This is a genomic window from Rhizobium sp. BK312 (assembly GCF_014193605.1).
Lineage (GTDB): Bacteria > Pseudomonadota > Alphaproteobacteria > Rhizobiales > Rhizobiaceae > Rhizobium.
Window position 1 is genome coordinate 170,223 of record NZ_JACHZP010000009.1, and the last position, 57,185, is coordinate 227,407.

Consider the following 57,185-nt stretch of genomic DNA (forward strand, 5'->3'; position numbering starts at 1 on the left):
GCGATTCGGACAGCATGATGTTGAATGTGCGCACGGCAGCGCCGGTGCTCATCGGGTCGGATGAAATCTGCTTTCCACGCAGGGCAGCCTTCAACTCGGCGGGAAGCGGTCGCAGCTCCATGCCGGTGCCGACAAGTAGCACTTCGATCTCGGCAGCTTCATCGAGAACCTTCTGGAAGCGATCCGGCGTCAGCGCATCGCCTTGCAGCATGTCCCAGCCGTAGATGCCCGAGGGCAGGCAAAGCAGCGAGCCGCGATGCGACATGTCGGCAAAGCGGAAGCCACCATTTCCGTAAGCGTCGATCGGCGCGCGTCCGGGGAAATGCGCGTTTCGGATTTCTATACCTTTAGCCACTGTATCACACCGCTGGTTTGCCTGACTGGATGTTGCCGGCTGCGGGTCCATTGCTCTCACCGCCGGTCTGGAACTTGTCCGGCCGCAGCTTGAACAGGATCAGCACGGGCGCCGCAATATAAATCGACGAGAAAGTGCCGACTGCGACGCCGAAAAGCAGGACGAAGGTGAAGGCACGGATCACCTCGCCGCCGAAAATATAGAGCGCGAGCAGCGCCAGAAGCGTCGTCGCGGATGTCAGAATGGTACGAGATAGTGTCTGATTGATGGAGGCATCGATCAAAATCGGCAACGGCATCTGCGAATAGCGCTTCAGGTTTTCGCGCATGCGGTCATAGACGACAACCGTGTCGTTCAGCGAATAGCCGACAATCGTCAGGATCGCGGCAATGCCGGTCATGTTGAATTCCATGCCTGATAGCACGAAGAGGCCGAGCGTCAGGATGACGTCGTGCAGTGTCGCGATGATCGCGCCGACTGCGAATTGCCATTCGAATCGAAGCCAGATGTAGATCAGAATTGCTGCCAGCGCCGCCAGGACGGCAAGGGAAGCAGTGGTGGTGATTTCACCCGATACCGCCGGGCCGACTACCTCGACGCGAGAGAAATTGTAGTTCTTGCTCAATTCGTCCTGCACCAGGGAAACGGCCGACTGTTCGGCGTTCTCGCCACCGTCCTGCGCATGGACACGAACCACGGCGCCAAGCCGATCGGCGAGCCGCTCGACGCGCACGTCGCCAGGTACGACGGCTTCAAGGCGCGTCTGAATATCCGCAACGTCGGCAACACCCTGCTTGGCGCGGACCTCGATGATCGATCCGCCGGCAAAATCGATGCCGAGGTGCATGCCGACCGTCGCGAAGGCAATGAGTGTGGCGACGGACAGCGCAGCGGAGACCGTAAACGTATAGCGGCGGATGCCCATGAAGCGAATATTGGCATTATCAAAAATGCCGCTGCGGACGCCAACCAGCAAAGTACGCGGCCTGCGGTGTGAAATCCACATATTCACCAGCGACCGCGTGACGAAGCAGGAGGTGAAGAAGGTCGAGATAACGCCGACCATCAGCGTCGCGGCAAAGCCGCGCACCGCGCCCGTGCTGGCGTAGAAGAGAATGGCGGCAACGATCAGCACTGTCAGATTGGCATCGGCCACGGTCGCAGCTGCGCGGTTGAAGCCGTGGCGCAGCGCATCGACAAGAAGATGGGTCTTCTTCTCCTCCTCGCGCACGCGCTCATAGATCAGCACCAGCGCATCGAGGCCGATGCCGATGATGAGAACGATTGCCGCAACGCCGGGCAAGGTCAGGGTGATACCGAGCAAGCCCATGAGCGCCGCGACCATGATCATGTTGATGACGAGCGAGATGGTCGCGATGATGCCGAGCAGGCGATAGAAACCGATCATCAAGGCGGCGACGAAGACCGCGGCGGCAATGCAGGCAATCAGGCCATAACGTGCCGTTTCGCCACCAAGACCGGGCTGAATGGTTCGTTCTTCGACCGTCGTCAGCGTCGCGGGCAATGGTCCGCTCTTGACCATGACGGTAAGATCCTGCGCGCCCTGGGCCGTGAAATCCCCGGGAACGTCGATCTCGCCTGTTGCTATGACCGTCTTCAGCGAGGCCGCGGAGATGACCTGGTCGTCAAGCACGACAACGATGTCCCTGCCGAGATTGTTGGCAGTCGATTGTGCAAAGCGGCGGGTCGCCTCCTGCGTCAGCTTCACGGAGACCGTGCCCTCGCCTTTTTGATTGTCAACGACCGCGACGGCATCGGAAAAATCGATGTTCGAGAGTAGCGGCTGCCGCTGCACGAGATAGCCAACGGGCGGATCATCTTCGGAAAACAGCACATCGGACCCGGCCGGTGGCTGCTTGTCCATAGCGTCCTGCACCGACATCGACTGATCTATCAGGCGGAAGCTGAGTTTGGCGGGTTGGCCGAGAAGGTTCTTCAGCCGCTGCGCATCGGCAAGATCCGGCACCTGCACGACGATGCGGTCAGACCCTTGCCTGCGGATTAAGGGTTCGCCTACGCCGAGTTGTGCGATGCGGGCGTGGATGACCTTCATCGCGCGTGCGATCGCCGATGACACATGGCTGTCGATATCGGTATCGGTGATATCGAGCGTCAGCGCACCGTTGTCACCCTGAGATAGAACCACGGACGGCTTATCCGGTCCTGATGTCAGCGGCTGCAGTGCCGTCAAGGCCGCCTGGACCTGTGCGGGATCATTGATGCGAAGCTGGATCTTGCGGCCAGTGCCGGTCAGGCCCGAATAGGCGACATTGACGGTACGCAGCCGGGTGGAGATATCGCCGACAATACTTTCCAGGCGATCCTTCTCGACATCGCCCCGTTCCATCTTCAGCAGCAGATGCGATCCGCCCCGAAGATCGAGGCCAAGCTCGATCTTTCGGTGTGCCCACCATGTTGGAAGGAATGAAAGCGCGCGCTCGCCAAGCAGATTTGGAGCGGCCAGAAGCACGCTCAAGAGAACGACGAACCAGATCAGGGTGGTCTTCCACCAGGAGACGTGCAGCATCGCTCTCTCGAATTAGGATTTCCCTACTGCGCCCCCTTTCGAACGAAAATGCAAAGGGCGCAGTAACACCTTGAATTTGTGCACAATCCTTCAAGAAAGTCGATCTCGAATTTGGAAGATGCGCAGCGGCGGCGGGAGCCGCCTCTCGGAAAGAGCCTTACGCGGCGTCCGCCTTGACGGGCTCACCCTTGACGCGAACCTCGGAAATAGCGCTGCGGACAACGCGGATGCGCACGCCATCGGCGATCTCGACTTCCAGTTCCTTTTCGTCGATGACCTTGGTGACCTTGCCGACGATGCCGCTGGTGACGATCTGATCGCCGCGACGAATATTCTTCAGGACCTCGTCACGCTTCTTCGCCTGCGCGCGCTGCGGACGGATGAGGAGGAAATACCAAACGACCATCAGCGGCACAAACAGGATGATCATTTCAAAGCCGGAACCGCCGAAGGCGCTCGCGGCCGAATCTGTTGCGCTCTGCGCATATGCGTTGGTGATAAACATCGAGAACTCCCTTGAACTCCTAGCGGGAACAAGGCCCCGCGTCAGGTGGCCGGAATATAGTTACGCGCATGGCGAATGCAACAAAAACAGCCGTCAACCGTACCGTTTTCCCGGTCTGTTAGCCTTTCAGCCCCCAAAGGAGCATGATACCCGGCAAGACAGCGCGCGCATTTTACGACTTTCTTGTTCAATATTCAGGAGGAAACGGTGACTGAAGACCAAAACGCCCTGATCCTTTCCGAAGTCCGTCGCCTTGCCGACGCTGTCGAACGTCTGGCCGGACCGGCCCCGGCCGTCAATGACTGGAATGCCGCCGACTGCTTCGTCTGGGCCCCTGCCCGACTCTATCTGCAGCCGGTACCACGGCCGAACCGTGTGGCGCTCACACTCATCCGTGGCGTCGATCACGTGCGCGATATTTTGCACGAAAATACGCTGCGTTTCGCGGAAGGTTTCGCGGCCAACAACGTGCTGCTCTGGGGCGCGCGCGGCATGGGCAAATCCTCGCTCGTCAAAGCGGTGCATGAAGACGTGCGTCGGGCGACCGGCGTTTCACTGAAGCTGATCGAAGTCCATCGCGAGGATATTTCCTCGCTGCCGGTGCTGCTCGATATCCTGAAGGCAACGCCGCATCGCATCATCATCTTCTGTGACGATCTCTCCTTCGATCATGACGACACTGCCTATAAGTCGCTGAAGGCGGCTTTGGACGGCGGCGTCGAGGGACGGCCTGATAATGTGCTGTTCTATGCGACATCCAACCGTCGCCACCTGCTGCCCCGTCATATGATGGAAAACGAACAGTCGACCGCCATCAATCCTTCGGAAGCCGTCGAGGAAAAGGTTTCGCTCTCCGATCGCTTCGGCCTCTGGCTCGGCTTTCATAAATGCAGCCAGGAAGACTATCTGCAGATGATCGACGCCTATGCCGATCACTTCAAGCTCGATCTTGATCGCGCCCAAATGCATCACGAAGCCCTGGAGTGGGCGACGACCCGCGGCGCCCGTTCCGGTCGCGTCGCCTGGCAATATGTCCAGGATCTGGCCGGCCGGCTGCGCATCGTGCTGGAGCGTGATTGATCCTCAATCGATCAACATCGCCATAAACGACAAAAAGCCCGGCATTGACCGGGCTTTTTGCAGAGTCCTTGAGACGCACTACCTATTCAAGGAACGTCATTGGGTTGACCGGGGCCGAATTCTTGCGGACTTCGAAGTGCAGTTGCGGCTGGCTGACATTGCCGCTCATGCCCGACGTCGCCAGCGTCTGGCCGCGCTGGACCTTCTGGCCGCGAGCGACGCTAAGCGCGTCCGCGTGGCCATAGACCGTTACCGTGCCGTCGTCGTGGCGGACGAGGACGGTGTTGCCGAGTTCTTTCAGGCCGTTGCCGGCGTAGATGACGACACCGTTTTCGGCAGCCTTGATCGGGGTGCCCTCCGGAACGGAGATGTCGATGCCGTCGTTGCGGCTACCGTTGACGTTGGCGCCATAGCCGGCGACAACAGCGCCGCGAACTGGCCAGCGATACTTGCCGATACCGGTCGCCTCAGGCGCATCGGCCTGCGCATCCGACTTTGCGGCATCATTGATGGACTGGCTCGGAGAAGCGGATGCAACTTCCTTCGGCTTGGCGGGGGCATCAGCTGCCGCATCGGCATGGGCGGTAACCTTAGGTGCTTGCTTGGCGATGGGGTCGGCGGCGGCCTGCTTCGGCTCTACAGGCAGTGCGCCCGGCTTGACCGACGCCTTCTGCGGCTCGATCGAAGCGGTCTTGACCGGATCTGCGGCAGCGACACCACCGTGCGGCAACGCGAGCGCCTGACCGATGCGAATGCTGTCGCCGGCCTGCATGTTGTTCGCACGCTTCAGTTCGGCGACGCTCACGCCGCTTTCTTTGGCAATTCTCGCCAGCGAGTCACCTGGCTTGACGACATAGGTGGCCTTCGGCGTTGGCCCCTTGCCATTGCCGGCTGCGAGCTTATTGGGATCGGCAAGGCCAGCCTGGGACTTGCCGCGCATCTGGTTGCCGGAAGGCAGCGCAAGCGCTTCCTGCTGCGGCGCCTTGGCCGGACCGGGCATCTTGCCGCCCTTGGAAAGATCCGTCGCTTCAGCGGCCATCTTGGCCGGACCTGAGACACCTGCCCCATTCATCGTCGGAATGACGATCTGCTGGCCTGGCTGCGCGGCGGCGCCATTCCGCAGGCCGTTCGCCCGCAGGATTTCCTTTTCCGGAACGCCATAGCGGCGCGACAGCAGCGCAATGTTTTCACCCTGATGCAGCATCACGCTCGGAGCATTGACCGTGGTCCAGCCGGGAGACATCTGCTGCGCGGCGGCCGCCTTGATCGTGCCGGTAGACATCGTGTCGGGAGCAAGCGCCGGTGCGGCGCGGGAACCATTGCCACGCGACGAGGGGAACGGCTGCGCGAGCGCTTCGGCTTGCCCTTGCGATGCCGCACGAGGACGACCGGCATTGGCGGAAGCGCCGGGAGGAGCGAGATCGGCGCGCTGAATTGCGACAGGAGCGGTCGAAGCCCGTGCGCTGGAATAGGACGGATTATAGCGGGCCGGAGAGTTGGGGTACGGTTGCGACACCGGCGCGCTCTGCTGCGAATAATCCTGCTGGCCGTAGCCGCCCGCCTGAGCAACGTCGGCGCGGGGCACCGGATCACCATTCGGACCATTGAGGCCGCGCCGGTTGATCGAGCCGGTCGTTACATTGTCTGTCTTGTTGAAAAGACCGCTGAAGCGGGTCGTGTCCGAACTGCAAGCTGTGGCAGTACTCGCCAGAAGAACGGCCACCAGGACTTTCCCTGCCGATTTGCTGACGTTTGAAGAAAGACTGAAACCCATGACTCGACCCACTTAAGACGCAACCGATTATGGGTCGATTAAAGCGCGTTAATCTTACCATGCGGTTAAAGCACTGGTGCGGCATGTGTTTTTTTGAGGAATTGATAACCATAGAAAATGAAACGGTGCCAATTGCCCGTTTCCATAGGGGCGTCAGCCCGAATTGAGCCTCAAAGATAAGAGGCGAGCATGGGAACGATGGGCTGGTAGGGAACGTCGAATAATTCTTCGCGCTCGAATCGGCTTCCCGTCTTCGTCAGGCGCACCAGACGACACGTATGCTCATCGACGATAAGTGGGGCTATCATCGAGCCGCCGGACACCAGCTGTTCCGCATAGAAGCGCGGCATCGTGGTAAAGGCGGCAGTGACCAGAATGCGGTCGAACGTGCCCTCGCCCGGCAAACCGGCGCTGCCGTCCGCCTGGCGGATGATGACATTGCGCAGGCCGAGCGCATCCATGCGCTGCTGCGCCGATGTCGTCAGCGTCTTGTAGCGATCGACCGTCAGCACGCGCTCGACGATCCGCCCCATGACGGCAGCGGTGAAGCCGCTGCCCGTACCAATTTCGAGCACGCGGTGGCCAGGCTTGATCTTCAGGCTGTGAAGAATACGCACTACCAAATCGATGCCTTCCATGAAGGCACCGCAATCGATTGGAATCGTCCGGCTGGAATAGGCATCATCGGCGAACTGCACCGGCACGAAAGGCATGCGCGGCGTCTGCTCGACCGCCGTCATCAGATCGATATCCAATATGCCCTCTGCCCGCAGCCGCAAAACCACAGCCGCAAAGCCTTCCTTTTCCACCAAACGAGGTGTCAATCCGCTACTCCATACCGAGCGCCCGCGCCACGCGGTCCTGCGCCGAATAATCCGTCAAATCGAGTTTCAAAGGCGTTACCGAAATACGATTTTGTTTCAACGCCTGAATATCAGTGCCCGGACGGAAGATACCGTTTCGCTCGCCGAAGCGAAGCCAATAATATGGGAATCCGCGGCCATCCGCCCGCTCCTCGACCTGCACGTTGAAGGCAAGATTGCCTTGTGCAGTCACTTCCGCTCCGTCGACTTCTTCGGGGCGACAGTTCGGAAAGTTCAGATTGAGGAACGTCCCGTCAGGCAAATCGACAGTCATCAGCTTGTTGAGCAAAGCAGGCGCATGCGTTTCGGCGACATCCCAGGGCACAACGCGGGAGCCATTTTCATAGAGATAGGCTTGGCTCAGCGCAAAGGAACGAACACCTTGCAGGGTGCCCTCGATGGCACCGGCTATGGTGCCGGAATAGGTGACGTCGTCGGCAACATTCGAGCCGGAATTGACGCCCGAAAGCACCAGATCCGGCTTGACGTCCATCACCTGGCGGATTGCCATGATGATGCAATCCGTCGGCGTTCCCCTGAGTGCATAATGCTTCTCGGAAACCTTGCGCATGCGCAACGGCTCGGAAAGGCTCAATGAGTGGGCAAGTCCACTCTGATCCGTCTCGGGCGCGACAACCCAGACATCGTCGGACAGAGTGCGGGCGATACGCTCCAACGCCGCCAGACCTTCGGCATGAATGCCGTCATCATTGGTCAGAAGAATACGCATCGCCCCACCACCCGATTATGCTGCTTTTTCGATCCTCTTCAGACCACCCATATATGGCAGGAGTGCGTCGGGGACCGTGACCGAGCCGTCGGCATTGAGATAATTCTCAAGGACGGCGATGAGGCAGCGACCGACTGCAGTGCCAGAACCGTTCAGCGTGTGAACGAATTTGGTGTTCTTATCGTCCTTGCCGCGGTAGCGGGCGTTCATGCGCCGCGCCTGGAAATCTCCACAGACCGAGCAGGACGAAATCTCGCGATAGGTATCCTGCCCCGGCAGCCAGACCTCAAGATCGTAGGTCTTGCGTGCGCCAAAGCCCATATCGCCGGTCGAGAGCGTCATGACGCGATAATGCAGGCCGAGGCGCTTCAGCACCTCTTCCGCGCAAGCCGTCATCCGCTCATGTTCGGCAACGGAGCTTTCCGCATCGGTGATCGACACGAGCTCGCACTTCCAGAACTGATGCTGGCGCAGCATGCCGCGCGTGTCGCGGCCGGCAGAGCCTGCTTCCGAGCGAAAGGATGGCGTCAGAGCCGTGAAGCGCAGTGGCAGCTTCTCTTGATCAAGGATCTCGCCGGAAACGAGATTGGTCAGCGAAACCTCCGCCGTCGGGATCAGCCAGCGACCGTCCGTGGTCCTGAAGGAATCCTCGGAAAATTTCGGCAGCTGACCTGTTCCGAACATCGCCTCGTCGCGTACCATCAGCGGTGCGCTGACTTCGGTATAGCCATGCTCGCTGGTGTGGAGATCAAGCATGAACTGGCCAAGCGCGCGCTCAAGACGAGCAAGCTGCGCGGTCAGCACCGTAAAGCGCGAGCCTGACAGTTTTGCTGCGCGCTCGAAATCCATGTAGCCGAGCGCTTCACCGATTTCGAAGTGCTCTTTCGGCTGATGGTTCCATGTGGGCTTCGAGCCCCAGAGATGATTGACGACGTTGTCGTGCTCGTCCTTGCCGACAGGCACGTCCTCGAGCGGGATGTTCGGAATGCGCGACAGCGCATCATTGAGCTCGGCCGTAAGCGTGCGCTCTTCTTCTTCCGCAGCCGGAAGCGAAACTTTGAGGTCGGCGACTTCCGCCTTCAGCTTTTCGGCAAGCTCGCTGTTCTTCTGCGCCATCGCCGCGCCGATTTCCTTGGACGCGGCGTTGCGGCGGGACTGCATGTCCTGGACGGACTGGACGACGGAGCGGCGCTTCTCGTCGAGCGCTATGAGGCTTTGCGACTGAGGCTCCGCACCGCGCTTTGCAAGCGCTGCATCGAAAGCTTCGGCATTCTCACGAATCCATCTGATATCAAGCATCTTCGTTCCAGGTCGTTTGACATAAGTATAACTCCGACCGAGGTCTCGGTCGGAGGTCGAAACGGCAATAGCTGGGAAACGAGGCTGAACCTTCCTCGCCTAGACGTCGTCCGTCTTGGTGATCTCGGAAGTCCCGCCACTCTCTTCAAGCGCTTGCCGGCTACGCTGGCGTTCTACGAGTCTCGCCGCATAGATGGAAATCTCGTAGAGAAGGATCGTCGGCAGTGCAAGGCCGATCTGGGACATCGGATCTGGCGGTGTCAGCACGGCGGCGACGATAAACGCGAAAACGATGGCGAACTTGCGCTTCTCCGCGAGCCAGGCCGACGTCAGCAGGCCGACGCGCGCAAGCAGCGTGGTGATGACGGGAAGCTGGAAGACGAGGCCGAAGGAAAAGACCAGCGTCATGATGAGGCTCAGATATTCCGAGACCTTCGGCAACAGCGCGATGCCCACCTGACCTTCGGCTGGCGCCTGCTGCATCTTCAGGAAGAACCACATGACCATGGGCGTGAAGAAGAAGTAGACAAGTGCAGCGCCCATGAGGAACAGGATCGGCGACGCGATCAGGAACGGCAAGAAGGCGGAACGCTCGTTCTTATAGAGACCCGGCGCCACGAACTTGTAGATCTGCGCGGCGATGATCGGGAATGAAATCACCAAGGCGCCAAACATTGCGACCTTCACCTGCGTGAAGAAGAATTCCTGCGGCGCGGTGTAGATCAGCTCGGACTTCGCGAGATCGAGATGAGCCCATTCGACGGCCCATTTGTATGGATAGACCAGATAATTGAAGAGATGCTTCGCCACAGCGAAACATCCGATGAAGGCAACGAAGAACGCAACGAGCGACCAGATCAGCCGCGTGCGCAATTCCATAAGGTGTTCGATAAGCGGCTGCGGCTTATCGTCGATGTCACCCGTCATGCCTGGTCCTTCTTCTTGGGCGTTTTAGGCGTGGCCTTGCTCGCTGTGGCAGCCGCACGCTTCCTGGGAGCTGGAGGCGCTTTCTCTACGGCAGCAGCGGTCGCGACCTTGCGCGGGGCTCGCTTTGGTTTTTCCGTCACGATCGGTGTCTGAACGGCAAAAGCTGCGACCTCGTCGAACTTGGCGACAGCCTTCGAGCGCGGCTTACGCACGGCCTTTGGCTTCTTGGCGGGTTCGCTTGCAGCGGCAATCGGCTGCGGAACGATTGCGGCCACTGTCTCGGCAGACGCCGGCGACGGGTTGCTCGAACCGGCAGACGTCGGAGATGAGGCCGCAAGAGCTTCCGGCAGGCCGGACGTCACACCGGGAACCGGCTCAGACGGCAACGGAGTCGCGGCCGGAGCTGCTTTATCCGGCGTTGCCGCACGCTGCAGATCGGCCTTTATCTCATTGCCCATTTCCCGCAGCGGGTTCATGGCTTCCCGCAGTGAGTTGACCGGATTGAGCTTCTGGGCGTCGGCGATTGTCTGGCGCACATCGTCCAGATCTGCCTCGCGCATGGCTTCATCAAACTGGGCACGAAAGTCGCCAGCGACCTTCCTGGCCCGCGCCGTCATCTTACCGATGGTCCGCAATGTCGACGGCAACTCCTTGGGGCCAATCACCACCAAAGCCACGACGCCAATAACCACAAGCTCGGACCAGCCTATATCGAACATGCAAAGGCTCCTGGGCTAACGGCAAACCTTTCAGCTTGCGCCTGCCCGACATGATTACTTCGTTTCGTCAGCCTTGTGCTCGACCGTACGGGACGTCGTCGTCGCGGATGTCGACGTATCCTCGTCGTCGTTCATGCCCTTCTTGAAGCTCTTGATGCCCTTGGCGACATCACCCATCAGCTCCGGAATCTTTCCACGGCCGAATAACAACAGCGCGATGGCCAGGACGATCAGCCAGTGCCATATGCTTAGAGAACCCATTGCTTTAACTCCCAATTACAGTGTCTTTTCGATGTAAGACGTTTGCGGATGTTTTTCAAACACGAAAATGTAGTACATCCACGCATATCGGGATAGCGAACGCCGATGCGGGCGACCGAACGTCTCCAAGCCGAGAGGATGATTGTTATATTCGCACCCGCTGATGGCGAAAGAGAGACCTGACGCTCCGTTTCGCGAAAATTCTGCCGATGCGATTGCGGCCGCCTTTCAGGAACAGGCCGATGGTTCAATCGCTTGAGCCGCTCGGTGGCAGGATGCCGAGTTCCTCCAGATCCAGCTGCGTGATCGGATCTTCATCCTCGGTGAGCTCATCACTCATCAATGGCGAGGGAATGTTGAAATTGGCCGGGATACGGCCCGAGAGCAGCCCCGCCCCTTTCAACTCTTCGAGACCAGGCAGATCCCGCAGCTCTTCCAGGCCGAAATGATCGAGGAAATCACGCGTCGTGCCGAGCGTCACCGGCCGTCCCGGTGTGCGGCGACGACCACGGAAGCGGACCCAGCCGGCTTCCATCAGCACGTCGAGCGTACCCTTGGAGGTCTGCACGCCCCTGATATCTTCGATCTCGGCACGCGTGACGGGTTGGTGGTAGGCGATAATGGCCAACACTTCCAGCGCAGCACGGGACAGCTTGCGTACCTCACTTTCATCGCGCCGGATCACGAAGGAGAGATCTGCGGCCGTACGGAAGGCCCAGGCGCCATCCACCTGCACGAGATTGACGCCACGCATCGCGTAATCGGCCTTGAGCTTCTGCATAATGGCTGGAATATCGATACCACGCGCCACGCGCTCGGCAATGAAAGCTTCGGAAACCGGCTGCGCCGAGGCGAAAACCAGCGCTTCGGCGATGCGCTCGGCCTCACTCAGCAGACGATCGTCCACATCGGGCGTCTCCGCCTCGTGCCCAACATGCTGCTCTTCGTCGTCCGGTTTCGTCACGCGTTCCCTGCCCTATTCAGCTGCTTCCAGTGACGAATGCTTCGGCCCGCGCCGCATGTAAAGCGGCTGAAACGCGCCTTCCTGACGAATTTCGAGCTGCCCCTCGCGCACCAGTTCGAGCGAAGCTGCAAAGGCGCTGGCGATCGCCGTCGCCCGCTCGCTTGAAGTCGTCATATAGCTCAGCAGATAGTGCTCCAGGGCTGTCCAATCGGTAATTTCGCCAATCATGCGGTCAAGGATGACGCGGGCATCGGCGAGCGACCAGACACGGCGCTTCTCGATCGTCACCTGGGTCACGGCCTGGCGCTGACGCAGGCTGGCATAGGCGGTCAGGAGATCATAAAGGCTGGCATCGAAGGCCGATTGGCGGCGATCCGGAATATGCTCCGGCGCGCCACGCGCGAAGATATCGCGGCCGAGGCGGTTGCGATTGACGAGATCGGTTGCGGCATCGCGCATGGCCTCAAGGCGCTTCAGGCGGAAGGCAAGCGTTGCCGCCATCTCCTCGCCCGTCGGCCCGTCTTCCTTGCTCTGCTGAGGGATGAGCAGCTTGGATTTCAAATAGGCGAGCCATGCGGCCATGACGAGATAATCGGCCGCAAGCTCTATACGGATGCGCCGGGCGCTGTCGATGAACTGAAGATATTGCTCGGCAAGCGCCAGAACGGAGATTCGGGAAAGGTCGACTTTCTGGGTGCGCGCGAGATGCAGCAGAAGATCAAGCGGTCCTTCAAAGCCGGCAAGATCGACGACAAGCGACGGTTCGTGCGAGCCGCGCTGCGCCTCGCCTTCCTGCCAGAGCTTGTCCATCGGCGTTGCCGCCTGCTGAAGCTTGTCCGTGCTGCCGCTCACTCTGTCACCCGTCCGTTCCTAGAAGTCCGGTTTTACGCTACGGCGAAGATCGCGTCGAATTCCGCTCGAATAGAGGCTTCATCGGCACCATCATTCCTGCCGAAAGCCGCTTCGACCGCCTTGGCCCTTGCCAGCGACGCACCCGCCAGCGCGGGAACATTGCGAACCACCTGCTGCATCTCGTCCATGACACCATTGCAATGCAGCACGATATCGCATCCGCCCGCAACAATATTTGCTGCGCGCTCGCTAATCGTGCCCTTCAGCGCATTCATCGAGGTATCGTCCGACAGGAGTAGCCCCTGGAAACCGATATAGCCGCGGATAATCTCCTCGTTCACCTTGCGCGACGTCGTGGCCGGATTTTCGGGATCGATATCGGTGAAGACGACATGGCACGTCATCGCCATCAGCTCATCCTTGAGAGCCACGAAAGGCGCGAAATCATGCGCCTCCAGCTCCGCGCGCGGAACCGAAACAACAGGCAATTCATGATGCGAATCGGCAAAGCCGCGGCCATGGCCGGGCATATGCTTCATAACGGGCAGCACGCCGCCGGCTTTCAGACCTTCCGCGGCAGCACGCCCCATCTCCGTCACCGTCACCGGATCGGAGCCATAGGCGCGATTACCGATGACGTTGCTCGATCCCTCCACAGGCACGTCCAGCACCGGCAAGCAATCGACATTGATGCCAAACTTCAGCAAATCGAAGGCGTGGAGCCGCGACATCAGCCATGCGGCACGCAGGCCTCGTTCGCGATCCTGGCGATAGATATCGCCGAGTGCCTGCCCCGAGGGATAATGTTGGAGGATCGGCGGACGGATGCGCTGCACCCTGCCGCCTTCCTGATCGATGAAAACCGGTGCATCGCGCCCGACGCTGTCGCGCAGGGACGCAACGAGATCGGCGATCTGCGCCGGCTCGGAAATATTGCGTCCGAACAGGATAAAGCCCCAGGGCTGCTCCCCCTGATAAAAGGATCGCTCTTCGGGGGTGATGGTGTGGCCGCTACAGCCGAGGATCATGGATTTCGATTCGGTCATATCCGAATCATAAGGCTTGCGCCGGGAAATGCGAGTGACGTCAAGCGGAGATGCACAGGAACAGCGCGCTCCAAATGAAAACGGCGAGCCGATGCTCGCCGTTTTCCAAGTTTCGTATCTGATTTTACTTCGAAATCAGGCAGGTGCCGCCGGCGGCGCGGTAGCGCGTGCAGATGGCAGCGGCATCATCCTTCGAGCCGGCGACGACGCGGACGCGATAATATGTGCCCTTGCCGGCGATATCGGCCTTGCGAATCTCCAGAGGATGGTTGCCGATGACGCTGGCGAACTTGACCTTGAGGTTTGCCTGCGACTTCTGTGCGTCGGCCTCCGTCGGCAGGGATGCGATCTGCACACCGTAGGTGCCGCCGCTTGCAGCGGAGGTGGCAGCTGGAGTTGCAGTCGCCGGGCTAGCAGATGCGACCTGCTTCGGCTGGACCTTGGGCTGAGCTTGAGCCTGGGCTTCCTGGGCCGGAGCAGCCGTATTCGCCTTTGCGGCGGGCTCCGGACGTGCCGTCGGAACCGGGTTCGTCTTGACAACGCGGATCGGCGTGCTCTCGGCACTAGCGGCATCGGTATCATCCGACTGGTTTGCGGCCGGCGCATTTGCTGGAGACGGACGCGAACTAGTGGATGCGACCGGATTGTTTGCCGGCTTGGCGGCTGCAGTCGTCGTATCGGCAACCGGTTCGTCGCGCGGCACCAGTGAACCATCCGCCTTGACGATCATCGTGCGCACCTTGCGCGGCGAGACCGACGGCACCTGTTCGTCGTTGTTGGCGGCGACATTGGTGTTGCCGCCATTCTGGTTCGGCAGCAGGCGTGGATCTTCGGTTTCACCGACCGGCGTCGGCGTGACCTGATCGCCGCTTCCGTCATCCGGAGATACGGCTTCGGGAATCAGCGTCTTCTGGACGACATCGACAGGCTGCTCGTTGGAGGAGACAAGCTCCTTCTGCTTCGGTGCCGCTGTGCTGTCGCCGGCAACGCGGTCGTAGACGGCCTTGTCCTGATTCGGAACGACGGTGCCGCCTGGATTTTCCGGAGCGACCTTTACCGGATCGCTGTCGGCTGCAATCACGCGCGGCTCACCCGAGAAGCTGGAGATTGGCGCGCCGTGACGGATCCAGCTGTAGGCGCCGTAAGCACCGACGCCAAGAACCACGATGACAGCGGCAGTCGTCACCATTCCACGAACAGAGCGAACCGGGCGACGGTTGGCCGCAGGGTTCAGCGTCATCCTGGCGACATTCTCGACAGGCGTCGCGGCTTCGCGATAGCTGCGGCGGAAGTCCTCTTCCAGCGCACGCTCGAACTCGTCGAACTCTTCGATCGGCTGCTTTGCGACGGGCACGGCAGGCTGGGCAGCAGCATTCTTCGACCAGGAAGCGGCGGTAGCGGCGCCACCAAGTGCGGCGGCAACAGCCGGCTTGATCGGCTCAGGTGCTGCTTCCTTGGCCGGAGTACCGAGCAGGCTCGCCATTTCCGAATCGAGATCGAAATCAAATTCCGACGGCACCGCGATCGGCTCCTCCGGCTCGATTGCCGGCAGATGCGGAACATGGGAACCCTCGAAGGTTTCGACACGCTCCTCCGTCTCGGCGATTTCCGTCGGATCAAACGGCAGTGGCTGATCAGCTTCGAATACCGGCGCGGCCATAGTCGCTGCAGGCGCAGCATTTACGGCAGACGTTTGGATAGACTGCACGGGCTGGGGCGCTGCGGCGGCAAATACCGGAGCAGCAGGCGCAGGCGCAACGGGCGTTGCGCGGGAAAGGGCCGGCTCCGCCATCGGAGCGGCGGCAGCCGACTGCCGTGCGGCAGAAGACTTATCGGCCTCAGCGAAATCGAGACCAGCAAGTTCCATCTCGATATCGGCCAGATCGAATTCGAAGTCCTGATCGGTGAAGGGATCTTCCGCGCCGAAGGTAATCGGCTTTGCCTCTTCGCGCTGCGCTACAGGGGCCGGAGCGACCGGCAGTTCTGCAAGCTCCGAGAAGGAGGCGCTGAAACCTTCGAAAGCTGGCTCTTCCTTAGCAACCGGCGCATCGGTCTTGGATGGAACCGGATAGCGATTCACATCAGCCAGAAGGGCATCGATCTCAGCCGAAAGTGCGGCCGGATCGGCCTTGACCACCTTTGGCGGCTCGGGCGCATGAAAGACGGCCGGAGCCGGCTGGGATATGGCGGGCTGAGCGACTGGTTCCGGCGCGCGCGCAGGCTCCACAGGGCCGAACGCCTCGAAATCGACGGCGCTATCGAACAGCGCTTCGTCGGAAGCGGCCTTCGGTGAGAGAACAGCAGCCGGCGTGAATTGCTCACGCGGGGCAGCCGGGGTTGCCAGCGTAAAGTTGGCAAGCGGCAGCCTTATGGTGGCGGCAGCGGATTGCGGCGTCGGCTTCAGCACCGGAGCAGCCGGTTGCGGCTCGACGGACACGGGCTTTTGCGCCGGCTGCAAAACCGGCGCAATCGACATTTCGAGCTCGTCGATCAGATCGCGAGCACCGATCGTCGGCTTGATGGGAGCCACCGGCTGCGGCACAGGCTCTTCGAACTTCGGCTCTTCAAACTTGGGCTCAGCCTGTACCGGCTCAGCAGGAAGAGCGGCCTGCTCATGGCTCGGCGGCGACATCTGCTCCGCCGGAGCCGAAATGTCATTTGCCGGACTCATTCGCGGCGTATCGTACCGCTCGAATTCGCGAAGAAGCTCGTCTTCGAGGTTGAAGGCGGGATCCTGCCGTTGAACCGGAGCACTCTCCTGAGCAGCGGGGCGCGGCTCGAAACCTACGATACGAGCAAGTTCCGCAAGCGGATCATCATCCGCAAAGAACTTGTCGTTTCCGCTTGCGCGATACGCGAACTGTTTTTCTGCCATCACCCGTTCCACTCGAAAACGCTTCAACTGATGCCAGCGTAATGTGGGTAAATGGTGACGTTTATCGCATTTCGTCCGGTGCAGCGGTCCCGGTTATACCGAGACCCGACTTCAAAACCGACGCGACAGCGTACACCAGCCCAAGTCTGGCAATGCTCAATTCTCGGTTCTTATCGTTAACAAAACGTAATTCCGGTAAATCTTTACCTTTATTCCAGTGTCCGTGGAAGGAACTGGCCAAATCGTAAAGATAAAAAGCGATGCGATGCGGCTCTTGAGACTGAGCTGCAGCTTCGATGATTCGCGGGAATTCCGCAATCTTCGCAACCAACTGCAATTCAGTAGGATCAGAGATCGCGCCGACGACAGCTTTCGACAGATCCAGCGAGGCTATATCGAGATCCGGGAAGGCTTCCCTGGCCTGACGGAAGACCGACATGCAGCGGGCATGAGCATACTGCACGTAGAAGACCGGATTGTCCTTCGATTGCTCGGTAACCTTGGCAAAATCGAAGTCCAGTGGCTCGGAATTCTTCCGGTAAAGCATCATGAAGCGCACCGAATCGCGGCCGACCTCATCGACGACTTCGCGCAGGGTGACGAAATCGCCCGCGCGCTTCGACATCTTCACCGGTTCGCCATTTCGATACAGTTTGACGAGCTGGCATAGAAGCACTGTCAGCTTCGCAGCACCATCAGAAATGCCGCGGGCCACCGCCTCCAGCCGCTTGACGTAGCCGCCATGGTCCGCGCCGAGGATGTAGATCATCTCGTTGAAGCCGCGGTCGAACTTATTCTTGAAGTAAGCAACGTCAGCGGCAAAGTAAGTGTAGGAACCATCAGACTTGATCAGCGGGCGGTCGATATCGTCACCCACTTCCGTCGAGCGGAAGAGCGTCTGTTCGCGATCTTCCCAGTCTTCCGGCAACTGCCCCTTCGGCGGCGGCAGCGCGCCCTTGTAGACATAGCCCTTGAACGTCAGATCATTGATCGCGGTGCGGATCAGCGCCGCACCATTGGCATGCAGGGTGCGCTCGGAGAAGAATACGTCATGATGAACGTTCAGCGCCTCCAGGTCTTCCCTGATCATCGCCATCATTGCGTCGATAGCGCGATCCTTGACGATCGGAAGCCACTGCTCTTCCGGCATGCCGCGCAGCTTGGTGCCGAATTCCTTGGCGAGCGCTTCACCGACCGGAACGAGATAATCACCGGGATAAAGGCCCGGGGGTATCTCGCCGACCTGCTCGCCCAGCGCCTCGCGATAGCGAATAAAGACGGAGCGTGCGAGCACGTCGATCTGCGAGCCGGCATCGTTGATGTAATATTCCTTGGTGACCTCATAGCCGGAGAAGGCCAGCAGGTTTGCCAGCGCATCGCCGACGACGGCGCCGCGGCAGTGGCCGACATGCATCGGCCCGGTGGGGTTGGCAGAAACATATTCGACATTGACCGTCTGCCCCTCGCCGAGCTTGGAACGGCCGAACTTTTCGCCTTCAGCGATCATCGTGGACAGCAGCCGCTGCCAATAGCCGACCGAAAGACGGAGATTGATGAAGCCGGGGCCGGCTACCGAAACCTCGGCGACATCAGCATCTTCCTTCAGCTTGGCGACGATGATTTCGGCAAGCGCACGCGGATTCGTGCCAAGCGGCTTGGACAGAACCATGGCCGCATTGGTGGCTACATCGCCGTGAGTGGCATCGCGCGGCGGCTCCACGCCAATACGTCCGAAATCGAGCTCAGATCGCTTTTCTCGCACAATATCAATTTGTTCGAGAGCGTTCTTAATTCTTACTTCGAAGTCGGTGAAAAGGTTCATCATATCGTCCACGCATTAGCTTCGCGAGCCGCTATCGGCCCGACGCCGCCGCTGCCTACCGCAAATCGGGAGTCTGGTCAAACAGGCGCTTGTGGGCGCTGATGGCGTAGGTGTCCGTCATGCCGGCGAGATAGTCGCCGACATGCCTTGCCTTGGGGGCGATCGCCAACCCGGCAATATGATCGACCCAGTAATGGCTCTGCATCTCCCTGGGATTTTCCATATAGGCGCGGAAAAGGTCCGTGACGATCTGCGCCGCGCCGGCACGGATGCGCATGATGTCGGGATGACGGTAGATGCGCTTGAACAGCATCTGTTTGATCAGCTTGTCGGTTTCGGCCATCTCGGGCGAGAAGGTCGCGATGATCCGCCCGGCAGCCCGAATGTCGGCCACATTGCGGGGCTTGATTTCAGCGAGCGCCTGCTGCGAAACGGCGATCACATCCTCCACCATGCGGGTGATCTGCCGGCGCATGATTTCGTTCGTGAAGCGGCTCGCCTCCAGATGCGGATAACGTGCCCTCACCTCGGTCATCAGCTTGGCAAGAAACGGCACCTCCTCCAGCATGTCGAAGGTCAAATAGCCAGAGCGTAAGCCGTCATCGATGTCGTGCGTATTGTAGGCGATGTCATCCGCGATCGCGGCGACCTGCGCTTCAAGGCTGGCATAGGAGGCGATTTCGAGATCGTGGATCTCGCAATAATCGAGGATCGGCCGCGGCACCGGACCTTGGATGCCGTTGCCATCAGGCGTCATCAGCGGTCCATTGTGCTTCACCAGGCCCTCAAGCGTTTCCCAGGTGAGGTTGAGCCCGTCAAAATCAGCATAACGGCGCTCGAGCTTGGTGACGATGCGCAGGGATTGGGCGTTGTGATCGAAGCCGCCATAGGGCAGCAGCACCTCATGCAGTGCATCCTCACCCGTATGACCGAAAGGCGTGTGGCCGAAATCGTGGACAAGCGCCACCCCCTCCGCCAGATCCTCATCCAGCTTCAGGGCTCGCGCCAGGGCGCGGGCGATCTGCGCCACCTCGATCGTATGCGTCAGCCGAGTGCGGTAGTGGTCGCCATCCTGAGCGATGAAGACCTGCGTCTTATGCTTCAACCGCCGGAAGGCGGTCGCATGGACGATCCGGTCGCGGTCGCGCTGGAATTCGGAGCGTGTCGGGCTCGATCCTTCTTCGTAGAGCCGTCCGCGCGATTCCCAGGGATTCGTTGCATAGGCTGCCTTTTCCCCGTACCCGAAACCCAATGCATGCGTATCAATCGTCATTATCAATCCATTTCCGGCATTTGGCTCCCGCACCGCCATCAGCGCGACAGTCGTTTCCCTGCAATCGGTCCCTGCCCGTGCCCGGCAATGCGGACATATGTCCGCTCTTCCTACATCCCGGCCATTGACGCCGCTTTGCGGCCTTCATACCTATAGACAAGAAAACAGCAAAATGGCGTCTGGCTCAACCAGGAAACCATAGCTGTCGCCGGCCTGACTTTCATGTTAAAGGCTACGAATATCAGCCGTTTGAAAGTTCGACGGCTTAATGGTTCTCTCCGGATCTTGACCCCGGCAGGAGGAAGATATGACTGAGACAAGTGTTACCCTATCGGATGCCGCGGCCAAGCGAATCGCTGCTATCGTCGGCGCGGATGCCGGAAAGCGCGCTCTTCGCGTCGCTGTCGAAGGCGGTGGCTGTTCGGGTTTTTCCTATAAATTCGATCTCGTCGAAGGCCCAGAAGCTGATGACATCATTGTCGAAAAGAACAATGCGACCGTCCTGATCGATCAGCTGTCGCTGGTCTATATGGCAGGCTCGGAGATCGATTTTGTCGACAATCTTCTCGGCCAATCCTTTCAGATCAAGAATCCGAATGCGGTCGCAAGCTGTGGATGCGGTACCAGTTTCGCGATCTGATCCCTACCCTCTTTTTCCACAATTTGATGACCGGCCGGGAGCCTTCGCTTCGGGCCGGTTTTCATATGGGCTGTAGTCAAGCCGACCGGCTGCGGATACAACAGGGCGAAGCAAAGGAATGAGCCGCCCATGAAGATCGCCACCTGGAACATCAACGGCGTCAAAGCGCGTATCGAGAACCTCTGCCAGTGGCTGAAGGACTCGAACCCGGACATCGTCTGCCTGCAGGAGATCAAGACCGTCGATGAAGGCTTTCCGCGGCTGGAGATCGAAGCGCTTGGCTATCACGTCGAAACGCATGGGCAAAAGGGCTTCAACGGCGTTGCGATTCTCTCGAAAACCAAGCCGGATGAGGTGACGCGCGGCTTGCCAGGTGACGACAGCGACGAACAGGCCCGCTTTATCGAGGCGGTCTTCTCCGTCGAAGGGCACGGCGCCTTGCGGATCTGCTGCCTCTATTTGCCGAACGGCAATCCGATCGATACGGAAAAATACCCCTACAAGCTCGCCTGGATGGAGCGCCTGCGCAAATTCGCCCTGGAGCGCCTGGCCTTTGAAGAGCCCCTGATACTCGCTGGAGACTACAACGTCATCCCCGAGCCACATGATTGTTTCGACCCGAAGGTCTGGGAGAGCGACGCACTCTTCCTGCCGCAGACGCGTCAAGCTTTCCGCCAGCTCGAACATCTCGGCTTTACCGATGCCGTACGTGCGACGACGGATGCGATCAAGCTTTACTCATTCTGGGATTACCAGGCCGGCGCCTGGCCAAAAAACAACGGTATCCGCATCGATCACCTGATGCTGTCACCAGAGGCAGCCGATCGCCTCACCGGAACGGCAATCGAGAAGCATGTGCGCGCCTGGGAAAAACCTTCCGACCACGTCCCTGTTGTCGCTCACCTGGATTTCAGCAATTAAGCTTCAATCCCGATCGGGAAAAGTTACCCGTCTCTTCCGCACGGAAGCCCGATGCAATGCCAATCAATCGGGGCCTGCGACATCGAGCTGATGAGCCATGGAAACGGCCACGCGGCGGTCGTTCTCATTGGCGATGGAGAAGGCCTGCTCCTGCATGTCTTCCATCCAGCTACAGTCCTTCGGCTTGCACTTGTCGAGTGCCGCCGTCATGAAGGCCAGACCGCGAATGGATTGCCCCTCCTGGAACAGGAGATTGCCAAAAACGGCCATGGCGCCCGGATGGCCGCTCTTGCGCGCCTGGTTCAGCCATTTCTTGGCCTGCTGCACGTTGGTGGCGCCGCCCTCGCCTGATAGCATCATCTGCGCCAGCTGGAACTGCGCCTCCGGCACGCCGAAGGTGGATGCCACCTGGAAATAAAGCTGGCGGGACTGATTGAGGTCGATCTTTACGGGGCTATTTGGAATGCCGCTTTTGTAGTAGCTCGCAAGCGCCAGCAGCGCGTTGATGAAGAAACCGGTGTCTTCCGAACCTGGCTCCACGCCCTGCTGGGCGATCTCGCTATAGATCTTGAAAGCTTCGAAATCGTTCTGCGTCACGCCATCGCCATCGGCATACATGTTGGCCAAGGCCCAGCGGGAGCCGGTATGACCCTTTTCGGCGGCGTACCGATAGGCTTCGACCGCCTCTTCCTTCTGCCCGTTCTTATAGGCCTTGAAGCCGAATTTGAAGAGATCGAACGGACCCGATTCCTTGGTGACGCCGGCATTGATGTCGAATGCTTTGGCTTGCCCTGCCAGCACCACCGCAGTGGCAAGAGACAGGCTGAGCATCATAACTCTCGCTGATATGAACTCGGACTTAAACATAACAGTCGATTTCTTTCGCTCCATTCGGACCTGTTACGGCGCTTGCACAAACGCCGCCAGTTTCACGAATGTTTTCCCTGATGGCGCACGAGACTGGATCACCCTTCGAGAGGACGGCTCCTGTGGCGTCCAACCGATGCTGTTTGCCACATTTGCGAGCATAGCTTGCAATTATGTCCAAACCAGCATTTGTCCGGCCGCGATCACGTCCCGCCGCCGAAGCAGCGTTCGCAATCGTCTTCCGATAATGGAAATCAAAGATCGTCCGGCTGACGATTTCCCTTGGCAGACAACGATTTTTCCCCCGCGTCGGAAGCATCATCGCTCCGATCTCCGATTTTTGCTTATGCCAAAGTGGAAGTTCACCCATCAACCGCTTACGCACTTTCTATAAGGCTTGCCCCTATGCCTGCGTAATCGCTGCTCCCCATTTGTGGCGGGAAATGGACAAATTGTAATCTCATCACGTGGCTGCAATGTCTTGAAATAGAGTGTTGCTAATTCGTCACAAAAATTTTATCGGACTTGAGATTTCTTTAACCATAAATCAGGCAGAAGACCCGGTTTACGCTCCACTTTTCCCGATCCAATAAAAAACGTCGCGAAACCCGTGAGAGCTCGCGACGTCGATAATAAAGTGAAGGAACTGTCGTTAGGCTCCTTCAATTCAGCGGCTTGTCATCAGAAGCTGACTTTCACCGATGTCTGAAGAGCGGCGACCAAGTCATTGCCGAAGCTGTAGGTCGCATCGTTGCCATAGACGACACCGCCACGCGTGACCGGTCCGGACTTACCTGATGTCATGAGGCCGAGAGCGCCACCGAAATTGAATTGGATATGCTCGGTCGGCTTGTAGGCCACGCCTGCGCCGAGGGTCCATGTATCGGAGTTCATGCCATAGCCGTCGCTCGTGCCGCGATCCCAGGTCAGGCTGACGGCACCGCTCCACTTGTCGTTGAACTTGTGCCCGACACCGCCGGTGATCGTCCAGCCGTCCTTGTAGAGCAAGTCGAGCGAGGTCAGTTCGGTCGGACCGCTAGCTTTGCACGATATGCTTCGGGTGGAGCTCGGGCACAGCGCGATGCTTTGCAGGACGCTCCAGTTCGTCCATTTGACTGAGCCGAAGGCGAGCCAGTCCGGCGCGATGCCGGTCTGTACCTTCCACTCAAGGGAATCGGGAGCATCGGCCGAGCCGAAAACAGAGGTTACCTTGCCACCAAAGCCGGGGACGACAGGCGGCGGTACTTCGGTCAGGTCGACGCTACCCTTCAGATTGTCGTATTTGACCCGGCTATTGTAGACGAGGCTCGTGCGGAAGGCATATTCGGGAATTTCGTAGGCGATACCGGCGCGCCAGCCCCAGCCGTGACCGTCGATGTCAAGCGAACCCATGCCGTTGTAAATGGCAGAAATCGGGGCCGGAGTGGCGTAGACGAGGCGCGACTTGTAGCCGCTGACTTCCTGATAGAAACCGCCGCCGATCAGACGCAGCTGACCCGGACCCGCATCGAACTTGTACGAGCAAGTGGCTGAATAGTTGTTCGTTCGAACCTTGACTTCGGTTTCGTTATTGGCGCCGGCCCAATTTGCACCTTCGTTGAGGTGGCCGCCGAAAGGCTGCGAATAGTCGGCCATGCAGTCGAGATCATCGGTGATGCCGATCTTGAAGGCAGCATAGGGAATGGCGTAATTTTCCGATGCATCCGTCGAACGGCTGCGGTTATTGAGATTGCCATCGGCTGGATTGATGTCCTTGGCATTCTTCAGCTTGCGGTCGGGCATGACATAAGTAACACCGGACTCGAACACATAACGGCCCTTGTCGAAGAGCAGATCAATATCATAGCCGCCACGATCAAGGCCGCCCGCAAAGGCAGCACTGGCGAAAGACGAGCCAATAATAAGTGTGACTGCGCTCCTCAGCGCAATAGAAAATGCCATTGTATCTCCCCCACATGTGCATTCAGTGGTTCGATTGTTGCGATGATCGCGTGAATTGGCAATGTGGCGCATAAGAGCACAGGTCACGTAAGGGAATGATTGATTTACGTAAGAAAATGAACGCCGCTTCAGAAAATCTATCAGTGTAGGTAATTTTTTCTTTCGAAATAGCATTTTGGGTCCCCGATAGATTCTCATTCTTCACAGCAACAATTCTGTTACAATATGACAACAGTTTTGCTTTTCGAGAGTGTCCGGCAACTTTAGGGGTAATCTGTTTCGCCTGTGCGAAACTGGCGGCGGATTCGGGGCATAGATCCGGTTCGTTCCATCGAATCGAGGCAATAGACAAAAAAAAGCACGCGGCGAATACCGCATGCCTTTTTCGATTCTTCGACCTCTGTTTCCTAACGCGACGCCGATGTCTCAGCTTCGATTGCGACGCTTTTCACATTTGGTCGCACATCCGCCTTTGAGCGAAAACATTGGTTTATGCGAAGCCTCTCAGCCGGCCTCACTCACCCTGGCGAGCGCCACCTTGAGGCTCGCCTGCTGCCCTTCGAGCTCGCCAAGACGCTCGCGCTCGGCAGCGACGATGTCCGGATTGGCATTGGCAACGAACTTCTCGTTCGAAAGCTTGCCGGCAATACGAGCAATCTCTTGATCGTTCTTGGCAATCGCCTTTTCGAGGCGTGCTTTCTCAGCGGAGAGATCGATAAGGCTGCCAAGCGGCAAGCAGACCGTCGCCTCGCCGACGACGATCTGAGCGGCGCCCTTCGGTGCCGTATCGGCAAGCGAAACCGATTCCACGCGCGCCAGCCGCTTGATGGCGGCATCGTGACGGAACAGGCGCTCGCGCGTCAGGCTATTGGCATCGACAACGACCAGCGGTGCCGTTGCAGCCGGCGGAACGTTCATTTCCGAGCGAACGGAACGAATGCCGGAGACCAGATCGATCAGCCAATTGATTTCATCGGCGGCGACATTGTCGGCATAGGATGGTGCCGGCCAATCCGCATGGCAGATCAGGCCCTCACGCTCCTGCCCCTCGCCTGCCGTGTGCGCCCAGAGCTCCTCGGTCATGAAGGGCATGAACGGATGCAGAAGCTTGTAGGTCTCTTCGAGCACATAGGCTGCGCAAGATTGTGCCTCCGCCTTGGCACCCTCGTCTTCACCGCTGAAGATCGGCTTCAACAGTTCGAGATACCAATCGCAGAACTGGTTCCAGATGAAGCGATAGAGCGCGCCTGCCGCATCATTGAAGCGGAAGCTTTCTAGCGCCTCGGTCACGTCACGCTCTGCGCGCGCCAGCTCCGTCAGGATCCAGCGGTTGACGGTGAGCTCTGCGGCTTCCGGCACGAAATGCGGATCGCTCTTGGCGCCGTTCATTTCGGCAAAGCGCGTGGCGTTCCAAAGCTTGGTGCCGAAATTGCGGTAGCCGGCGATGCGAGCCGGGTCGAGCTTCACGTCGCGACCCTGCGCGGCCATGATCGCCAGCGTGAAACGCAGCGAATCGGCGCCGTACTGATCGATCAGCTCAAGAGGATCGATGACGTTGCCCTTGGACTTCGACATCTTCTGCCCGTTCTTGTCGCGCACCAGGGCGTGGACATAGACTGTGTTGAACGGCTCGACAGGCTCACCACCCTCGTCCTTCATGAAGTGAAGGCTCATCATCATCATGCGGGCAACCCAGAAGAAGATGATATCGAAGCCGGTGACGAGGACGTTCGTGGGATAGTAGCGTGCCAGTTCCGGCGTCTCATCCGGCCAGCCGAGCGTCGAGAAAGGCCAAAGCGCCGACGAGAACCAGGTGTCAAGCACGTCTTCGTCGCGCGTCAGGATTTCGCCCGGCTTGAAGTTCTCCAACAGGTCCTCGACATAGGCCTTCATCGGCCCTTCATGCGACAGATAATGCTGGATCGCGGCCTGCAGTGCCTCTTCCTCGGTCTTTTCGACGAAGACCTGGCCATCGGGACCGTACCAGGCCGGAATCTGATGGCCCCACCACAGCTGACGGGAAACGCACCATGGCTGGATGTTTTCCATCCAGTCGTAATAGGTCTTGTCCCAGCTTTTCGGAACGAGCTTCGTACGCCCTTCGCGGACCGAGGCGATCGCCGGTTCGGCGAGCGTCTTGGCGTCGACATACCACTGTTCCGTCAGGCGCGGCTCGATCGGCACGCCGCCACGGTCGCCATGCGGAACCGTGTGCTTGTGTGGCTCGATCTTGTCCAGCAGGCCCGATTCTTCGAAAATGCGGACGATGATCTTGCGCGCCTCGAAGCGGTCCTTGCCTTCCAGCTCGTCCCAGGCCCCGTGCAGGGCTGCAGGGTTGTCGAGACCTTCAAGGAAATCCTCGTTGTCCTTGATGGTGATGGTCGCTTCCGGCGTCAGAATGTTGACAACGCGCAGGCCGCGGCGCTTGCCGACGTCGAAGTCGTTGAAATCATGTGCAGGCGTCATCTTGACCGCGCCAGTTCCCGCAGTTGGATCCGGATATTCGTCGGCAACGATCGGGATGCGGCGACCGACGATCGGCAGGATAACATGCTTGCCGACGAGCGGCTTGTAGCGTTCGTCTTCCGGATTAACGGCAACGCCGGTATCGCCGAGCATGGTTTCCGGCCGCGTGGTGGCGACGACGAGATAATCGCGCGTTTCCCACTCCGTCGGTTTGCCCTCTTCGTCGAAGGCGATCGGATGCTGATAGGTGACGCCGGGTTCCAGCGGATAACGCAGGTACCAGAGATTGCCGTTGACCTCGTGCTGCTCGACTTCGATGTCCGAAATTGCGGTCAGCATCTTCGGATCCCAGTTGACCAGCCGCTTGTCGCGATAGATCAGACCTTCCTTGTAGAGTGTGACGAAGACTTCGAGAACCGCCTTGGACAGACCCTCGTCCATTGTGAAGCGCTCGCGCGACCAGTCGCAGGAAGCGCCGAGGCGCTTCAGCTGGTTGAAGATCAACCCGCCGGACTCGTCCTTCCACTCCCAGACCTTCTGGATGAAGGCTTCGCGTCCCATCTTGTGGCGATCCGGCTGCTGGCGTTCGGCAAGACGGCGTTCGACGACCATCTGCGTGGCGATGCCGGCATGGTCCATGCCCGGCTGCCAGAGAACGTCCTTGCCGCGCATGCGCTCGAACCGCACCATGATGTCCTGCAGCGTGTTGTTAAGCGCATGGCCCATGTGCAGCGAACCGGTCACGTTCGGCGGCGGTATGACGATCGTGAAGGTTTCCGCGCCCGGTTTGGCGTTCGCGCCGGCGCGAAAGGCGTCGGCCTCATCCCATTTTTGGGCGATCTTCGGTTCGACGGTGGCGGAATCATATGTTTTGTCGAGCATTTTAGGACCGGATCTAGAGGACTGGGTGATGCGGGTTGTAAATAGGATGGCTGTGGGCAAGTCAATAAAAAAGCCGCCCCGGAGCCCGGAGCGGCGGATCGGCTACCCGAAGCTCAGGCCTGTCAGCGGCGCGAACCGCGAGCCACCCTTTCGATTTCCTCACGCACGAGGCGCTCCACAAGGGTCGGCAAGTTATCGTCGAGCCATTCCTGCAGCATGGGGCGCAGCATCTCCTGGGCAAGCTCGTCAAGGGAGCGACGCGGACCGCCGTCAACGATGGCGGCCAATTCCTCGAACGAGCGGGAAACCTGTGCGCCGGCGGCTTCCGACAGCAGTGGAGACACAGACACGGCCTGGGCCGACGGCAGGGGTGCTTCCACTTCCATGGCAACGGCTGGTTCCGGCGCCTCAAAAATAGGTGCCTCGACGGGTGCTGCGACCTGAGGCGCCATAGCGGCAGCCATCGGCTTCTGCTCTTCCATCTTGGGTTCAACCTCGGCCACCCGCAAAACAGGCTGAGCAACCGGTGCGGCAACATCTCCAATGGCCTGTCTCAGAGGGAGATCGGCGATCGGCTCGACGTGTACCTCGGCGAGGCGTGCGGCTATGGCTGGCGGCAGCTCACGCGGCTGCGGCTCACGTCCGGCATTCAGCAAGGCGGCGGTATTGCGTTCGGAGGCAGCGCGCACGCGCGCGGCAACATCGGCCAGCGACAGACCGCGGCCGGCACCTTCCGGCTCGACAGCGGGCGCCTGCGAATTTGCCGCAACGAAACGCGGATCCTGCTCGGCAGCGCGTGCGCGATCGGCGGCGGCGAATTCTTCATCTACAGTCAATTGAATGTCGTCGTCACGCATGCCGGAAGCGGCAAAATGCGTCATGGGGGTCGACTTGGCACCTACGGGTTCATTGCTTTCGATGATCCTGCGGATCGACGCCAGAATTTCTTCCATGGACGGTTCACGCACTACATTTGGCTGAGCCATATTCATCCCCGTTTTCCCATATTCGACGACCGGAAACTCGCACCATAAACTCGCCAGGCGGCACCCGAATCAGGGCCACCCTAGATGACTGTCTTCGGGAACAAAATCACCTGAAAAGCACTAAACCCGGTGATGCACAGTTTTGTTACGATCACGACGAATCGCTCTGCTAAGCGTGATTCTGCCACAGGGCGCGACAATAAAAAACAGGCACCCGAAGGTGCCTGTCGCAAGCTCAATCATCGGACCTTTACGAAATCAGAAGACGAATTCCTTGGCCTTGGCAAAGCCCGGCAGCGGCTTGATCGAGGCGTTGAAGAAGACGTTTTCCGAAAATGCACCGCGTTCGCGCATGAAAACGGTGGCGCGGGCGGCATGGCCATAGCCGATAACGGTGATAAGGCGGCCGTCTTCGCCGAGCTGGTCGAGCAGGCCCTGCGGCAATTGTTCGATTGAACCGTTGAGGAAAATCACATCATAGGGTGCATCGGCGGCATGGCCCTTTTCAAGGTCACCGCCAACGACGGTCACATTGTCGTAGCCAAGCGCGGCAAGATTAGCCTTCGCTTGAGCCACGAGCTCCTCGTTGGATTCAAGCGCGATAACCTTGCCGGCGAGAAGCGACAAGACGGCGGACACGTAACCCGTGCCGCAGCCGACATCGAGAACCTTGTCGTCCTTGGTGATCGCGCCAAGCTGGAGCAGCTTTGCTAGCGGCGAGGCTTCCATGAGGAACCGGCCAGGAGCGACCTCGATATCGCAATCGACATAGGCCAGGAGCTTCGACTTCTCCGGTACGAAATTTTCGCGCGGCACGGCGAAAAATGCATTCAACACGGAATGGGAGGTGACATCCGTCGTCCGGATCTGGTTCTCGACCATCTTCACGCGCGCTGCTTCGAAATCCATCTTATCCTCTTGCGCCCTTGGTGCCAGAACGAGCTGGCTCTACTTTCTGTTACGCGTGTCTTAATCGCCTGACGCCGCGCTTTCAAGGCATTGCAGCGACGGGCGCAGAGATTCATGGCGAGGCGTCGCCGACGAACAACAATTGACATCCGCAAATACAAGTCAGCTACAAGTCAACGCCCTGCATCCGGGATATGCGACATCTTGCGGATCCGCCATGCTCCGGACCGGGACGCCTGTTAGCAAAATGTTAACTTCGCGCGACCACGCTTCGATGCGTTGGACCCGTGTGGTGACCAATCGACCTTCCGGCCCGAAGCCATTCGGCCCAGATATTAAATTTGAATAGAAGGTGGCTGGGGATGCCTGTTTCTCTCGTTCTTTTCGTCGTAACGTCGCTGCCGCTGGTGGTTTTTCTGGCCGCGAGTCTTTCCTCGATGATGTAGGTTTTCCGAATGAGGCTTTCGCTCTTCGCCGCAGCGCTTCTCCTTCTCCTGCCCCAGGTCGCGTTGAGCGAGGAAACATCAAGCGAGGATGAGGCGAAAGACACAGCCCCGATCATCGGACATGTCGTTACCGGAAAGCAGCTCGACGAATGGTGCGAGGAGGACCGAACGCTCGCTTCGGTCTATATTCAGGGCATTCTCGATGAGGCCCAACGAACGAAGAACCTGACGATCCGGGCCACGAAGCAAACTCCAAAAAACTCGTCGCGCTACGAGCGCTACCTTCAACAGTTCGTGGGCGCTTTCTGTCTGCCGCCCGAGCTCAGCAACATAAAGGCAACGACGATAGCCTGCAAATGGATGGCAGAGCACTCCTGGCAACTGGAGCGGCCCGCCAGTTCTCTAATCGCACGCGCCTATAAATTCGCCTTTCCATGCCTTGAGGAATAGGCCCGCCAGCAAGGCCCGATGTTCCATGCTGCAACGCCGCTGCGGACATGTCTCAAATTTTCGAGCACCAATCCAGATGACGGCCCTGTCCGCCAATATTGCGAACCGAATGCACAACGGAGACGCCCTGGCGAGATAGGATTGCCATTAAGTGGCGAACATCGCGTGCGATGCACGAAGGCGCAGCCTCGCATCTCCGTTGACAAATACTAAGTCCATCTTATAATTAGCGTGCTGAATTTGATTGACCTCTAGTCCAGCAAAAGGCGGCCCAGTTTTTTCCCTAGACTGGACCGCTTTTGCTTTTAATGGATTGCGAATTCAGCGGCACCGTCAGGCTGGCGGCTTCGTCATCAACCCGCAATCCAAGTTCATCCCACCGCAAGGAAACGCCGTGCCCAGCCGTTAGAGTGAATGCTCCGGCCGCCATCTCGCTTGATCACGGCGTAGCGATCCTTTGCTCGAGGCTTTGATTAGCTGGATGGAACGGCCGAAATCATATTAGGCGGTGAATGCGAGGAAAGCTCAGGGGCAACGATTGCCAAAGCTGAAAACACAAAATGAAATCAGATACTTATAAATCAGTTTTGAAAGAGATGGAGGCCTCGCCCGGAATCGAACCGGGGTGCAAGGATTTGCAGTCCTCTGCGTAACCACTCCGCCACGAGGCCATCCGAAAAGCAATTTGCGTTGTGGTGGCGCGGATTTAGAATGATCCAAAGAAAACCGCAAGAGGGTTCATTCCGAATCCTGTCCTTTTTTCATTCCCAAAAGATATTTGCTCATGCGGGCGAGCAAAATGCCGACCCCCTCGGCCTTAACGCGGCTCGGTTTCAGGCCGACGGGACACGCCCGATATAGACAATCAGAGGCGCCTACCCGATCCTTCCTTTGCATCGGCAAAGACCGACTGCAACATGAGGCGCAGCTGCCGGCAACGGGCGAACCCGGATGCTCTGCCAATCGCCCCGAATTATCGCGAACCAACCGGGTCTCAGGAGCAAAAGAACATTGCCGGTTAGGGGATCGCCACCCGTCCGGAGGCGCGGTCGATGCCAGCCCATTCAGGTAGGTTATAGGGACCTAAGGTAGATGCTAGAATTAGTACTACCGGTTTGTACGCCACCCACAGACCGGACAGTGCCGCGTCCGACGAGACTACGCCCCCAGTAATGTCGTCGGACGCACCACGGCCAGATAGCTGCAATCGCAATGAGGTGGAATGCCAGACGAGCTGCCCTCTTCTCCGCTACAGAATGATACTCAGTTTTCCCGCCCGACAACTGTTTCACACTCACAGTTCAGTAAAGTGTCTCGAGATCGCGACGCACACGGACGGCAAACGGCTGAGCTCGATTGCCGTTAACATCATACTTCAGCCGTCTCTACCCTCACTCGCCCCATCGCCCGCCGTCGACTCTAACGCGTGGCGGCGTAAACGCTTTCCGTTTCGTGGGCAGGGCCTATTCAAGTGTGATCCGACAGCGTTGTGACCGACGAAGCTCCGCGAATTGCGTCATTTTTGCAACAACGCCGGTTTTCAAGTAGGGCACATATAGTTCCATACCCTTAGTATCTTGCCAAATCACCGAAGCAGGTTCAGGAAATAGTTCGCGAAGCTTATTACTTCGCACCTACTGATAGGGAACATGAACGGGATGGGGTTGGGCACGTCGTTTTTCGGCGCGATATCTCATGCCCAATCAAGAAAGATTGGAGTTATTATGAACATCAAGAGCCTTCTTCTCGGCTCCGCTGCTGCGCTTGCAGCAGTATCCGGTGCTCACGCGGCTGATGCGATCGTAGCAGCTGAGCCGGAGCCGCTGGAATACGTCCGCATCTGCGACGCATACGGTGCTGGCTACTTCTTCATCCCGGGCACCGAAACCTGCCTCAAGATCGGCGGTAAGGTACGTACCGAAGGTGAGTGGTACAACGCTTACAACCGTGACAGCCATCAGGGCACGCTGTGGCATACCCGCGCCGAACTGAACGTTGATACCGCAACCGACACCGAATACGGTCCGCTGAAGACCGAAACCATCGTTCGCTGGGACTGGAACGATGGCGGCTCCACCTCCACCAACCTGCTGTGGTCTTACATCAGCCTCGGTGGCTTCACCGTTGGTAAGAAGGACTCGCAGTACAACCTGTACATCGGCTACGCCGGCGACGTCATCAACGACGACGTGATCTATGACGGCCCGTACGAACTGAACCAGCTGACCTATGAATATGACGGCGGCAACGGCTTCTCGGCCGTGATCTCGCTCGAAGATTCCAACTCCGCCACAACTGGTTCGGCATCTTACGGCGCAAGCTGGTGGACGGATGACAGGCAGAACCACTACGCTCCTGATGTCGTTGCCGGTGCCGGCTTCAAGTCCGGTGCATGGGGCTTCAAGGTCGTCGGCGGTTACGACTCGATCGTCGAAGAAGGCGCCATCAAGGCTCGTGTCGACGCCGACTTCGGCGCATTCACGGCCTTCTTGATGGGCGGCTGGAACACGGACGGCGACAAGCTCAACAAGTACGCTGGCACCAACCAAGACGTCTCCGCTTGCACGGCACCGAACGGTACCGTCAATGCATCAAAGTGCGGCTGGGGTGACTGGGCTGTCTGGGGCGGCGTCGGCGTTCCGGTCAACGATAAGCTGAAGTGGAACCTGCAGCTTGCTTACAGCGACTCGAAGATCTTCGAAGCAACCACGAACCTGAAGTTCAACCCGGTCAAGAACCTCCTGGTCGAGCCAGAACTGACTTACGTTCATTATGACTATGCCCACGACGACACTGTTTCGGGCATCCTGCGCTTCGAACGCAACTTCTAACCTGATCAGACTTGACCTCCGATCAGAGAAGGAAGGGGGCCGGCTTTCCCTGCCGGCCCCCTTTTTTATGCAACATCCGCAATCAGCCGCTCCTCCTGCGATCAATACGCGTGTCACAAGGATCTCCAGTCAACGAAAAGGGGAACCTAGTCGATGCTCTGGCGTTTAGCGATGAAAGGGACATGGCTGACTACAGGAGTTGGAAACTTGAAACACCACTTTGCTTCACTCGCCTTGAGCGTGACGCTGGCTATAGGCTCCGCGCTGCCCGCCGCCCTGCCCGCGATGGCCGCGCCGCCGAGCAGTCCATCTATATCGCGCGCGTCGGATCTTATCCTTGTGCAAGAGCAAGGATCGCGCCGATGGGGTGATGACGACCGTCCCCGCTGGCGTGATCGCGATCGCCGTCACTGGCATGGTGACCGCGGCTGGGATCGCCGCCGCCATTGGGATGACAGATGGCGGGACGACCGTCGCTATCATCATCGCCGTCATGGCGGCGTGATATTCGAGATTCGGCCTTAGTGCGGCCGGTTTCCTTATCGGAATGATACCTGCCAAGCTCACGCCGAACATAAGGTAGGCAGCGGATCACTTCGAGGAATAACACAAACAATAAGGCCGCCACCGGAACTCCGGCGGCGGCCTTATTGTTTTAAGAGGAACCTGCGCCGGTTCCAAGCGTCTTCCGATCAGCGGCAGACGCGCACATGGCGGATAACCCAGCGTCCATGAACCTTGCGCTTTACCTTCTTCACATGGCAGTGATGATGATGGTGCTGATGGTAATGACGATGATGCATCGGAGCGGCCTCGGACGGCACGCTGAAGGCAAAGACCGACGCCACAGCTACTGCAGAAGCAAGAATCAGATTTTTCATGTCGAACCTCTAAAGCATTGGGGGACTATGCTGCGCGGATCGCGCATTATGTTCATGTGCCGCATCGCATTAACGGCACATGAACATGCCCTCACATTCGTGAGAGCAACCATACCTTGAACTAATTTTTTCAGAAATACCACATATATCCAACCGAGAGCCGCCTCCGCGCGCGCTCGAAAAGCACGGATGCATCATCTTGGCACAATCTCATTAGCCCGCTACCATTCGCCATCCCGTGCGAAGAAGAGTGCAGCGCAAGATCTTGTTATTGCATCGCAAAAATCCTGAATAAGGCATGCGCTCGATTTTCAGTCGTCCACCGAACGAAGGGGCAATAGGCGCCGAATACGTTCGTCACGAAGATAGAGACCACCCCATGCCATGATGCCGAGCAATAAACTGATAAGTTGTGGTGGAGAACCGATTTCTCCGAGACGCAAATGGGTGCAAATGGCGCCGCCGAAGAACCCGGTCGTGAGGATCGCTCCAAGAACCGCGGTGCGCGGAATTGCGTAAAGAACAACACTGATGAGGATGATCAAACCCACCACCGTGCCTAGATTGGTGGGAAAGCCCGTCTCCGCCATCTGCGGGCCAATCAATGACGGCATAAAGAGATCGACAGCGGCATCGGCCGCCAATGCAAGAATAACAATCGCGCTCAGAATCCAGCCCAGCGCCACCCCACCACGAAAGCTCGTATTCTCAGCCATTTTATCCCCAATCCGCCGAATCTGGCCGATATCCCCGAATTGCCCGCCGGCATTGGTGCCTGGCTGACAAGTGGCGGCAATCTGGCATGAGTGGGAAAGACAGGTCAACGAGGATGCGGTGATCGAACCGAACGAGCCTCCGCGGAAATCACTACCGCGAGGCAGGTGCAATAAAACTGCAAAAATGCGCTGCTATAAGCTCGGCCGCGTTCATCAGCCTTAAGAACCGCAGAAGGGGAACTAGACTCAACCGGGCGCTCTAGCGCCGTTATCTACTTCAGTTCTGTGGAAAAAAGTGGCTCCCCGGGCCGGATTCGAACCGGCGACCTGTCGATTAACAGTCGAATGCTCTACCGCTGAGCTACCAGGGAATGCGCTTGGCGCGGTGTGAGCGGGGTAATACAAATGCTTTCCCGATTTGCCAAGCGGTTTTTTCAAAAAAAATGAATTCTCTTGCATTATTTCCTCGCGCCACCATTTCCTGTGGATGACCGATCAAAGTGAAACGACCGCAAATGCCGATCGGAATGGCCGGAAAACCCGCCGTTTTGGCATTGATCCCGCGACCCGCGAGCTGGTTTTCGGCTCTGTGAGAATCCCCCTGCCCCGATCGCGCCTTGCCCGCGTTGGCGTGGGGATAGCGCTGATTTTCGGCGGTCTGCTCGGCTTCCTGCCGGTGCTCGGCTTCTGGATGCTGCCACTGGGCTTCATCGTGCTCTCGCACGACATGCCGATGGTTCGCCGCTGGCGCCGCCGCTTCGCCGTATGGTGGACACGAAAACGCCGCCCGGCAAACTAACTCTTTTATCCTATCCCGCGCGAACGGGACGAGCAGGATTGCCGACAACAGTCGCACCGGCGGCAACATCCCTGGTGACGACCGCGCCGGCGCCGATGATCGCGCCATCGCCTACCGTGATGCCGCCGACCAAGATCGCTCCACCGCCGATCCAGACGCTTCTGCCTATCGTTACCGGCCGTGCGACCTCCATGCCCGCTCCGCGCAGTTCGGCATCCTTGTGATGTTCGGCACAATAGATATGCACCCCCGGCCCCAGCATGCTGCCGTCGCCGATGCGGACGCTGGCGCTGTCGAGGATGGTGCAGCCGGCATTCATGTAGACTCGGCGGCCGAGCGAGATATTGATGCCATAGGAGCAATGAAACGGCGCCTCGATGAAGACGCTCTCGCCGATCTCGGCAAAAAGCGCAGACAAAGCCGGCGCAAGATTGCCGCGCTGGGCGGGCGGCATTGTATTATGTGCATGCACAGCCTCGCGTGCCTGCCAGCGCAAGGCGTCGAGTTCCGGATCGAAACAACAGTACCACTCCCCCGCCGCCATTTTCTGCCGCTCACTGAGACCCATATTCTCATTCCTCCAATGCCTTCCGAACGTCCCGGCGGCGATCTTGCAACGCCGCCCGGGGCACAGGCAAGGAAGACCATCGCGCCTTCTTGATCGAACTGCAATCTATGGGTGAAGGTGCGCAGCCTACACCCTTTGATTAGCAAAACCTCAAATGCACGATCCTGCAGTGAACGCTGCTCCACAGAGCCGCTGCCCTTATGAAAAAGCCCGTCAACGCGGGATTCTTGCCCACAACAAACTGTCACACAGCTTGTCTATAACCCGCGCTACCGCGGACTTGCGCAAGGCCACCGGTTCCGAGCTTTCAAAAGGAAATAGGGATATGTCGAAACTTAAAAATTACATTTCTGCCGCCGCTGCTGGCGTCATGAGCGTCGCCTTGGCGATGCCGGCTGCCGCAGCTCCGGTCAAGTTCGATTTCTGGTTCGGTCTGTCAGGCGACCTTCAGCGCGTCGTTGAGACGCTCTGCAAGAACTTCAACGATTCCCAGAAGGATTATGAAGTTTCCTGCGTCAGCCAGGGCAGCTACGACGCCGCTCTGCAGAACACCATTGCCGCCTTCCGCGCGAACAAGCAGCCGACGATCGTTCAGGTCTACGACGTCGGCACCGCGACCATGATGCTTTCGGGCGCCTACTATCCGGTCAACAAACTGATGGCTGAAAACGGCTACAAGGTAGACTGGAACAACTATTTCCCGGGTATCGCCCGCTACTACGCCACCTCGAAGGGCGAGCTGCTCTCCTTCCCCTTCAACTCTTCCACCGCCCTGCTCTACTGGAACAAGGATGCCTTCGCGAAGATCGGCAAGACCGCCGCGCCGAAGACCTGGGAAGAAGCTGCAGAAGACATGAAGGCGCTTAAGGGTGCTGGCTATGAATGCCCGATGGCCATCAACATCTCCGGCAACGAAAGCTGGCAGCTGATGGAACAATTCTCGGCCATCCACGATCAGCCGATCGCCACGAAGAACAATGGCTATGACGGCCTCGACGCGCGTCTCACCGTCAACAAGACGAAGTTCGTTAAGTATGTGACGGACCTCAAGAGCTGGTACGACCAGGGCCTCATCAAGATCAAGTCAAAGGACCTCGGTCAGGACATGGTTCAGGCTTTCGCCGCCGGCGATTGCCAGATGATCATGACCTCGGTCGGCGACCATGGCACGGTCGGCAAGACCCATAAGGCCGACATGAACTGGGATGTTGCCGAGCTTCCGGTCTACGCAGGCACCGAGCGCAAGAACTCGCTCGTCGGCGGCGCTTCGCTCTGGGTTCTCTCCGGCAAATCGGCTGACGAATATAAGGGCGCTGCCGCGTTCCTGAACTTCATCGCCAAGGCCGAAACCGCTCTCTTCTGGTCGACCAACACCGGCTACATCCCGGTTACGAAGTCCGGCTTCGAATTCATGAAGTCCTCCGGCTTCTACGACAAGGCTCCCTTCAAGGGCCGCGAAGTCGCTATCGCCAGCTTGACCGCTTCCGAGCCGACCGCGATCACCCGCGGCATCCGCCTCGGCAGCTTCACGCAGATTCGCGCTGAGTTCGGCAACCAGATGCAGGCCATCTTCGCCAACAAGGTCAGCGTCCAGGAAGGTATCGACAACCTCGTCAAGAACGGCGACGCCGTTCTTGAGCGCTTCGAAGCCACCTACAAGGGCAAGCAGCTACCATAAGCGGCAAAGCTCGTAACAGAACGGCGTCCGCCGGGGTTTCCCGGCGGACGTTCGTTATGAAGGCAAGCGTGGCATCGAGATCTCAAGCCGGTAGAGACAATGGAAAAGCGAGTAACTTTCAACAAATGGAGCGTCGGCATCCTGTTCGCAGTGCCGCAGTTGCTCCTTATCTTCACCTTTTTCTATTGGCCGGCGGGTCAGGCGGTCTTCTGGTCCTTGACGCTGCAGCAGCCCTGGGGTGGCGGCAATATCTGGGTCGGGCTCGACAATTTCAAATCCATTCTGGCCAGCTCCGATTACTGGAACTCGGTCACGATCAGCATCATCTTCGCTGCTATCAGCACAAGTATTTCCATGGCGGGCGGACTGATACTTGCGGCGCTGACCGATCGGCAGCTGCGCGGCTCGAAAATCTATCGCGTGGTCCTGATCTGGCCTTACGGTATTGCTGCGCCCGCATCGGCGATGGCCTTCCGGTTCATCCTGGCGCCGGAAGCAGGACTCATGGCCGTAGTCAATCAGTGGTGGCCGGGAATATGGGATCCGGGTCTTGACGGCAACGCCGCCATGGCCTGCGTCATCGCCGCCTTCTCGTGGAAATATATCGGCTACAGCTTCATCTTCTTCCTCGCCGCTTTCCAGGCCATTCCACGCGCGCTCATCGAGGCGTCCGCCATGGACGGCTCCGGCGTGCTCCGCCGCTTCTGGGACATCCAGTTCCCATTGATCACGCCGACGATCTTCTTCCTGCTCGTCATCAACATCACCGAAAGCTTCCAGGATTCATTCGGCATCGTCGACATCATGACTTCGGGCGGCCCGCACAACTCGACCAACCTCATGGTCTACAAGATCTACTCGGACGGCTTCAAAGGCCTCGATTTTTCCGGTGCGGCGGCGCAGAGCATTATTCTCATGCTGCTGATCGTCCTGCTGACCATCTTCCAGTTCCGCTTCATCGAGAAGCGCGTGCATTATCGTTGAGGCTGACATGGTCGAGCGCACCCCCATCCTTAATTTCTTCACCCAGCTGATCCTGCTGCTTGGATTCATCGTCGCTGTAGGCCCGCTGGCTATCGTTGCCATTGCCGCTTCGCATAACATCACCGACGTCAACAAAGTGCCGATGTCGCTGATCCCCGGCTCGGATTTCTGGGTCAACATGCAGACGGCATGGACGACCGCCGGTCTCGGTCCCAAGCTGCTGAACAGCCTGATCTTCGCCACCGGCGTTGCGGTGGGCAAAGTGCTCATTTCGGCGATAACGGCCTTTTCACTGGTCTATTTCCGCTATCCGGGCCGCCATTTCATTTTCTGGCTCATCTTCATAACGCTCATGCTGCCGCTTGAAGTGCGTATCGTGCCGACCTATGCGGTCGCAGCGAACGTCCTGTCGCCCTTCCAGGGAATTCTCGACATCACCGGCATCACCTGGCTCATCGCAAAGCTTACGGGTATCGAAGTCTCGTTGAACCTCGGGCTACTCAACTCCTCGATCGGCCTTATCCTGCCGTTGGTCGCGACGGCGACTGGCACCTTTCTTTACCGCCAATTCTTCCTGACGATACCGGACGAGTTGGCTGAAGCCGCGCGCATGGACGGCGCCGGGGCATTGCGCTTCTTCGTCGACATCCTGCTGCCGCTGTCGCGCACCAATATGGCCGCGCTCGGCACCATCATGTTCCTCTGGGCCTGGAACCAGTATCTGTGGCCGTTGTTGGTAACCACCGATCCCGCCCACGTAACGGCTGTTCACGAGCTCAAGTCACTCATCCCGAACTTTGGCGGCCTTCCGGAGTGGCATATCGCAATGGCTGGCACGCTGATCATTATGATTCCACCGCTTGCCGTCGTCGTGCTGATGCAGCGTTGGGTCGTTCGCGGCATGATCGCTACGGAAAAGTAATCTCGTTTCTCGCCGCGCCACATCTCCAGGCGCGGCAGTCCCCTGCGATCGAGTATTCATCGATATCGTGCTGGAATATCCCTGCGCAAACGCAACCTTCACCTAAACGCTGTCGACCTCCGACACATAAAAAGCCCGGAAGTCGGGAAAACTTCCGGGCTATACCTACTGAAAACTTATGTTTGAAATCAGCTCGCCAGCACCTTCAGCGGCGTGACGGAGGCAACGGCGTCGAGCCGCAGCCCGGTGTCCTGGGCGAAGAGGTGCGTGTGCTGCTGCGGCAGTTCCAGCGCAACCGACTGACCGGTCTGGCCTGTCGTATGATCGGCAACGGCGACAGCGAAGCTTGAACCGTTGATATCGCAATGGATGACACGGCCAGCACCGAGTTCTTCGACGAAATCGACCGTTGCCGGGATAGCACCGGGCGTGCCGGCAGGAACGAGGCGTGCATGTTCCGGCCGGAGGCCGAGGGCAACCGGCTGGCCGGCATGGCGCTTGCCGATGTTGGCGTCGATGGCGATCGGAATGCCGTCGAAGATGAATTGCTCGCCATTGGCCGCGAAAGTGCCTTCCAGGAAATTCATGGCCGGGGAGCCGATGAAGGAGCCGACGAAACGGGTGCGCGGCGTGTTGTAGACCTCGAGCGGCGTGCCGACCTGCTCGACATTGCCCTTGTACATGACGACGAGCTTGTCGGCGAGCGTCATGGCCTCGACCTGATCATGCGTCACGAAGACCGAGGTGGCCGACAAACGCTTGTGCAGGCGGCGGATTTCGACGCGCATCTGCACGCGCAGCTTGGCATCGAGGTTGGAAAGCGGTTCGTCGAAAAGGAAGACCTTCGGCTCGCGTATGATGGCGCGGCCCATGGCGACGCGCTGGCGCTGACCGCCGGAAAGCTCGGCCGGCTTGCGGGCGAGGAAATCCTCGAGGCCGACGATCTTGGCGGTTTCCTTGATGCGGCGGTCACGCTCGGCGCGCGGCACACCCGCGACCTTGAGCGCGTAGCCCATGTTGGCGGCGACATCCATGTGCGGATAGAGCGCGTAGTTCTGGAAGACCATGGCGCAGCCGCGCTCGCGCGGCTCGAGCTGGTTGACCACCTTGCCGTCAATGCTGATCTCGCCCGAAGTGATATCCTCAAGGCCGGCAATCATGCGCAGCAGTGTGGACTTGCCACAGCCGGAAGGTCCGAGGATGACGACAAATTCGCCCGATCGGAAATTCAGGTCGACGCCATGAACGACCGGATTGCGTCCATAGGCCTTGCGAACTTGTTCGATGCGGATTTCCGCCATTTTAATCTTCCCCGCCTGTCCATTCTCGGCACGTCAATCGGGTGGACTGCTAGCGAATTTGCATTACAGAACAGTGACAAGCATTCCTTATACCACAAAGGAGATCGAGTTTTCCCTACGAGAGTTGCGTGTGGCATTCGCTTATGTAACGCGTGGTAGTGAAACCATTCGACGGTCCGCGTCGTATAAGGGTTTCCGCCGTCGCAAGGCATGCGAGAAGCAACAGAGGATGACCGATCGGCCAGGACACCATGACAACAGCGATAAAAGAGCCGAACCCCATCCTGCTATGGTTTCGCAAGGATCTTCGCCTGGACGACAACCACGCGCTGCAGTCGGCGGCAACATCGAGCCGCCCTCTAATTCCCGTCTATATTCGCGAGCCGGGCGCAACGGAGCGTGGCCCACTTGGCGGAGCACAGGATTGGTGGCTGCATCATTCGCTCGCTGCCCTGCAAACCGCTCTTGATGCAGTTGGGAACAAGCTCATTCTTCGCCAGGGCGATGCCCTGACGGTGCTTAAAAAACTCATTGACGAAACCGGGGCCGAAGCCGTCGTCTGGAACCGTCGATACGATCCGGCCGGTATCGAGGTGGACACCCAAATCAAGAAGGCTTTGCGGAGCAAGGGCATCGAGGCCAACAGCTTTGCCGGTCAGCTGCTGCACGAACCCACGCGCCTGCGCACGGGAACCGGTAACCATTACAAGACTTACACGCCGTTCTGGCGCGCATTCGAGCAATCCGGCGAGCCGCCGTTTCCGATCGAGGCGCCCCGAAGGCTTCTTGCGCCCCGCCGCTGGCCGCAATCGGACTCTCTTGATGCTTGGTCGCTGCTGCCCACAAAGCCGAACTGGGCATCCGAGTTCGCGGACATTTGGACGCCAGGCGAAGCGGCGGCTCTCGATAAGCTGGAAGACTTCGTCAACGGCGCGCTTAATAACTATGTGGTCAGCCGTGACTTTCCGGACAAACCGGCAACCTCCCTGCTCTCGCCACATCTGGCGCTCGGAGAGATTTCACCTGCCCGTATGTGGCACGCAACACGCGGGCTGCTTGACAAGGTCGGCACGGACAATGTCGTCCGCTTTCGCAAGGAGCTTGTCTGGCGGGAGTTCTGCTATCATCAGCTCTTTCATTTCCCAAAGCTCCGGACAGCCAACTGGAACGATCGCTACGATGATTTCCCCTGGCTATCGGATGCCAAGCTGCTGGCAAGCTGGCAGCGTGGCCAAACAGGTTATCCGATCGTCGATGCCGGCATGCGGCAGCTGTGGCGCCATGGCTGGATGCACAATCGCGTTCGCATGATCGCGGCATCTTTCCTGATCAAGGATCTGCTGATCGACTGGCGCGAAGGCGAAGCCTGGTTTCGCGACACGCTCGTCGATGCCGATCCGGCCGCCAATACGGCAAACTGGCAGTGGGTGGCGGGCTCCGGCGCCGATGCTTCACCCTTCTTCCGTATCTTCAATCCGGTGCTGCAGGGCGAGAAATTCGATCCGGATGGCGGCTATGTCCGAACTTTCGTGCCGGAGCTCTCCAAGCTCGATAACAAATATATCCACCGGCCGTTCGAGGCGCCTGATGACGTGCTCAAGCGTGCAGGAATAGAACTCGGCAAACACTACCCCCGCCCCATCGTCGATCATGCCACGGCGCGGCAGCGTGCGCTTGCCGCGCACGCATCGCTTAAAGATGATGGATAGCGCTATTCCGCTGGATGCGCCGTGATATGCGGCCCCGCCGGCCGGCGCTTGCTCCCGTTCCCCAAAAAATACCTGAGTACCTTGAAATACAGGCTATATGGCAGAAACTTCAGCAGCTTTGCCCGATAGACCATGCTCTTCGGGAAACTGATGTCGAAGGATGGTGATTTCAAGCCGGCGGCGATCGCATCCGCCGCCTGCTGTGCCGACACGATCTCAGGTATGTCGAACTTATTTTGAGCCGTCAACGGCGTGTCGACATAGCCCGGGGTGATGAGCTGGATGCGGATGCCCATGCGATCGAGCTCGAAGTTCAGGCTTTCCGCCATGTTGATCAGCGCCGCCTTGCTGGCTCCGTAAGCCGCACCGCCGGGAAGTCCGCCATAACCGGCGACGGATGAGACAAGGGCAACTTGGCCGTATCCCCGCGCCCGCATATGCCGCACCGCCGGAACGAGACAGTTGACAACGCCATGGAGATTGACGGCAAAACTGCGTTCGAACACTTCGTGATTAAGATCTTCGCCCCGTGCCGGCAAATAGACGCCGGCGTTCAGAACCGCCAGGGCAATGGGGCCGTGCTGATATTCAATTGCCGCAACCGTGTGCTCCATGTCCTCTGTATCGGTCACATCGCCGTCGAGCGCGACAATGCTGCCTGCAAGCGCGCTTGCCTCGGCCTGCAGCGCCAGAAGCTTGTCGTGGCTGCGCGCCGTAACGGCGACCTTGTAGCCTTCCTCTGCCAGCTTCAGCGCGAGCGCGCGGCCGATACCGGAACTGGCGCCGGTAATCCAGACGACTCCGTTTTCAGGACGTGCGATGAACGGGCTCATGGCTCTTCTCCTTGGCTGGCGGCCGCCTACATCAAACGCTTAAACTGCGGCCGTCCGTGGCATTTTAGAAATAGCGCATCATTGTGGCCGCTTTCGGCCAGACTGACGGCGTCATCGGGAAAACAATGTCACCAATTGGAGACCGACGACTTGGATGAAAGAGGGAGGTCGAGACGCCCGCCAAGTCGAATTTTGCGAGGCGAATAGATAGCAAGGAACAGAATTTCTTGCCTATCCCGCCTTGTGAAGGGAAAAGACCGTTCTTACAGTAGTTGCGAACAGAAGGCAGATTCCAATGACCGTCCATCCGTCCGTCCTCGAAGCAATTGGCAATACGCCGTTGATCAAGCTCAAGGGCGCCTCCGAGGCGACGGGCTCGACCATTCTCGGCAAGGCCGAATTTCTCAATCCCGGTCAATCGGTGAAGGATCGCGCCGCGCTCTACATCATCCGCGACGCCGAGAAGAAGGGGCTGCTGAGGCCGGGCGGCGTCATCGTCGAGGGCACAGCCGGCAATACCGGCATCGGCCTGACGCTGGTTGCCAAGGCACTCGGCTACCGCACCGTCATCGTCATTCCTGAGACACAGAGCCAGGAAAAGAAGGATGCATTGAAACTGCTCGGGGCCGAACTGGTGGAAGTTCCCGCTGTCCCCTACAAGAACCCGAACAACTACGTGAAGGTCTCGGGCCGCCTGGCCGAGCAGCTTGCAAAGACCGAGCCTAACGGCGCGATCTGGGCAAACCAGTTCGACAACGTTGCCAACCGTCAGGCTCATATTGAGACGACCGCCAAAGAAATCTGGTACGATACCGATGGCAAGATTGACGGCTTCATCTGCTCGGTCGGTTCCGGCGGCACGCTCGCCGGCGTCGCTATGGGGCTGCATGCCTTTAACAAGGACATCAAGATCGGTATTGCCGACCCCGAAGGTGCCGCCCTTTATGAATTCTACAAGAACGGCGAGCTGAAATCCTCCGGCTCTTCGATCACCGAGGGCATCGGCCAGGGCCGCATCACGGCGAACCTGGAGGGTTTCACGCCCGATTTTGCCTATCAGGTTACCGATGCCGAAGCGCTTCCCTACGTCTTCGATCTGGTCGAATACGAGGGCCTGTGCCTAGGCGGCTCGACTGCCATCAATATTGCCGGCGCGGTTCGTCTCGCCAGGGATCTCGGCCCCGGACATACGATCGTGACCATCCTGTGCGATTACGGCAATCGCTATCAGTCCAAGCTCTTCAATCCGGACTTCCTGAAGTCGAAGGGCCTGCCGCTGCCGAGCTACTTGGAGAAGCGGACTGAAATTGCCGTCCCCTACGAAACAACAGCGTGACCATATGACCGTCCATGCCCTCTATCGTGACGATTTCTATCTATCGACGGCCGAAGCAGTCGTTACCGCGATCCACGAAGACGGGGGCATCGAGCTCGATCAGACCTGTTTTTATGCGACTTCGGGCGGTCAGCCTGGCGATACCGGTTTCCTCGAGCGCGGCGACGGCTCGAGGATCATGCTCGGTCAAACGAAGCATGGGCCGATCAAGGACATCATCATTCATGTCCCGCTCGAAAATCAGCCCTTGCCCATCGTCGGTGAGAAGCTGGTGCTGCATATCGACTGGGCGCGCCGCTACAAGCTGATGCGCATGCATACGGCCTGCCATCTCCTCTCGGTGGTCTGCCCCTATCCGATCACGGGCGCGGCGGTCGGCGAGGATGAGAGCCGGGTCGATTTCGACATGGGCGAGACGATCGACAAGGATGAAGTGACGGCGAAGATGATGGCGCTCGTTAATGAGAACCATCCCGTCTTCGTCCGCTGGATTACCGACGAGGAGCTGATCGCCAATCCGGGCATCGTCAAATCCAAGAATGTGCGCCCGCCGATAGGCCTTGGCCGCGTCAGTCTCGTCTGCATCGGCGAGGATTCGGCCATCGACAGCCAGCCTTGCGGCGGCACGCATGTGTCGGAAACGCAGGAGGTCGGCGCGATCCACATCGCCAAGATCGAGAAGAAGGGCAAGGAAAACCGCCGCTTCCGCATTCGTTTCGGCGCGCCGACCGACGAGAATTGACCGGGTAAGCGCCTATATCTCGATATCAAGACCAATAAACCAAAGCAGGGAGTGATCATCATGGCAGCGGACAAGAGCCGTTTCGTCGTATCCGCCGACTGGCTGCAGAGCGAGCTGGGCGCCAAGAACCTGCGCATCCTCGATGCATCCTTTTATCTGCCGGCACAGAAGCGCGATGCCGACGCCGAATATGCCAGCGGCCATATTCCCGGCGCCATCCGCTTCGACCAGGACAAGATTGCGGATCATTCGACCAACCTGCCGCATATGGTCCCCTCGCCCGAGTTTTTCGCCGCTGAAGTCGGCAAGCTCGGTATCAGCGAAAACGACCGCATCGTCATCTATGACGGTCCGGGCCTGTTCGCCTCCCCGCGCGTCTGGTGGCTGTTCCATATCGTCATGGGCGCCCCAAACGTCTTCGTGCTCGATGGCGGTCGGGATGGCTGGAAGGCCGAAGGGCGGCCACTGGAAACGGCGACGCCTGCCTTTGCGCCCGCAACGTTCAAGCCGAAGTTCAACGCCAGCCGCGTCGTCTCGCTCGACGAGATGCGAGAAATCGTCGACAACCGTTCCCGGCAGATCGCCGATGCTCGCAGCGCCGGTCGCTTTGCCGCAACCGAGCCTGAGCCGCGCGAAGGCATGCGTTCCGGTCATATGCCTGGCGCAAGAAGTCTGCCATCCGGCGTCTTCGCCACGAACGGCAAGTTCAAGTCGCTGCCGGAATTGAGGGAAACCATCGAGAAGGCCGGCATAGATCTCGAAAAGCCCGTGGTGACGACCTGCGGCTCCGGCATTACCGCCGCCATCATCACGCTGGCGCTCGAATCCCTCGACCACGGCAACAACAAGCTCTATGACGGCTCCTGGTCGGAATGGGGCAGCCGGGCGGATACGCCTATCGTCACCGGTCAAGATTGAGCGCCGCCGCCGTGAAGACGCCCTCATCGATCAAAGTCCACATTACCCGTCTGGAAATGAGCGCGCCGCCCAAGACAAGCTTGCCGGTGCCGGTCAATATCCAGACCGCGATCATGCGGGCGCCTGGCATCCCGCTGCCCTTCTATCGCTATCTCTATCGCCAGGTCGGCGCCCGCTGGCACTGGGTGGAGCGTCTGCGCCTCTCTGACGGGCAGCTGACCGCTATTCTTCACGACCAGCGCAACGATATCAGTGTGCTTTACGTCAACGGCGCTCCAGGAGGATTCTTCGAATATTTCCGGCAGGACGAGGACACGATCGAGCTCAGCCATTTCGGGCTCATCGAAAATGCGCTCGGCCTCGGCATCGGCAAATGGTTCCTGCTGCAGTCGCTCTACGCCATCTGGACGTTGAACCCGCAACGCATCGTGACAACGACGAACAATCTCGATCATCCCAGGGCGTTGCAGCTCTACCAGATGTTCGGATTCTCGCCGATCTCGACCGGAGAAGGCATCGTGCGGCCCTTGAGCGACAAGGAACTGCTGGAACTCGCGAAGAAGGGCTGACTCTTCGAGATGGCAGGAATCGGGTGGTTTCGCGCTTTGTTTAAGAGCATCACATGGCAGATCTCGAAAGGAGCTTTGCCATGCCTTCCATCGCCTTTGCAGCCATGCCTACCTCTGACGCCGAAGCTCTTTGGAGCGGCGGCGTGGATGCCTACGGTCACCAGCCGGAGACCATGATTTCCGATGGTCCGGGCCATCCCTGCCGTCACTGCCTGCGCAATATCGATGCCGGCGAAGAGCTGCTCGTCTTCGCCTATCGCCCCTTCCCGGAACTGCAGCCCTATGCGGAAACAGGTCCGATCTTCCTGCATAAGACGCCGTGCCGGCGCTACGAGGCGGAAGAGATCCTGCCGCCTGTGCTGGCGAGCAGCCGGGATTTCATCGTGCGTGGCTATGGCAGGAGCGACCGCATCGTCTACGGGACTGGTGCAGTGACGCCGACCGGCGATATTGCTGTTTATGCGGCCTCGCTGCTTGAGCGCCCCGACATTGCCTATGTCCATGTCCGCTCGGCGCGCAACAATTGCTACCAATGCCGAATCGACAAAATAGGAGCGCCGGCATACGCGGATGCCGGCACCTCCATCTGACGTACGCGTGATGGGCTTTACGCGACGTTCAGAATGCTTTCCGGCGCAACGGCTTCATAACCGAGCGCTTCGGCTACCGCCTTGTTGGTGATGCGGCCCTTATGGACGTTGAGGCCATTGCGGAGGTGCTTGTCTTCCGCAATAGCGCGCAAGCCACGATCGGCCAAAGCGAGGCCGTGATAGATCGTGGCGTTGTTCAAGGCATGGGCGGAAGTAACAGGAACCGCACCCGGCATGTTGGCGACGCAATAATGCACGACACCTTCCACCACATAGGTCGGATCGGAATGCGTCGTCGCATGAGAGGTCTCGAAACAGCCGCCCTGGTCGATGGCGACGTCGACGATAACGGAACCCTGCTTCATGCCCGACAGCATTTCGCGCGTGACCAGCTTCGGCGCGGCAGCACCGGGGATCAGCACGGCACCAATGATAAGATCGGCGGAAAAGACCTCTTCTTCCAATGCCTGGATGCTGGAATAGCGGGTATGGACGCGGCCGTTGAAGATATCGTCAAGCTGGCGCAGGCGCGGCAGCGAGCGATCGAGAATGCTGACGTCTGCACCGAGGCCGGCTGCCATCTTGGCGGCATGCAGGCCGACGACACCGCCGCCGATAATCGTCACCTTGGCCGGCAACACCCCCGGCACGCCGCCGAGCAGGATGCCAAGCCCGCCATTGGCCTTTTGCAGAGCTGTCGCACCCGCCTGGATCGACAGCCGGCCAGCAACCTCCGACATCGGCGCCAGCAGCGGCAGGCCGCCGCGCTCGTCTGTTACGGTTTCATAGGCGACAGCTGTAACGCCTGATGCGAGCAGGCCCTTGGTCTGTTCCGGATCGGGCGCGAGATGCAGATAGGTGTAAAGAAGCTGTCCGTCACGGAGTTGCGCCCACTCCAAGGGCTGCGGCTCCTTGACCTTCACGATCATGTCGCACTTCTCGAAAATATCCTTGGCGCTCGGGGCGATTTTGGCGCCGGCGGCCGCATAGGCGTGATCATCGGCGCCGATGCCGGCACCGGCTTTCGTTTCTACCCAAACTTCATGGCCGTGGGCGACATATTCGCGAACGGATGCCGGCGTCAGGCCGACGCGGTACTCGTGGTTCTTGATTTCCTTCGGGCAACCAACGCGCATTTCATTCCTCCTCGAATGTTTTTGCGTCTTTCTTTTTCTCCAACTGAAATCAGACCACCACCGCCCCGCAATGTCCTTGCAAAGACGATTTGCGCTGCAGTCATTTTTCGTGATTTATTGCGCGAACAGGAGTTTTTTCGAAAGATCTTCGAATGTCCGACCTAGACGCCATAGATCATTCGATTCTTCGGATGCTGCAGCAGAACGCCAGGATCACCAATGCGGAATTGGCCGAGAAGGTCAGTCTTTCGCCCTCGGCCTGTTCGCGGCGGCTCGATATCCTGGAAAAGAGCGGCGTCATCGACGGCTATCACGCGCATCTCTCGCACAAGGCGCTTGATTACAAGATGATCGCCTTCGTGCACATCTCGCTGTCAGGCCAGTTCGCCAAGACGCTTTCGGAATTCGAGACGGCGGTGAAGCGCTGCCCCAATGTGCTGTCTTGCTACCTCATGTCGGGCGAATACGATTACATATTGCGCGTCGCCGCGCGCGACCTCGAGGACTACGAGCGCATCCATCGCGACTGGCTCTCCGCTCTGCCTCACGTCGTAAAAATCAATTCCAGCTTTGCACTGCGCGAGATCATCGACCGGCCGAATGTGGGCTTGTGATCTTCGTCAGCGCATATCCAGCAGCAATGCCCGATGATCGGACACCTCGGGCTCGGCTACAGGATCGAAACGGATGACCTCGACATTCGAAGTCACCAGCATGTAGTCGGCAAAACGCGGCTGCTTCTTGTAATGCGAGGTGCGCGTGTCGTCATGTCCCCGTGAAGTGACGAGATCGACAAGGCCCAGGCTGCCGAGGATCTTGAAGGTCTCGCTATCCGGCAACACGTTGAAGTCACCGCAAACGACCAGCCGGTCGCCCTCTTTCCGAACCTGGCGAATGATCTCGACCAGCGCATGCGCCTGATGGCGCCGGGCCGGCGTATCGCCCTTGCCTTCGAGATCCCGCAGGCCGTGCATATGCGCAATGGTGATGGGATAGCCGCGCTCATAGTCGAACAGGCGGATGCAATGGGCATTGCGCGAACGCGGATGAGGCCCATAGCCATCGGCCGAGAATTCACCATGAACGAAGCCGGCTGCCTGGCCGATGATCGGATAGGTCCGGCGCACGAAGGTTGCCAGTCCGAACTCGGAATCGAATCGCCGGTCCGCATCGAAAAGATCGCCTCGCGCTACGGGGAGGAAGAAAGCATCGTAAGCTGGCAAAGCAGCCTTCAGTTCCTCGAAGAGATTGGCGCGCTGCAGGAGCTCGATGCCGTGATCGCGATAGACCAGCCACTCGGCGTCCGCTCCCTGCGTGCGAACCATTTCCTGTAGGCACAGAACATCCGCATCGATATCAACGAGATAGGGGATTAGCGGCTCATGCAGCCGACCGCCCCATGCATTCAATGAAACGATACGCATATCCTGCACCTCTCATAGTCAGATCGCCGATCGCAGCGGCCATCGCGATGCGGTACCGATTCGGGACGCCCGGCTACAATTTTAGCGATTATGCTAAACATCCCGCAAGGCACATCTGATATCCAAAACGGGAAAAGACGGATGAGCCGGGATAACATCATGCAGTTCTCTTCGAAATCTCCCATTCAGGGCAATCTGAAAATCAAGACACGCGGCTCGTCGCGCCACCATGCGCGGCTCATGGGCCAGGTTCGATATTTCACCAAGCTTGTCACCGGCCGCGTGGTCGACATTTCGACAAGCGGCATCGCGCTCGACCTGCAGGCGCCGCTTTATGCCGCCGCTGGCAGCAAGGTTCGCGTCGAATGCGACGATATCGGCCTGCTGGATGGTTTCGTGCGCTGGGCTCACAACGGCCGCATCGGCATCGAATTCGACCGCTCGTCCAATGCATCGGCTAAGGTCGCGTCCTATTTCCGCTTTTTCCACAAGGACATGAAGCCGGTTCTCAAACGTTGATGGCATGTCGGCTTGAGCCGGCTACGATCCACAATAAGCCTGTCACATTACTGGTGCACACCTTCAAAAATCGTCCTAATCTCCCTCGCCCGAGAGATGATCGACGGACCATAGCCCCATCGTTGAAGGAGTGTCTTATGTCTTCCATTCTGGATTTGCCCAGCATGTCGCGCCGTTCCCTGCTGCAAGGCCTCAGTGCAACGGCGGCGCTGATCGTGCTGCATCCTTTCGCGGCCCGCGCGGCGAGCAACCAGGCGCATCTGCGCCTCATGGAAACGACCGACATTCATGTCAACGTATTCCCCTATGACTATTATGCCGACAAGCCGAACGACACGATGGGCCTGACGCGTACCGCGACGATCATCGACAATATCCGCGCCGAAGCCACCAACTCGCTCCTCATCGACAATGGCGATGTGCTCCAGGGCAATCCGATGGGCGACTACATGGCCTATCAGCACGGCATGAAGGACGGCGACGTCCATCCGGTTATCAAGGCGATGAATACGCTCGGCTATTCCGTGGGCACGCTCGGCAACCACGAATTCAACTACGGCCTCGATTTCATGTTCAAGGTGCTGGCCGGCGCGAATTTCCCCTTCGTCTGCGCCAACCTAACCAAGGGTCAGCTCGCCTCCAACCCGACGAAGGACGACCTGTTCTTCAAACCCTATCTGATCCTCGAAAAGAAGATCAAGGATGGCGCCGGCAATGAAAGCCCGATCAAGATCGGCTTCATCGGCTTCGTGCCGCCGCAGATCATGCTCTGGGACATCAAGAACCTCGAAGGCAAGGCACAGACGCGCGATATCGTTGAAGCCGCCAAGGCCTGGGTTCCGGTCATGAAGGCCGAAGGCGCCGATATCGTCATCGCTCTTTCGCATTCCGGCATCGACGGCAGCGGCCCAAGCGAGAAGATGGAAAACGCCTCGCTCTATGTCGCCGCGGTCGACGGCATCGACGCTGTCTTCACCGGCCACCAGCATCTCGTCTTCCCCGGCCCTAAGACCTGGGACGGCATCAAGGATGCCGATCCGGTCAAGGGAACGCTGCATGGCAAGCCTGCCGTCATGGCCGGCTTCTGGGGTTCGCATCTCGGCCTCATCGACCTGCTGCTCGAAAAGGACGGCAAGAGCTGGAAGATCGTCGACTTCACTTCCGAGGCACGCCCGATCTACCACCGCGACGACAAGAAGAAGGTTGTCGCCGATGTCGCAGACAAGAAGGAAGTCGTGGAAGCCGCCAAGGCCGAGCATGAAGCGACCCTGACCTATGTCCGCACACCTGTCGGCAAGACCTCCGCGCCGCTCTATTCCTACTTCGCCCTGGTCGCCGACGATCCCTCTGTGCAGATCGTCAGCCAGGCGCAGATCTGGTATATCAAGAACATATTGAAGGAGACGCAGTACAAGGACCTGCCGGTTCTTTCGGCGGCTGCCCCCTTCAAATGCGGCGGCCGCAACGGCGCCGACTATTATACCGACGTTCCCGCCGGCAATATCGCCATCAAGAACGTCGCCGATCTCTACCTCTACCCGAACACCGTGCAGGCCGTCGTCATCAACGGCGCGCAGGTCAAGAACTGGCTGGAAATGTCGGCTGCGATGTTTAACCAGGTGCAGCCCGGCGCCAAGGATGCGGATCTAATCAACAATAGCTTCCCGTCTTACAACTTCGATGTCATCGACGGCGTCACCTACCAGATCGACCTTTCGCAGCCACGCCGCTTCGGCGATGACGGCAAGGTTCTGAATGCCGATGCAAACCGCATCCAGAACCTGCAGTTCAACGGCAAGTCGATCGACCCCGCGCAGAAGTTCCTGGTCGTCACCAACAACTACCGCGCCGGCGGCGGCGGCAACTTCCCGGAAATCGCGGCGGACAAGGTCGTCTATCAGGCGCCGGACACCAACCGCGACGTCATCGTGCGCTATGTCCACGAGCAGGGCACGATCAACCCGACCGCCGACGGCAACTGGACCTTCAAGCCGCTGGCGGACACGACCGTCCGGTTCCAGAGCTCGCCGAAGGCCAAGGATTTCCTTGATCAGGTCAAGAGCGTGAAGATCGAAGATGCCGGCGAAGGCGCGGACGGCTTCCGCAACTACCGGCTGGTGCTGTAATCATTGACGACTGCTGCTTCTTCCGGAAAAAGAGGCCAGTTACGTATGAAATGAGGTCGTTGCTGCTCCACACCTTCTCCCCAACGGGGAGAAGGTGCCGACAGGCGGATGAGGGGGCTGCCAAGGATACGAAAGCCGATGGATTCGAGGCCATCAGCCCCCCTCATCCGACCCTTCGGGCCACCTTCTCCCCGTTGGGGAGAAGGAATTCACGACACCAAAAGCCTCAGAAGCACGTGCCTACGGTAACCAGGAGAGGACTTTTTTCACTCGGCTGCCAGACGCTTGTCGCCTGGATGGAACATCTCGACGGCGGACTTGAAGTCCTCCTGATTCGGGCACCGCGCCAGGCGCGAGCGGAAAGCCTCGATCATCCATGCGGCAGCAGGTCCCGGAGGATTGTCGACCTTGCGGACGGCATAGAGCGGGTATTCGCTCTGATCGTAGGCATCGAGAGCCAAAGGCACCAGCCTGCCCTTCTGCAGATCCTCCATGATGAACGAGGCCGGCAGACCGCCCCAGCCAAGACCACCCCGGATCAACTGATGCTTGGTGGCGATGTCGCTCAGATGCCAGATCTTGTAGGACAGGACGTTGAAATCCTTGCCATTGGTGAGGTTTGACGCGTCGGTGACGACCAATTGCACTTCTTCGCGTACATCGGCAAGCGTCAACGGCCGTCCCAGCAAAGCGAGTGGATGCGTCGGGGCAGCAACCGGCATCATGAAGGAATGTCCGATGCGCTCGATCACCAGGGCATCATCCTGTTTCACAACCGAGCCGCCGATACCGATCGTCGACTTGCCGCTTGTGACAAGCTCCAGCATTGAGCCGAGTTCGCCGGTGTCGAGCCGCAGGGAGACGTAAGGAAAACGATCACGGAATTCGCGCAGCACGTCGACGGTGGCATGAACCGGCACCATGACACTGATGGCGACGGCCACCTCCGCCTCGAGCCCGGTCTTCAAACCCTTCACCCTGGCGCGCATCACTTGCAGATCGGAAAGAATTCGGCGCGCATCCTCAAGCATCACCCTGCCCGCATCCGTCAGCTTCGGCTGGCGCGATCCTGAGCGCTCGAACAGCGGCATTTCGAGCTGAGCCTCCAGATTGGCGATCGTGTAGCTGATGACCGACTGCGCGCGGTTAAGCGCGCGCGAGGCGGCGGAGAAACTGCCTGACTCGGCGACGGTCAGAAAGACCTGCAATTGGTCAAGGGTGGGATTGGGGAGCATCTGCCATCCATTCTATCGATAATTCCAATCCATATTATCACAGTTTTTCTCGATAGCACTGACGACTTATTTATGGGGGCGAACGTGATCGGACTCTCCCAGCCGATTTAGCAACTTATTGAAAAGGAAAACGGATATGTCCTCCATTCTGCTTCTGACCTCCAGCCCGCGTCCGGACTCGCTCTCCACCAAGATCGCCACCGAGCTGGCCGAGAAGATCAAGTCCAACAACCCGGGCAAGACGCTCGTCAAGCGCGACCTCGCTTCTGACAACCTGCCCCATATCGACGGCCCGTTCACCGACGCCATCCGCACGCCGGCAGACGCCCGCACGCCCGAGCAGCAGGAACTGGTCAAGGTTTCCGACGCACTTGTCGACGAGCTGCTCGCAGCAGACACGCTGGTCATCGGTACCGGCCTCATCAACTTCAACATCTATTCCTCGCTGAAGACCTGGATCGACAACATCGCCCGCGCCGGCCGCACCTTCACCTATACGGAAACCGGCCCGAAGGGCCTTGCCACCGGCAAGAAGGCCTACATCGTGCTCGCTTCCGGCGGCGTTTACTCGCAAGGCCCAGCTGCACCGCTGAACCATGCCGTTCCTTACCTCAAGTCGGTTCTCGGCTTCATCGGCATTACCGATGTCGAGACCGTTTACATCGAGGGTGTCGCCTTCGGTCCGGAAGCTGCTGAGAAGGCTATCGGCGCTGCTCAGGCTCGCGCTTCCGAGCTGGCTCTCGCCGCTTAATCAATTACTTATTCAGATGATCACAGGCGGCCGGTTAAAACCGACCGCTTTGCTATTTTGCCTGCGGCAGCGCCTTTACGAACTGCTTCACGGTCTCCAGAATTTCGGCCGAAAGAGCCTCGTCATCCGCCACGCGTGCGAGGCCGAGCGCCCCGGTCATCAGGCACGACGCGATGATCGCCTTTCGCCTTGCTTCGGCAGTTTCCGGCTCCGGCATGCGCGCCGTCATGGAATTGAAATTCCGTCGCAGGCCTTCCGTCGCAACGGCGCGGACCGTGTCGCTGCTACGCGCCAAATCCGCCGTCAGCGCCGCATAGGCGCAGCCCTCGCCGCAATGATCGCGATGCCCTTCGCTGAGATAGGTATCGACATAATCGTTCAGCGAGATGGTCTCGGGGACGATCCCCTTTTCCTCCTGCCGCCGCCGCCATGACCCGATCGCCGATTCGACGGCTTCTGCGACCAATTCATCGCGAGAGGCGAAGTGCTTGTAGAAGCCGCCGACGGTAAGCCCCGCCTCCTTCATGAGGTCGGCGACGCCGATCCCTTCCAATCCTTCCTCGCGCAGGCGCCTGGCGGCGAGCGTCACGATGCGTTCGTGTGTCTTCTGCTTTTCCAATTGTGAGCGGCCCATCGAAAATCCTTTCATGCCCGGCTTGACAAAATGGATTACGATCATAATCCTTATAGATAACGATCATAATCCAGATCGTGACAAAAGCCAACAGGAGCTACGAATATGCGTCTCAAGAACAAGGTTGCCGTCATCACCGGCGGAAACAGCGGTATTGGCCTTGCCACCGCCCGCCTCTTCCTCGCCGAAGGCGCCAAGGTCGCCATAACGGGCCGCAACGCCAAGACACTGGCTGCGGCAGCCGAGCAACTCGGCGGCGATGTGCTGGCGTTGCAGGCCGACACGACCGATATCCCGGCCATGGAGAAGGCCTTTGCCGAAGCTGCGGAGAAGCTCGGGAAATTCGATGTGGTTTTTGCCAATGCCGGCATTGCCGGCGATACCCCGCTCGGCAAGACGACGCTCGAGCAGTTCGAAACCATCGTCCGCGTCAATTTCACCGGCGTCTTCTTCACCGTGCAGGCGGCCCTACCATATCTGAACGATGGCGGCTCCGTGATCCTGAACGGCTCTGTGCATGCCGTCCTCGGCATTCCCGGCGCGTCGGCCTATGCCGGCACGAAGGGCGCCGTTCGCGCCATGACCCGCAACCTCGCTTCCGAGCTTGCGCCCCGCGGCATCCGCGTCAACCAGGTGACGCCAGGCGCCACCAAGACACCGATCTGGGAGCCGCGCGCAGCCACGCCGGAGGCACTGGATGCGCTGCAGGCGCGCTTTGGCGGCCTGAGTGCGCTCGGCCGCATGAGCGAAGCCGATGAAATCGCCAAGGCCGCGCTCTATTTCGCCTCCGATGATTCCGCCAATGTCACGGCGATCGAAATCACGGTCGACGGCGGCGCCGTTAATGCCCCCGCTGGCGCAAAGATATTCCGCACGGCTTAAGCCCTGCGAACTATTAGCCACTAATTGCCATTGAGTGTTACGGGCCGCCAAAGCAGATGCAGAGGCGGCCTTGCGCCAAAACCGATTGCCGCAATGGACGACTTTTGCAATGCTGTGATCCCGAGCGGACAAGCCTCTTTTTAGCGCCGTTCTTCGCACGAAAATGCCAGCCAGCTGGGCGGCGACGGCCCGTATAAAGAGAAAAAAGATGCTGATTCCGTTGTATACGCCGCGACATTTCCGAGGCTTAAGCACTTGGCATATATCCGGCTGGCGTATCAAGGCTTACGGCATTTCTGCACACGCCTCGGAGAAAGATCAATTCCTGCAGCCGGAATTGATCACTGCGGCACGCTCTTTCGTCGAAGCCAATCTTAGCCGCATGGAAGTGACGCCCCATTATTCCGCTGGCTTCGTTGTCCTTCATCACGGTAGCAGCGCAAAGACCTTATTGACGCAATGGTGGGTAAACGAGTGCGTTTGCATGCAATTCGCTGCTCAATCGGACTATTCCGGACAACCAAGCTTTTCATTCACCAAGAGCGATCTCATGGCGTGCGCGTATGAGCTGGTCGCCATTGATTTCGAACGACGCGCCTGGATTTCGACGGTCATGTCGGGAAGGCCGATGGAAGCCTATCTGGAAAGCTGGCTACCGCAAGGATTGTACTGATGCGGCTCTACGTCGGCCAATAATTAA

General features: G+C 58.9%; 53 protein-coding genes and 2 tRNA genes (2 of these 55 cut by a window edge). 22 read left to right on the plus strand and 33 right to left on the minus strand.

The annotated features are described in order from the left end of the window. From FHT85_RS23990 to yajC, 3 genes are all read right to left on the minus strand, one after another. Nucleotides 1-355, minus strand: the 5' portion of a protein-coding gene (locus FHT85_RS23990; RefSeq protein WP_069611981.1) for an Mth938-like domain-containing protein. 32 nt of this gene lie to the left of the window's left edge; 355 of the gene's 387 nt are visible here — the first part of the coding sequence; its start codon is at nt 353-355; its stop codon lies beyond the left edge, outside the window. 4 nt (nt 356-359) lie between these two features. After that, nucleotides 360-2,903 (minus strand): protein translocase subunit SecDF, encoded by a 2,544-nt coding sequence (gene secDF, locus FHT85_RS23995; RefSeq protein WP_112412106.1) that lies wholly within the window; start codon nt 2,901-2,903, stop codon nt 360-362. Nucleotides 2,904-3,060: 157 nt separating this feature from the next. Continuing rightward, the gene (gene yajC / locus FHT85_RS24000; protein ID WP_015339695.1) at nt 3,061-3,408 is read right to left on the minus strand and encodes a preprotein translocase subunit YajC; all 348 of its coding nucleotides are present in this window, start codon (nt 3,406-3,408) and stop codon (nt 3,061-3,063) included. 207 nt (nt 3,409-3,615) lie between these two features. On the opposite strand from yajC, the gene FHT85_RS24005 reads away from it, so the two are divergent. Then, on the plus strand, nt 3,616-4,488 hold the full coding sequence (locus FHT85_RS24005) for an ATP-binding protein (protein ID WP_112412151.1): 873 nt from the start codon (nt 3,616-3,618) through the stop codon (nt 4,486-4,488). 82 nt (nt 4,489-4,570) lie between these two features. Here the strand turns inward: FHT85_RS24005 and FHT85_RS24010 are convergent, their stop codons facing one another. The 13 genes from FHT85_RS24010 to FHT85_RS24070 form a co-directional block, all read right to left on the minus strand. Next, nucleotides 4,571-6,262 carry a LysM peptidoglycan-binding domain-containing M23 family metallopeptidase gene (locus FHT85_RS24010; protein WP_112412105.1) on the minus strand — a complete coding sequence of 564 codons (1,692 nt, stop codon included), beginning with the start codon at nt 6,260-6,262 and terminating at the stop codon, nt 4,571-4,573. 170 nt (nt 6,263-6,432) lie between these two features. Further along, nucleotides 6,433-7,086, minus strand: a complete 654-nt coding sequence (locus FHT85_RS24015) for a protein-L-isoaspartate(D-aspartate) O-methyltransferase (protein WP_041677382.1) — start codon at nt 7,084-7,086, stop codon at nt 6,433-6,435. A gap of 4 nt (nt 7,087-7,090) precedes the next feature. After that, the gene (surE, locus tag FHT85_RS24020; protein ID WP_112412104.1) at nt 7,091-7,855 is read right to left on the minus strand and encodes a 5'/3'-nucleotidase SurE; all 765 of its coding nucleotides are present in this window, start codon (nt 7,853-7,855) and stop codon (nt 7,091-7,093) included. A gap of 15 nt (nt 7,856-7,870) precedes the next feature. After that, the gene (gene serS / locus FHT85_RS24025; RefSeq protein ID WP_112412103.1) at nt 7,871-9,154 is read right to left on the minus strand and encodes a serine--tRNA ligase; all 1,284 of its coding nucleotides are present in this window, start codon (nt 9,152-9,154) and stop codon (nt 7,871-7,873) included. Nucleotides 9,155-9,253: 99 nt separating this feature from the next. Further along, entirely contained in the window at nt 9,254-10,081 is an 828-nt protein-coding gene (gene tatC, locus FHT85_RS24030; protein ID WP_112338279.1) for a twin-arginine translocase subunit TatC, read from the minus strand. Further along, entirely contained in the window at nt 10,078-10,800 is a 723-nt protein-coding gene (gene tatB / locus FHT85_RS24035; RefSeq protein ID WP_112412102.1) for a Sec-independent protein translocase protein TatB, read from the minus strand. The genes tatC and tatB overlap by 4 nt, the downstream gene beginning before the upstream one ends. Before the next feature lie 54 nt (nt 10,801-10,854). Continuing rightward, complete coding sequence (locus FHT85_RS24040) at nt 10,855-11,061, minus strand: twin-arginine translocase TatA/TatE family subunit (RefSeq protein WP_015339687.1); 207 nt, start codon at nt 11,059-11,061, stop codon at nt 10,855-10,857. Between the two features lie 247 nt (nt 11,062-11,308). Further along, nucleotides 11,309-11,968, minus strand: a complete 660-nt coding sequence (gene scpB, locus FHT85_RS24045; RefSeq protein WP_312861358.1) for an SMC-Scp complex subunit ScpB — start codon at nt 11,966-11,968, stop codon at nt 11,309-11,311. 69 nt (nt 11,969-12,037) lie between these two features. Next, entirely contained in the window at nt 12,038-12,835 is a 798-nt protein-coding gene (locus FHT85_RS24050; protein ID WP_051043255.1) for a segregation and condensation protein A, read from the minus strand. 74 nt (nt 12,836-12,909) lie between these two features. Beyond that, nucleotides 12,910-13,923 carry a beta-N-acetylhexosaminidase gene (gene nagZ, locus FHT85_RS24055; protein WP_112412100.1) on the minus strand — a complete coding sequence of 338 codons (1,014 nt, stop codon included), beginning with the start codon at nt 13,921-13,923 and terminating at the stop codon, nt 12,910-12,912. A gap of 124 nt (nt 13,924-14,047) precedes the next feature. After that, a complete protein-coding gene (locus tag FHT85_RS24060) occupies nt 14,048-16,798 on the minus strand; it encodes an SPOR domain-containing protein (RefSeq protein ID WP_183774357.1) in 2,751 nt (916 codons plus the stop codon). 61 nt (nt 16,799-16,859) lie between these two features. Next, on the minus strand, nt 16,860-18,620 hold the full coding sequence (gene argS / locus FHT85_RS24065) for an arginine--tRNA ligase (RefSeq protein WP_112412150.1): 1,761 nt from the start codon (nt 18,618-18,620) through the stop codon (nt 16,860-16,862). Between the two features lie 55 nt (nt 18,621-18,675). Then, on the minus strand, nt 18,676-19,893 hold the full coding sequence (locus FHT85_RS24070) for a deoxyguanosinetriphosphate triphosphohydrolase (RefSeq protein ID WP_112412098.1): 1,218 nt from the start codon (nt 19,891-19,893) through the stop codon (nt 18,676-18,678). Between the two features lie 307 nt (nt 19,894-20,200). Here FHT85_RS24070 and erpA point away from each other — a divergent pair, with 307 nt between their 5' ends. Both erpA and xth read left to right on the plus strand, forming a co-directional pair. Beyond that, nucleotides 20,201-20,533: an iron-sulfur cluster insertion protein ErpA gene (gene erpA / locus FHT85_RS24075; RefSeq protein WP_015339680.1), complete on the plus strand. Its 333-nt coding sequence runs from the start codon at nt 20,201-20,203 to the stop codon at nt 20,531-20,533. Nucleotides 20,534-20,662: 129 nt separating this feature from the next. Continuing rightward, entirely contained in the window at nt 20,663-21,454 is a 792-nt protein-coding gene (xth, locus tag FHT85_RS24080) for an exodeoxyribonuclease III (protein WP_112412097.1), read from the plus strand. A gap of 63 nt (nt 21,455-21,517) precedes the next feature. Here the strand turns inward: xth and exoR are convergent, their stop codons facing one another. From exoR to FHT85_RS24105, 5 genes are all read right to left on the minus strand, one after another. Further along, nucleotides 21,518-22,321 carry an exopolysaccharide production regulator ExoR gene (gene exoR, locus FHT85_RS24085; protein ID WP_112338273.1) on the minus strand — a complete coding sequence of 268 codons (804 nt, stop codon included), beginning with the start codon at nt 22,319-22,321 and terminating at the stop codon, nt 21,518-21,520. 681 nt (nt 22,322-23,002) lie between these two features. Beyond that, nucleotides 23,003-24,262, minus strand: a complete 1,260-nt coding sequence (locus FHT85_RS24090) for an OmpP1/FadL family transporter (RefSeq protein WP_112412096.1) — start codon at nt 24,260-24,262, stop codon at nt 23,003-23,005. A 504-nt stretch (nt 24,263-24,766) separates the two neighbouring features. Beyond that, complete coding sequence (locus tag FHT85_RS24095; RefSeq protein ID WP_112412095.1) at nt 24,767-27,610, minus strand: valine--tRNA ligase; 2,844 nt, start codon at nt 27,608-27,610, stop codon at nt 24,767-24,769. Between the two features lie 122 nt (nt 27,611-27,732). Next, entirely contained in the window at nt 27,733-28,596 is an 864-nt protein-coding gene (locus tag FHT85_RS24100; protein WP_112412149.1) for a PopZ family protein, read from the minus strand. Nucleotides 28,597-28,854: 258 nt separating this feature from the next. After that, a complete protein-coding gene (locus FHT85_RS24105) occupies nt 28,855-29,505 on the minus strand; it encodes a protein-L-isoaspartate O-methyltransferase family protein (protein ID WP_112412094.1) in 651 nt (216 codons plus the stop codon). A gap of 455 nt (nt 29,506-29,960) precedes the next feature. Between FHT85_RS24105 and FHT85_RS24110 the strand changes: the two genes are divergently transcribed. Then, nucleotides 29,961-30,401, plus strand: coding sequence for a Rap1a/Tai family immunity protein (locus FHT85_RS24110; protein WP_112412093.1), 441 nt, complete (start codon nt 29,961-29,963; stop codon nt 30,399-30,401). A gap of 597 nt (nt 30,402-30,998) precedes the next feature. On the opposite strand, the gene FHT85_RS24115 is transcribed toward FHT85_RS24110, so the two are convergent. Beyond that, nucleotides 30,999-31,072, minus strand: a tRNA-Cys gene (locus tag FHT85_RS24115). 1,053 nt (nt 31,073-32,125) lie between these two features. On the opposite strand from FHT85_RS24115, the gene FHT85_RS24120 reads away from it, so the two are divergent. After that, complete coding sequence (locus tag FHT85_RS24120) at nt 32,126-33,232, plus strand: porin (protein WP_015339672.1); 1,107 nt, start codon at nt 32,126-32,128, stop codon at nt 33,230-33,232. Nucleotides 33,233-33,569: 337 nt separating this feature from the next. Next, nucleotides 33,570-33,737, plus strand: a complete 168-nt coding sequence (locus FHT85_RS24125; RefSeq protein ID WP_162709739.1) for a hypothetical protein — start codon at nt 33,570-33,572, stop codon at nt 33,735-33,737. Nucleotides 33,738-33,924: 187 nt separating this feature from the next. On the opposite strand, the gene FHT85_RS24130 is transcribed toward FHT85_RS24125, so the two are convergent. The 3 genes from FHT85_RS24130 to FHT85_RS24140 form a co-directional block, all read right to left on the minus strand. Then, nucleotides 33,925-34,113 (minus strand): hypothetical protein, encoded by a 189-nt coding sequence (locus tag FHT85_RS24130; protein WP_081598371.1) that lies wholly within the window; start codon nt 34,111-34,113, stop codon nt 33,925-33,927. 311 nt (nt 34,114-34,424) lie between these two features. Next, nucleotides 34,425-34,829 (minus strand): DoxX family protein, encoded by a 405-nt coding sequence (locus FHT85_RS24135; protein WP_112399775.1) that lies wholly within the window; start codon nt 34,827-34,829, stop codon nt 34,425-34,427. A 296-nt stretch (nt 34,830-35,125) separates the two neighbouring features. Then, a tRNA-Asn gene (locus tag FHT85_RS24140) sits at nt 35,126-35,200 on the minus strand. Between the two features lie 116 nt (nt 35,201-35,316). Between FHT85_RS24140 and FHT85_RS24145 the strand changes: the two genes are divergently transcribed. Next, the gene (locus FHT85_RS24145) at nt 35,317-35,628 is read left to right on the plus strand and encodes a hypothetical protein (protein ID WP_015339668.1); all 312 of its coding nucleotides are present in this window, start codon (nt 35,317-35,319) and stop codon (nt 35,626-35,628) included. 10 nt (nt 35,629-35,638) lie between these two features. Here the strand turns inward: FHT85_RS24145 and FHT85_RS24150 are convergent, their stop codons facing one another. Beyond that, nucleotides 35,639-36,196: a sugar O-acetyltransferase gene (locus FHT85_RS24150; protein WP_112399776.1), complete on the minus strand. Its 558-nt coding sequence runs from the start codon at nt 36,194-36,196 to the stop codon at nt 35,639-35,641. Nucleotides 36,197-36,521: 325 nt separating this feature from the next. Between FHT85_RS24150 and FHT85_RS24155 the strand changes: the two genes are divergently transcribed. The 3 genes from FHT85_RS24155 (at nt 36,522) to FHT85_RS24165 (ending at nt 39,780) form a co-directional block, all read left to right on the plus strand. Beyond that, nucleotides 36,522-37,874, plus strand: a complete 1,353-nt coding sequence (locus FHT85_RS24155; RefSeq protein ID WP_112412092.1) for an extracellular solute-binding protein — start codon at nt 36,522-36,524, stop codon at nt 37,872-37,874. Nucleotides 37,875-37,973: 99 nt separating this feature from the next. After that, a complete protein-coding gene (locus FHT85_RS24160) occupies nt 37,974-38,858 on the plus strand; it encodes a carbohydrate ABC transporter permease (protein ID WP_112337420.1) in 885 nt (294 codons plus the stop codon). A gap of 7 nt (nt 38,859-38,865) precedes the next feature. After that, nucleotides 38,866-39,780: an ABC transporter permease subunit gene (locus FHT85_RS24165; protein WP_112412091.1), complete on the plus strand. Its 915-nt coding sequence runs from the start codon at nt 38,866-38,868 to the stop codon at nt 39,778-39,780. Nucleotides 39,781-39,968: 188 nt separating this feature from the next. Here FHT85_RS24165 and FHT85_RS24170 read toward each other — a convergent pair whose 3' ends face one another. Next, complete coding sequence (locus FHT85_RS24170) at nt 39,969-41,081, minus strand: sn-glycerol-3-phosphate import ATP-binding protein UgpC (RefSeq protein ID WP_112337422.1); 1,113 nt, start codon at nt 41,079-41,081, stop codon at nt 39,969-39,971. Nucleotides 41,082-41,332: 251 nt separating this feature from the next. On the opposite strand from FHT85_RS24170, the gene FHT85_RS24175 reads away from it, so the two are divergent. Further along, entirely contained in the window at nt 41,333-42,790 is a 1,458-nt protein-coding gene (locus FHT85_RS24175; protein ID WP_112412090.1) for a cryptochrome/photolyase family protein, read from the plus strand. Nucleotides 42,791-42,792: 2 nt separating this feature from the next. Here FHT85_RS24175 and FHT85_RS24180 read toward each other — a convergent pair whose 3' ends face one another. After that, entirely contained in the window at nt 42,793-43,623 is an 831-nt protein-coding gene (locus FHT85_RS24180) for an SDR family NAD(P)-dependent oxidoreductase (protein ID WP_112412089.1), read from the minus strand. Nucleotides 43,624-43,918: 295 nt separating this feature from the next. Here FHT85_RS24180 and FHT85_RS24185 point away from each other — a divergent pair, with 295 nt between their 5' ends. From FHT85_RS24185 to FHT85_RS24205, 5 genes are all read left to right on the plus strand, one after another. Then, nucleotides 43,919-44,959 carry a cysteine synthase A gene (locus FHT85_RS24185; RefSeq protein ID WP_112337425.1) on the plus strand — a complete coding sequence of 347 codons (1,041 nt, stop codon included), beginning with the start codon at nt 43,919-43,921 and terminating at the stop codon, nt 44,957-44,959. A gap of 4 nt (nt 44,960-44,963) precedes the next feature. Beyond that, complete coding sequence (locus tag FHT85_RS24190) at nt 44,964-45,701, plus strand: alanyl-tRNA editing protein (RefSeq protein ID WP_112399777.1); 738 nt, start codon at nt 44,964-44,966, stop codon at nt 45,699-45,701. A 60-nt stretch (nt 45,702-45,761) separates the two neighbouring features. Beyond that, nucleotides 45,762-46,619: a 3-mercaptopyruvate sulfurtransferase gene (gene sseA, locus FHT85_RS24195; RefSeq protein ID WP_112412088.1), complete on the plus strand. Its 858-nt coding sequence runs from the start codon at nt 45,762-45,764 to the stop codon at nt 46,617-46,619. Then, nucleotides 46,574-47,188, plus strand: a complete 615-nt coding sequence (locus tag FHT85_RS24200) for a GNAT family N-acetyltransferase (protein WP_112412087.1) — start codon at nt 46,574-46,576, stop codon at nt 47,186-47,188. Before sseA ends, FHT85_RS24200 begins: the two co-directional genes overlap by 46 nt. A gap of 80 nt (nt 47,189-47,268) precedes the next feature. Next, entirely contained in the window at nt 47,269-47,778 is a 510-nt protein-coding gene (locus FHT85_RS24205) for a DUF1203 domain-containing protein (RefSeq protein WP_112412148.1), read from the plus strand. A 17-nt stretch (nt 47,779-47,795) separates the two neighbouring features. On the opposite strand, the gene ald is transcribed toward FHT85_RS24205, so the two are convergent. Beyond that, nucleotides 47,796-48,914, minus strand: coding sequence for an alanine dehydrogenase (gene ald / locus FHT85_RS24210; RefSeq protein WP_112412086.1), 1,119 nt, complete (start codon nt 48,912-48,914; stop codon nt 47,796-47,798). A gap of 152 nt (nt 48,915-49,066) precedes the next feature. On the opposite strand from ald, the gene FHT85_RS24215 reads away from it, so the two are divergent. Then, a complete protein-coding gene (locus FHT85_RS24215; protein ID WP_112412085.1) occupies nt 49,067-49,528 on the plus strand; it encodes an Lrp/AsnC family transcriptional regulator in 462 nt (153 codons plus the stop codon). A 6-nt stretch (nt 49,529-49,534) separates the two neighbouring features. On the opposite strand, the gene FHT85_RS24220 is transcribed toward FHT85_RS24215, so the two are convergent. After that, nucleotides 49,535-50,338: an endonuclease/exonuclease/phosphatase family protein gene (locus tag FHT85_RS24220; RefSeq protein WP_112412084.1), complete on the minus strand. Its 804-nt coding sequence runs from the start codon at nt 50,336-50,338 to the stop codon at nt 49,535-49,537. A 141-nt stretch (nt 50,339-50,479) separates the two neighbouring features. Here FHT85_RS24220 and FHT85_RS24225 point away from each other — a divergent pair, with 141 nt between their 5' ends. Next, nucleotides 50,480-50,857: a PilZ domain-containing protein gene (locus tag FHT85_RS24225; RefSeq protein WP_246780075.1), complete on the plus strand. Its 378-nt coding sequence runs from the start codon at nt 50,480-50,482 to the stop codon at nt 50,855-50,857. A gap of 137 nt (nt 50,858-50,994) precedes the next feature. Continuing rightward, complete coding sequence (locus tag FHT85_RS24230) at nt 50,995-52,983, plus strand: bifunctional 2',3'-cyclic-nucleotide 2'-phosphodiesterase/3'-nucleotidase (protein ID WP_112412083.1); 1,989 nt, start codon at nt 50,995-50,997, stop codon at nt 52,981-52,983. Nucleotides 52,984-53,249: 266 nt separating this feature from the next. On the opposite strand, the gene FHT85_RS24235 is transcribed toward FHT85_RS24230, so the two are convergent. Further along, nucleotides 53,250-54,218, minus strand: coding sequence for a LysR family transcriptional regulator (locus FHT85_RS24235; RefSeq protein ID WP_112337431.1), 969 nt, complete (start codon nt 54,216-54,218; stop codon nt 53,250-53,252). A 136-nt stretch (nt 54,219-54,354) separates the two neighbouring features. Here FHT85_RS24235 and FHT85_RS24240 point away from each other — a divergent pair, with 136 nt between their 5' ends. Next, on the plus strand, nt 54,355-54,969 hold the full coding sequence (locus FHT85_RS24240; protein WP_112412082.1) for an FMN-dependent NADH-azoreductase: 615 nt from the start codon (nt 54,355-54,357) through the stop codon (nt 54,967-54,969). A gap of 52 nt (nt 54,970-55,021) precedes the next feature. Here the strand turns inward: FHT85_RS24240 and FHT85_RS24245 are convergent, their stop codons facing one another. Beyond that, nucleotides 55,022-55,603, minus strand: coding sequence for a TetR/AcrR family transcriptional regulator (locus FHT85_RS24245; RefSeq protein ID WP_112412147.1), 582 nt, complete (start codon nt 55,601-55,603; stop codon nt 55,022-55,024). Nucleotides 55,604-55,708: 105 nt separating this feature from the next. Here FHT85_RS24245 and FHT85_RS24250 point away from each other — a divergent pair, with 105 nt between their 5' ends. Both FHT85_RS24250 and FHT85_RS24255 read left to right on the plus strand, forming a co-directional pair. Continuing rightward, nucleotides 55,709-56,485, plus strand: coding sequence for an SDR family NAD(P)-dependent oxidoreductase (locus tag FHT85_RS24250; RefSeq protein WP_112412081.1), 777 nt, complete (start codon nt 55,709-55,711; stop codon nt 56,483-56,485). 208 nt (nt 56,486-56,693) lie between these two features. Beyond that, nucleotides 56,694-57,158: a hypothetical protein gene (locus FHT85_RS24255; protein WP_112412080.1), complete on the plus strand. Its 465-nt coding sequence runs from the start codon at nt 56,694-56,696 to the stop codon at nt 57,156-57,158. Between the two features lie 23 nt (nt 57,159-57,181). On the opposite strand, the gene FHT85_RS24260 is transcribed toward FHT85_RS24255, so the two are convergent. After that, on the minus strand, nt 57,182-57,185 hold the 3' end of the coding sequence (locus FHT85_RS24260; protein WP_015339645.1) for an HlyU family transcriptional regulator. 335 nt of this gene lie beyond the right edge of the window; the window shows 4 of its 339 coding nt (coding positions 336-339); its start codon lies beyond the right edge, outside the window; it ends in the stop codon at nt 57,182-57,184.

Coding starts and splice junctions, on each gene's coding strand:
- FHT85_RS24175 (WP_112412090.1), top strand. CDS start 41,333: ATGACAACAGCGATAAAAGAGCCGAACCCCATCCTGCTATGGTTTCGC.
- FHT85_RS24205 (WP_112412148.1), top strand. CDS start 47,269: ATGCCTTCCATCGCCTTTGCAGCCATGCCTACCTCTGACGCCGAAGCT.
- FHT85_RS24130 (WP_081598371.1), bottom strand. CDS start 34,113: ATGAAAAATCTGATTCTTGCTTCTGCAGTAGCTGTGGCGTCGGTCTTT.
- FHT85_RS24180 (WP_112412089.1), bottom strand. CDS start 43,623: ATGAGCCCGTTCATCGCACGTCCTGAAAACGGAGTCGTCTGGATTACC.
- FHT85_RS24200 (WP_112412087.1), top strand. CDS start 46,574: ATGGGGCAGCCGGGCGGATACGCCTATCGTCACCGGTCAAGATTGAGC.
- FHT85_RS24105 (WP_112412094.1), bottom strand. CDS start 29,505: ATGGATTTCGAAGCAGCGCGCGTGAAGATGGTCGAGAACCAGATCCGG.
- FHT85_RS24155 (WP_112412092.1), top strand. CDS start 36,522: ATGTCGAAACTTAAAAATTACATTTCTGCCGCCGCTGCTGGCGTCATG.
- FHT85_RS24255 (WP_112412080.1), top strand. CDS start 56,694: ATGCTGATTCCGTTGTATACGCCGCGACATTTCCGAGGCTTAAGCACT.
- FHT85_RS24145 (WP_015339668.1), top strand. CDS start 35,317: ATGACCGATCAAAGTGAAACGACCGCAAATGCCGATCGGAATGGCCGG.
- FHT85_RS24240 (WP_112412082.1), top strand. CDS start 54,355: ATGTCCTCCATTCTGCTTCTGACCTCCAGCCCGCGTCCGGACTCGCTC.
- FHT85_RS24050 (WP_051043255.1), bottom strand. CDS start 12,835: ATGGACAAGCTCTGGCAGGAAGGCGAGGCGCAGCGCGGCTCGCACGAA.
- FHT85_RS24220 (WP_112412084.1), bottom strand. CDS start 50,338: ATGCGTATCGTTTCATTGAATGCATGGGGCGGTCGGCTGCATGAGCCG.
- FHT85_RS24090 (WP_112412096.1), bottom strand. CDS start 24,262: ATGGCATTTTCTATTGCGCTGAGGAGCGCAGTCACACTTATTATTGGC.
- sseA (WP_112412088.1), top strand. CDS start 45,762: ATGGCAGCGGACAAGAGCCGTTTCGTCGTATCCGCCGACTGGCTGCAG.
- FHT85_RS24040 (WP_015339687.1), bottom strand. CDS start 11,061: ATGGGTTCTCTAAGCATATGGCACTGGCTGATCGTCCTGGCCATCGCG.
- FHT85_RS24120 (WP_015339672.1), top strand. CDS start 32,126: ATGAACATCAAGAGCCTTCTTCTCGGCTCCGCTGCTGCGCTTGCAGCA.
- ald (WP_112412086.1), bottom strand. CDS start 48,914: ATGCGCGTTGGTTGCCCGAAGGAAATCAAGAACCACGAGTACCGCGTC.
- erpA (WP_015339680.1), top strand. CDS start 20,201: ATGACTGAGACAAGTGTTACCCTATCGGATGCCGCGGCCAAGCGAATC.
- FHT85_RS24150 (WP_112399776.1), bottom strand. CDS start 36,196: ATGGGTCTCAGTGAGCGGCAGAAAATGGCGGCGGGGGAGTGGTACTGT.
- FHT85_RS24170 (WP_112337422.1), bottom strand. CDS start 41,081: ATGGCGGAAATCCGCATCGAACAAGTTCGCAAGGCCTATGGACGCAAT.
- surE (WP_112412104.1), bottom strand. CDS start 7,855: ATGCGTATTCTTCTGACCAATGATGACGGCATTCATGCCGAAGGTCTG.
- argS (WP_112412150.1), bottom strand. CDS start 18,620: ATGAACCTTTTCACCGACTTCGAAGTAAGAATTAAGAACGCTCTCGAA.
- FHT85_RS24070 (WP_112412098.1), bottom strand. CDS start 19,893: ATGACGATTGATACGCATGCATTGGGTTTCGGGTACGGGGAAAAGGCA.
- FHT85_RS24245 (WP_112412147.1), bottom strand. CDS start 55,603: ATGGGCCGCTCACAATTGGAAAAGCAGAAGACACACGAACGCATCGTG.
- FHT85_RS24110 (WP_112412093.1), top strand. CDS start 29,961: ATGAGGCTTTCGCTCTTCGCCGCAGCGCTTCTCCTTCTCCTGCCCCAG.
- FHT85_RS24100 (WP_112412149.1), bottom strand. CDS start 28,596: ATGGCTCAGCCAAATGTAGTGCGTGAACCGTCCATGGAAGAAATTCTG.
- FHT85_RS24215 (WP_112412085.1), top strand. CDS start 49,067: ATGTCCGACCTAGACGCCATAGATCATTCGATTCTTCGGATGCTGCAG.
- FHT85_RS24230 (WP_112412083.1), top strand. CDS start 50,995: ATGTCTTCCATTCTGGATTTGCCCAGCATGTCGCGCCGTTCCCTGCTG.
- secDF (WP_112412106.1), bottom strand. CDS start 2,903: ATGCTGCACGTCTCCTGGTGGAAGACCACCCTGATCTGGTTCGTCGTT.
- FHT85_RS24250 (WP_112412081.1), top strand. CDS start 55,709: ATGCGTCTCAAGAACAAGGTTGCCGTCATCACCGGCGGAAACAGCGGT.
- FHT85_RS24185 (WP_112337425.1), top strand. CDS start 43,919: ATGACCGTCCATCCGTCCGTCCTCGAAGCAATTGGCAATACGCCGTTG.
- FHT85_RS24010 (WP_112412105.1), bottom strand. CDS start 6,262: ATGGGTTTCAGTCTTTCTTCAAACGTCAGCAAATCGGCAGGGAAAGTC.
- nagZ (WP_112412100.1), bottom strand. CDS start 13,923: ATGACCGAATCGAAATCCATGATCCTCGGCTGTAGCGGCCACACCATC.
- exoR (WP_112338273.1), bottom strand. CDS start 22,321: ATGTTTAAGTCCGAGTTCATATCAGCGAGAGTTATGATGCTCAGCCTG.
- FHT85_RS24225 (WP_246780075.1), top strand. CDS start 50,480: ATGAGCCGGGATAACATCATGCAGTTCTCTTCGAAATCTCCCATTCAG.
- FHT85_RS24235 (WP_112337431.1), bottom strand. CDS start 54,218: ATGCTCCCCAATCCCACCCTTGACCAATTGCAGGTCTTTCTGACCGTC.
- FHT85_RS24165 (WP_112412091.1), top strand. CDS start 38,866: ATGGTCGAGCGCACCCCCATCCTTAATTTCTTCACCCAGCTGATCCTG.
- tatB (WP_112412102.1), bottom strand. CDS start 10,800: ATGTTCGATATAGGCTGGTCCGAGCTTGTGGTTATTGGCGTCGTGGCT.
- FHT85_RS24095 (WP_112412095.1), bottom strand. CDS start 27,610: ATGCTCGACAAAACATATGATTCCGCCACCGTCGAACCGAAGATCGCC.
- FHT85_RS24160 (WP_112337420.1), top strand. CDS start 37,974: ATGGAAAAGCGAGTAACTTTCAACAAATGGAGCGTCGGCATCCTGTTC.
- serS (WP_112412103.1), bottom strand. CDS start 9,154: ATGCTTGATATCAGATGGATTCGTGAGAATGCCGAAGCTTTCGATGCA.
- yajC (WP_015339695.1), bottom strand. CDS start 3,408: ATGTTTATCACCAACGCATATGCGCAGAGCGCAACAGATTCGGCCGCG.
- FHT85_RS24190 (WP_112399777.1), top strand. CDS start 44,964: ATGACCGTCCATGCCCTCTATCGTGACGATTTCTATCTATCGACGGCC.
- tatC (WP_112338279.1), bottom strand. CDS start 10,081: ATGACGGGTGACATCGACGATAAGCCGCAGCCGCTTATCGAACACCTT.
- FHT85_RS24060 (WP_183774357.1), bottom strand. CDS start 16,798: ATGGCAGAAAAACAGTTCGCGTATCGCGCAAGCGGAAACGACAAGTTC.
- FHT85_RS24135 (WP_112399775.1), bottom strand. CDS start 34,829: ATGGCTGAGAATACGAGCTTTCGTGGTGGGGTGGCGCTGGGCTGGATT.
- xth (WP_112412097.1), top strand. CDS start 20,663: ATGAAGATCGCCACCTGGAACATCAACGGCGTCAAAGCGCGTATCGAG.